Below are 57,671 nucleotides of genomic sequence, written 5' to 3'. Positions count from 1 at the left end.
GCGGGGGGTGACCCCCACCTGCGGCGTTGCCGCTCCCAGGTCCGTGTGGTCACCTGATCTCACGATCCGAGGGGGGTCATCGATGGCCGATCAGCCGTCAGCACCGCAGGGGCCGAGGGCCTCCGCGTCGCAGCAGGTCCAGGAGCCGGACCAGGAGCCGGGCGCCGAGGGCCCGCAGCACGCTGCGCCGAAGCGCACCGGGCCGAGCCGGCGCACCGTCCTGGGCACCGCTGCGGGCGTGGTCGCCGCCGGCGGCCTGGCCACCTGGGTAGCCCTGCGCACGGGCGGTGGGGCGGCGTCACCCGGTGGTGGCGGCACGCCGTCGACCGCGCCGTCGACGAGCGCCACGACGGCCTTCACGCCGCGCCAGTGGATCTCCGGTGCCTCCGGGGAGGGCGTGGCCGACGGCTCGTACGCGGCGGCCCGCGGCACCGAGGTGGGGGTCTCGGCCACCTGGTTCGACAACAACGAGGCGATGCTGAAGCTGTACACGCTCCAGCCCGGCGAGGAGTTCGACGGCTGGGACAAGCCGCTGGACGTCTCCCTTGGTGCCATCGACATGGACGACGAGGGCGAGAGCTGGGCCGAGGCCGCCGCCGGCGCCTACGACGACCGCTGGCGGCAGTCCCTCACCCTGCTGCGGGACGTCTGGGGGAGCAGGCAGGCCACCTGCTACATCCGGTTCGCCCACGAGATGAACGGCAACTGGTACCGCTGGAAGGTGGTCGCCAGCGACGTCGACGCGTTCAAGACCGCCTGGGGCCGCTACCGGGCGATCCAGCAGCAGGTGTTCCCCGCGTCCAAGCTCGTGCTCTGCTTCAACCGCGAGTCGGTGCAGAGCGGGTACGACTGGCGAGACCTCTACCCCGGCCAGGGGCAGGTGGACGTCATGGGCGTCGACTACTACAACCAGTTCCCGGCGGTCGACACCGCCGAGGAGTGGGACGCCGCGATGACCCTCAAGGACCCGTTCGGCGGTCCCAAGGGCCTGCAGGGCCACCTCGACTTCGCCAAGGAGGTGGGCCTGCCCCTGGCCGTGTCCGAGTGGTCCGGGAACGCGGACGAGGGCGACCACCCCGTGTTCGTGCAGAAGATGCACGAGTTCTTCTCCCGCAACGGCGGCACCGGGCCTGGCGAGGTCCTCTACGAGGTGCAGTTCAACGTGGACATGCAGGGTGCCAACGGCAAGTTCCTGCTCATCAGCCCCCAGACGCGGATGCCCGAGTCGGAGAAGGCCTACACCAGCCTGCGCTGGGGGAACCCCTCCGCCTGACGGCCCCACCGGCGCGGAGCGCTGTCGCCCTCAAGACAGACGCTCCGCGCTCCGATGACCTCGATGACGGGTGCAGAGGGCGCTCGTGGTCGAGGGGGCTCGGACGTGGCGAGGACGAGGTGGGCGGACCTCCGCCTGGGCACCAAGCTGTCGGCGCTGGTCGCGGTCGGCGCTGCCGTGACGCTGACGACGGGCGGCCTCGCGCTGTCGTCGCTGGCGAACGTCGGCGCGCAGGTCGACCAGCTGACCACCACCAACGCCGCCACGCAGCAGGCGCTGCAGGCCGACATGATGCACGACGCCGTCCGCGGCGACCTGCTCCGCATGATCGTCACCGCTGACGCGGCGGAGCGGGCCTCGGCCGCGCAGGAGATGGCCCAGCACCAGAAGGCCCTCACCGACGCCCTCGCCGGCGTCCGCTCCCGCGACCTCGGCCCGGGCGTCACCACCGCGCTGCAGCGGGTCCAGCCCGATGTCGACGCCTACCTGGCCGCGGCCGCGAGCGCCTCGCAGCTCGCTCTCGCGGACCCGCAGGCCGCGCTGGCCCGGTACGGCGACTTCCAGGAGGCGTTCTCCGCCCTCGAGGAGTCGATGCCGACCGTGGGGCAGGCCGTCGACGAGCGCGTCACGGCCGCCGCGGCCGACGTGGCCGCCGAGCGCCGCTCCACGACGGCCCTCCTCGCCGCCAGCGGCGCGGTCGGCCTGGCGCTGCTCGCCGTCCTCGGCGCGGCGGTCACCCGCTCGGTGACGCGCCCCCTGCGCCGGGTCACCGACGTCGTCACGGCCCTCGCCGACGGCGACCTCACCGCCAGCTGTGACCTCGAGCGCCGCGACGAGCTGGGCGTGACCGCGGCTGCCCTCGACCGGGCCCTGGTGGCGCTGCGCCGCGTGCTGTCCGGCGTGGTGGCGGAGGCCGACGCGGTGGCCAGCGCCTCCGAGCAGCTGCGCGGCACCACGGCGCAGATCGCCGCCGCCTCCGAGGAGACCAGCGCGCAGTCCCGCGTGGTGTCCGGCGTGGTGGACGAGGTCTCCGCCGGCGTCCAGACCGTCGCCGCGGGCGCCGGGGAGATGGGGGACGCCATCCGTGAGATCGCCAGGTCCACCGAGGAGGCGAGCCGGGTGGCGGGCACGGCCGTGCAGGCGGCCACCACCGCCACCGAGACCGTCACGGGGCTGGGGGAGGCGAGCCGGCAGATCGGCGACGTCGTCAAGGTCATCACCTCCATCGCCGAGCAGACCAACCTGCTGGCCCTCAACGCAACCATCGAGGCGGCTCGCGCCGGGGAGGCCGGCAAGGGCTTCGCGGTGGTGGCGGCCGAGGTCAAGGAGCTGGCACGGGAGACGGCGGCGGCCACGGAGGACGTGGCGCGCCGCGTGCAGACCATCCAGCAGGGGGCCGGCGGCGCCGTCGAGGCCATCGCCGGGATCTCCGACGTCATCGCCCAGATCTCCGCCCACCAGAGCACCATCGCCTCGGCGGTGGAGGAGCAGACCGCCACCACGCAGGAGATGTCCCGCTCGGCGGCGGAGGCCGCCGGCGGCGCCGGCAGGATCGCGGCCACGGCGTCGACGATGTCGGCCACGGCCGCGTCCACGAGCCAGGCGCTCGGTGAGGCCAGCTCCGCCGTGGACGACCTCGCGGGCCGGGCCGCGGCCCTGCGCCGCGAGGTGGCGGCCTTCCGCTTCTAGGTCCTCCCGCCGGACCCGCCCGGGCCGCCTGGCCCGCCCGGCCCGACGGCGCGGCAGGCGAGCTGCAGCGCGAGGCGCTGCTCGTGGTCGCCCAGGCTGACCTCCAGCAGCCGCTCGATGCGGGCCACGCGCTGCGCCACCGTGTTGCGGTGGATGCCGAGGGTGGTGGCGGTCTCCGACAGCGACGACTCGGCGTCCAGGTAGACCCCCAGCGTCTGCACGAGCGAGGGGTCGGCGAGCAGCGGCTCCAGCAGGCTGCGCGCCGCCGGCTCGAACGTCTCGGTGCGGGTCCACGCCAGCAGCGTCTGGGCCACCCCCAGCTGGTCGACGTGCAGGAACCGGCCCTGCTCGGGCCGGCCCGCGGCCAGCAGCGCCGCGTCCGCCGCCTCCGACAGCGTCCTGGCCACGCCCGCAGGTCCCTGGTGCGGGCGGCCGACGCCGGTGGCGCAGCCCGTCAGCTGCCGCAGCCCCTCGTGGAGGCGGCGGAACCGCTCGGCCAGGTGCCGCACCTCCACGGCGCTGGGGGAGCGGTCGGTGCTCCACCAGCCGCTCCAGCCGTCGCCGTGCTCGGCCAGCACGAGCTGCAGCCCCGCTTCCGCGGAGCGGCGCAGCGCCTCAGCCCGCAGCCCCGCCACGTCGGTGGCGCCACCGGTGCGCACCCGCACCCCCACGTGCCACCCCGCCAGCGGCCACCCCGCCGCCGCGGCCCGCTGGCGCAGCTCGGGGCTGGGCTCCCCGGTGAGGCGCAGGACGTCGGTGAGCAGCGCCGCCCGTCCGCGCGCGTCCCGCTCCACCGCCGTCCGCTCGGCGGCCAGCCACCCGGCCACGGCGGTGCTCGCGGCGCAGAGCAGGTCCTCCGCGGCCCCGACCGCCACCGGCCCGGAGTCTGCGGGCACCCGCGCCACGAGCCAGCGCTGCACGCTGCGCAGGCCCGGCAGCAGCACGGGGCGCGCCGTCACCGCGCCCGCCGCCGTGCGGTCGCGCTGCACCACCGGCTCCGCGGGCCGGGGCACCACCAGCGCGAGGTCGCCGTGGAGCACCGAGCCCGACGCGTCCGCCAGCGCCACCGGCGCACCCAGCAGCCGCGCGCACAGGGCCACCAGCGGTCCGGGTCCGCTGACCCGCCCGTCGGCGACGGCGCGCGAGACGTCGAGCACGGCCCGGGCGGACGCGACCTCCGGCGCGGCCAGGTGCACCGCCGCGGCGGTCGCCAGGTCGAGCAGCGCCGCCTCCCCACCGAGCACGCACAGCTCGAGGCGCGTGCACAGCAGGCGCGTGGGCCCCGGCAGCGGGTCGGTGCCGGCCAGCAGCACGGCGCGGGCACCGGCGTCGGCGGCGCGACGCAGCAGCGCGTCGAGCTGCCAGGCCGGGGCCGACCGCCAGGACGGGCCCGCCAGCACGACCAGGGCCTCCCGCGCCCCGCTCGCGCCGAGCTGGTCCGGCGCGTCGAGGAGGACGACGGTGCGCAGCGAGACCCCGCCGGGCTCGCCGGCCAGCACCGCGGTGCCGCGCCACGCCGGCAGCGCGAGCAGCCCTCCCAGCCCGGTCACCACGGGGACCCCGCGGGCTGCAGCGCGAGCACGGGGTCCACGTCGAGCCCGAACGCCCGCGGCGCGACCTGAGCAGCGTGCTCGGGGTGGCCCCAGAAGGCTGCAGCGGGCAGCTGCAGCACCACCACGTCGTCGCCGCGTCGGATCCTGTCGCAGGCCACCACGCGCGCGGTGCGCCGCTCCAGCACCACGAGCAGGTCCGGTGTGGTGGCGACCGGCGCGCCGTCCTCGAAGGCCACGAGGTACTCGTTCTCCATCTCCAGCCGCAGCAGCGCGCTGGTCCGCTGGTCCCGCACGCACGCTGAGCCGCGCCCGAACCCGGCCCCCGCGCGCCGGGCCACCTCCACCACGCGGCCCGCACCGAGCAGCCTCGCCCCCAGGGCGGCGGTGACGTCGTCGTTGCTCACCGAGGCGCCGAGCGCCTCCAGGCGCGCCCCGAGCTCCAGGCACCGCCGGGTGGTCCGCACCGGGCCGACCCGCGCCCAGTCAGCGCGCCGCACCGGCGCGGTGGCCATGGCCGCCCACCCGCCCTCGGCGGCGAGCACCGCGCGCACCACGCGCTCGCAGCGCGGGCCGTCCCCGCCCTCCACCACCAGCACGTGGCCGCCCGGCAGCGCCAGGGCCAGCGGCGGCAGCGCGCCGTCGACCACGGCCAGCGAGAACTGCTCCAGCCGCGGCAGCGCGCGGCCGCACAGGTCGACGTCCACCACCGGCAGCGCGCAGGAGACGGCGGTGGCCAGCGCCGTCAGGCCGTTGAGCCCAGCGGCCTCGAGGGAGGCCAGCGCGGTGGCCCGCGCACCGGTCCACCGCTCCACCGCGCGCAGCGCCCGTGCGAACTCCCCACCGCCGGGCAGCTCCTCGGTGAAGGCGCTCGCAGCCCCCACCATGCCCACGAAGGAGACGGCGTGGTCCGTGGCGCCGTCGGGGTCGAGCAGCTGCACCGCACCCGCGCCGACGGCGTGGGCGAACAGGAGGCCCGCGGGGCGCGCGTCGCCGCCGCCACCGGAGCCGAGGACGTCGGCCCCGCGCACGAGCGCGGGCGCGTCAGCCGCGCTCACGGCCCGCACGGCCCAGCCGTCGTCGTCGTCGATCGTGTCGGGCACGACGCACACCCTGGCACCGCCCGCGCCCCCTGTGGAGGGGCGGGCGGTGCCAGGGAGCGGCAGGAGGTGGCAGGTGGCGTCGTGCTCAGACCGCCGCGGGCACGTCGAGGCGCTCGGTGACCAGCTCCTCGACCGGCACGAACGGCTGGTCCAGCCCGAAGGCCGCCGGACCGAAGACGGCCAGGGCCTCCGGCGTGCGCATGATGTCCGGGGTGGAGATGCCGAGCACCACCACGCGCTGCCCGTAGCGCAGGCCCTCGGTGGTGATGGGCTCGGCGGTGGTGTCGTCGACCACGCAGATGAGGTCGGGCACCACGCAGACCGGCACCCCGTCGCGCAGGGCGAGCAGGTGCTCGTTCTGGAACCGCAGCTCCAGCACGCCGTCGTCGAAGCCCGCCACCGCGCACCCGCCGCGGGTGAAGCCGCCCTCGGTGCGCCGCTCCACGTCGGTGACCTTCCCGCGGAACAGCGGGCGGACGTTGCGGTAGATGGTCCCGGCGAAGTACTCGGCGAGCGCCGCGAACGGGTCGCGGTGGTCCTCGCGGGCCTCGCGGATGGTCCGGCCCGCGCCGATGCCGAGGGACAGGGTGCGGGGGATGGCGACCCGCTTCACGTCGGCCCCGGTCATGGCGTACTCGGCGATGAGCGCCGCTCCGCCGAACTGGATGGCGCAGGCGCGCGCGAGGCGCTCCATGCGCACGTCGTCGTCGCCGGTGTCGACGACGACGGTCTCGTGGCGGTCGCCGGCCACCACCATGGGGGAGGCGTGCACCCCGTAGACCCCGAAGGTCTCCATCTGGAGCTCGGGAAAGGCGCGGCCCATGCCGTCCGCGTCGATGATCGGCAGGCCCGCGCGGGCGGCCACGAGCAGCGGGATCATCGAGTTCAGCCCGCCGCACTCGATGGGCATCGTGGCCTGGGCGGTGCGGCCGAGGCGCTGCTCGAGGGTGCGCAGCGCCACGACCGGCTCGGTGCCGCGCGGCACCTTCTCCACCATGACCGTGGGGGCGCCCATCATCGCGGTGGGGATGACGAAGAGGTCGTCGTCCACCTCCTCGGGGTCCAGCACGGTGATGGGCCCGTGCTCCTTGATGGCCTCGGCCACCAGCAGGCGCCCGATGTAGGGGTCGCCGCCGCCGCCGGTGCCCAGCAGGGTGGCGCCGCGGGCGAGGTCGGCCAGGTGGGACTCGTCGAGCAACCAGCTCATGCGGGGACTCCTTCGAGGAGGACGGCGTCGTCGGGGTAGCCGAAGGCGGCGGGCCCGGCCAGCGCCAGGCCCTCGGGGGTGCGCCAGCGGGGGTCGCAGGGCGCCACCACCGCGCTGACGCGGTGGCCGAAGCGGAGCTGCTCGGTGGTGATGGCCGCGCCGGTGGCGGTGTCGAGCAGGCAGATGAGGTCCGGGGCGGTGGCGAGCACGCGCCCGCCCGCGCGCAGGACCAGGTTCTCGTTCTGGAAGTCGACGGTCATGGTGCTCCCCGCGTGCTCGCCGGAGCCCTCCAGCACCGCGGTGCCGCGGGCGAAGCCCGTGGTGGTGCGCCGCTCGACGTCCACCACCTTGGCCGTCGCCAGCACGCGCCCGCCGAGGTGCTCCGCGACGGCCCCGGCGGGGTCGTCACCGGCGGCGCCGGGCTCCAGCAGCGCGCCGAGGGAGGCCGCCAGCGAGATGGTCCCCGGCACGAGTCCGCGGCGGGCCGCCGCGCCGTCCATGGCGTAGTTGGAGATCATCGCCGAGCAGCCCATGTCGATGGTCACCGAGCGGGCCAGCCGCTCCGCCCACCGGTTGTCCACCGTGTCGAGGACGGCGCAGTTGCCCTTCTCGTCCACCACGGCCATGGGGGTCGCCCGGACCCCGGTGAGGGTGAGGAGCACCTGCTGGAGCTCGGGGAAGGCGCGGCCCATGCCGTCGCCGTCCACCAGCGGCAGCCCCAGCTCGGCCGCCGCGGCCACCGGCACGAGGGAGTTGACCCCGCCGGCCTCGATGCACGCGACGTGCGTGACGCGCAGGCCCAGGTGGCGGGTGAGGACGTCGACGGCCCGGCCGACCTGGTCGGCCGAGGGGATCTTCTCCACCATGACGGTGGGGGCGCCCATCATCGCCACGGGCAGCACCACGGCGTCGTCGGGCAGCTCGGCCAGCGGGGTGAGCGCCACCGGCCCGTGCGCCCTGACGGCCGCGGCGGCCATGAGGGCGCCGATGTGCGGGTCGCCGCCGCCGCCGGTCCCCAGCACCGCCGCGCCGCGGGAGATGGCGCGGACCTCGTCCAGCCCCACCTCCCGCAGCTGGCGCGAGGCGACGGCCGAGCTCATCCCCGGGTCCCGACCGCGGCCGGCTCGCGCCGGTCCGACGCGGCCCCGGGGGCCAGCGACAGGTCCCCGACGGCCTTGACGCGGATGCGGGTGGCGCCGCCGGGCAGGTAGGGCAGCGGCACCTCGTCGATCTCGAGCACCTCCACGCTGGAGGGGACCGCACCGTTGGCGACGGCGCGCTCGACGGCCTCGGCGCGGGCAGCCTCGAGCACGTCGCCGCGGCGGCCGGGCTCGATGGTGAAGACCCGGTCCACCTCGCCGCCGACCTGGGCGATGGCGGCGCCGATGGCGTTGGCGACGGCGAAGTTCTCCGGCCGCAGCACCTCCCCGCTGCCCGCGAGGTGGTCCGGCAGCAGCACCGACCCGCCACCCACCGCGACCACGGGCAGCGGCTGGGAGGAGGTGCGCATCCGGTCCACGGCGTCTGCGACGTCCGCCGCGATGCGGGCCAGCGCCGCCTTCACCACGGACGGGTCCAGGTGGGCCACGAGCGAGGCGTCACCGATGTCCGCACGTCCGGCGGCCACGGCGATGTCGGTGGCGGTGACGGTGTCGCCTCCGAAGACGAGCGCGCGCTCGGTGAGGCGGTAGCCGACGGAGTCCGGTCCCACGGTCACCGAGGAGCCGCCGCCGCGGACCAGGGAGCCGCCGCCGATGCCGATGGAGAGCACGTCGGGCATGCGGAAGTTGGTGCGGATGCCGGCCACGGACACCTCCGTGGTCGCCTCCCGGGGGAACCCGCGGGTGAGGACGCCGACGTCCGACGTCGTCCCGCCCACGTCCACCACGGCGCACGTGGTGACCCCGGAGAGCACCGCGGCCCCGCGCATGGAGTTGGTGGGCCCGGAGGCGAACGTGGAGACGGGGTAGCGGCGGGCGTGCTCGACGTCCATGAGCGTGCCGTCGTTCTGGCTGAGGTAGATCGGCGCGTCGATCCCGGCGCCGGCCACCGCGGCGAAGAGGCCGCCCACGATGTCGGAGGCCAGCTCGCGCAGCGCCGCGTTGACGATGGTGGCGTTCTCGCGCTCCAGCAGCCCGATCCGGCCGATCTGGTGGGACAGGGAGATCGCGACGTCGGGCAGCTCCTGCGCGAGCACCTCCGCCGCCCGCAGCTCGAACTCGGTGTTGACGGGGGAGAACACCGAGGTGATGGCCACGCTGCGCACGCCGTGGGCGGCCATGTCGGCCGCGTGGCGGCGCAGCTCGTCGGGGTCGAGGGCGGAGATGGTGCGGCCGTCGAACTCGTGGCCGCCGTGCGCCAGGTAGGCGCGTCCGGAGACCGCGGTCACCAGGCGCTGCGGCCAGTCGACCATCGGCGGCAGCGCCGCGGTGGCCGGCAGGCCCAGCCGCAGCGCCGCCGTCGGGGCGAGGCGGTTCGCCTCGACGAGGGCGTTGATGAAGTGGGTGGTGCCGATCATCACGGCCCGCACCCCGCTGGGGTCGAAGGCGCGCACGCCCTGCAGGGCCGCCAGCGAGGCGGTGATGCCGCTGGAGACGTCGGAGGTGGTGGGGCTCTTGACGGCCGCCAGCACCGCGTCGTCGTCGCCCAGGAGGACGGCGTCGGTGTTGGTGCCGCCCACGTCGATGCCGATGCGCACGGAGTCTCTCCTCGTTCTCGTCGGTGGGGGTGCTCAGCGCGCCGCGGTCGGGGCGGGGGCGCTGCTGTCGGCGCCGGTCACGTCCACGACGTCGGCGGAGGCGTCGGTGGTCCGGGAGAGGCCGAACTCCTTGAGCAGGCCCGCCTTGCCGGCCACGACGTAGAGGACGAAGGCGATGACCAGGGAGTTGATGGAGCCCAGGCCCACGGTGAGGAAGTAGCCGCTCACCGAGGCCACGGCCCAGACCGCGAGGGTGGCCGGCACCCAGGTGGGGGAGCTGGCGGGCACGGCGCCGCCGTCGGCGCGGGAGGCCTCCAGCTCACCGCGCCAGCGCTTCACCACGAAGTACTCGGCCACCATGATCCCGGCGACCGGCGGGAAGACGACGCCCAGGATGATGAGGAAGTCGGTGAACCGGGTGAGGATGCCCGCCGCGGCGAGCAGGCTGCCGGCCAGGCCGAGGAGCCCGGTGACCAGCGCGCGGTTCACGGTGCGGCCGGTGACGGTGCCGATGAAGTTCACCACCGCGAGGCCCGCGGAGTACAGGTTCCAGTCGTTGATCTTCACGGTGCCGAGCAGGACGACGAGCACGGCCACCCAGCCCACCGAGGAGGTGAGGATGGCGGTGATGTCGCTGGAGCCGACGGCGTGGGCGAGCAGCACGCCGGACATCCCGATGAGGTACTCGCCGACGGTGAAGCCGACCACGGTCTGCTTGACGACGTCGGCGCCGGTGCGGTTGTAGCGGGACATGTCCGGCGTGATGACGGCGCCCACGATGAACCCGCCGGCCACGAGGGTGGTGCCGGTGGCCAGGTCGATCTGCGGGCCGGGCGGCGCCGAGGCCATGAGTGCGGTGACGTCGGTCTTCGACAGCTCGGAGATGATCGCCCAGCCGACGAGCACGAGGAACGACGGCACGGTGATGTACGCGGTCCAGGCCATCGACCCGAAGCCGAAGACGCAGATGGCCGTCACCACGAGGCCGAAGACGATGGACCAGCCCCACACCGGCAGGACGCCGACCGTCGAGGCCAGGCCCTGGGCGGACACCGCCGACTGCACGCCGAACCAGCCGATGAGGCTCATGCCGATGGCCAGGCCCATGAGGGCGGAGCCGCCCCGGCCGAACCCGAGCCAGCGGGCGACCAGCGACGTCGACATGCCCTCGCGGCAGCCGATGACCCCGACGAAGATCGAGACCACCTCGAGGATGACGGCTCCGAGCGTGAAGGCGAGGAACGCCTGCCAGAAGCCCATGCCGAAGCCGAGCGCGGCCCCCAGGAGGAACTGGCTCAGCGCGGACACCTGCCCGAAGCGCTGCACCGCCACCGAGAACCACGAGTAGCGGGCCTCCAGCGGCACCCGCCCCATCGCGAAGTCGTCTGCACCGTGCGATCCACCGGCCACGTCCCTGCCTCCTTCTCCACCGACGAGCGATGGGGCGTGACCGTAGGGTCGCGCTCGGGAGGTCGTCAGTGGGCGACGTGCACGGGTCGCGGGCCGAGGCAGTGCACAGTGCAGCGCCCGTCAGACGACGCGGCGGAACTGCACGTCGTCGGTCCACAGGGTGCGGACGGAGACGCTCTCGCCGGTGCGCGGCGAGTCGATGATCTTGCCGTTGCCGGCGTAGAGCGCCACGTGGCCGTAGGAGTTGAAGACGACGAGGTCCCCGACCTGCGGCTGGGACACGGAGTAGCCGGACGAGCGCATCGCCTCGGCGGTGCGCGGCAGCGCCACGCCCACCTTGGCGTAGGCGTACTGCACCAGGCCGGAGCAGTCGAAGCCGCTGGTCGGGCTCGTGCCGCCGTACCGGTAGGCGAGCCCCACGTGCTTCTCGGCCTCGGCCAGCGCGCTCTCGGCGGCGCTCGACCGGCGCGCGGGCGCCGGTGCTGCCGCCGGGGCGGCCGGCGAGGAGGCCGTGCGGGCGCTGCCGCCGCTGGGGATGGACAGGACCTGCCCGGGGTAGATGGTGGAGCTCCAGGCCAGCCCGTTGGCCGCCAGCACCGCCTGGGTGCTGACCCCCGCCGCCCGCGCGATCGCCGAGACGGTGTCCCCGGCCCGGACGGTGACCCTGCCGCCGGCCGCCGCCGCGCTGGCGGGCACGGGCGAGGCCGCCACCGACAGGTGGGCGGCGGCCTTCACCGCGGGCGTGCCCGCGTGGGAGGTGCCGGGGACGTGGGCGGAGGCCGCGCCCGCCGTTGCCACCACGGGGACGGCCGCCAGCGCTCCGGTGGTGACCACGGCGCGGGTCACGGCGCTGACGTCGACGAGGGGGCGCACCGGTGCGCGGTGTCGTGCAGTTCGAGCCACGGCAGCGACGCTAGGTGATCGTCTCGTCACCGTCCGGGAAATCGCAGAACCTCAGGAACTTCCCACCACCGGCCACAGCGGGCACAGCGGACACCTCCCGTCATCTCCCGCCACTTACGGCGGGCAGGTGACCCGCGCGGTGGGGACGCAAGTCCGTGCCGGAGCCGCCGATGCTGGAGGTGTGGGAGGAGCACGCGCGACGACGCCGGCCGGCAGGGCCGCCGTCCCCTCCGGCGCGCTCGACGTCTCCGCAGCGGCCCGCGGCGCCTTCGCCGACCTCGCCGCGCGCACCGGGCTCGGCCAGTGGTGGCTGGTGCGGCGCCGCGGTGACGAGCAGGTGGTGCTGGCCGACCTCGCCGGTGCCGGAGCGCGCAGCGCCGCGGTCCCGTGGCGTTCCGGCGTGCCCGCCGCGGCCCTCGACCACGGTGCACCACCGGCGGTGGTCCGCGTCGCGGACGTCCCCGCCTACGCCGCCGCGTGCGCGGCCAGCGGGGTGGAGGTGGCCTCCCTGCTCGTCGTCCCGGTCCGCAGCGCCGACGGGGTGGTCGTCGGTGCGCTGTGCGGCGCCAGCGAGCTGCCCCACCCCGACGTCGCCGCCCACCTGCCCGGTGCCCGCGCGGCCGCGGAGCTGCTGGGCCTGCTGCTCGAGCAGGCCCTGCTCCTGGACGACGTGGTGCGGCGCGCCGAGCACGCCGAGGCCGCGGCGCAGACCGACCCGCTGACGGGCCTGGGCAACCGCCGCGCCTGGGACGCCGCGGTCGCCGCGGAGGAGGACCGGGCCGCCCGGCACGGCACCCCCACCGCCGTGGTGGTGCTCGACCTCGACGGGCTCAAGCAGCTCAACGACAGCGCCGGTCACGACGCCGGCGACGACGTGCTCCGCCAGGCGGGCGCCGCGCTGCGCGCGCAGGTCCGCGGGCAGGACGCCGTGGTGCGCCTGGGCGGCGACGAGTTCGGTCTGCTGCTGCCGGACACCGAGCGCGCGGTCGCCGTCGCGGTCGCCGCCCGCGTGCGCGCCGCGCTGGCGCAGGCCGGCATCGGCGTCTCCTGCGGCGTGGCCACCCGGACCGACCGGGACGGGCTCCTGGGCGCCTGGCGCGCCGCGGACGAGGCCATGTACGCGGACAAGCGCGCCCGCCGGGGCCGGCGCAGCGCGCCGGTGGCGAGGACGGGGGCGTGGTCCTCGGGGCCGCCGCCGGTCGCCCCGGCGCCTGTCGTGCCGGCACCCGCAGCACCCGCAGCACCCGCAGCACCAGCGGCGGCGGCCGAGCGCGGGGTGGACGCGCTGCTGGAGGTGGCGCGGGCCCAGGTGGGCGCCGACGTGGCCTTCATCAGCGTGGTCGAGGGTGGGCAGCGCCGGTTCCGCAACGTGGTCGCTCGCGTGCGGGTCCCGTTCGCCGTCGGCACCGCGGAGCCGCGGGACGGCACGGTCTGCGAGCTGCTGGTGCGCGGCGAGCTGCCCCCGGTGGTCCCCGACGCCGCGGTCTCGGCCGTGGCCGACCACCCCGACGTGCGCGCGCTGGCGATCGGCAGCCACGTCGGCGTGGTGCTGCGGCGCGCCGACGGGACCACCTACGGGACGCTGTGCGCGTACTCCCAGCGCCCCGACCCGCACCTGCGCCCCCGGGACGCCGAGGCGCTGGCAGCCCTCGGCCGGGCCGTCATGCGGCTGGTGGAGACCGAGGACGCGGCCGAGGCGACGGCGCGGGCGGTGCGGGCGCGCCTGGAGGGGCTGGACGCCCAGGGGGGCCTGCGGACCGCGTTCCGCCCGGTGGTGTCCCTGGCCGACGGCGCCCGGGTGGGGCACGACGCCGAGACGCACTTCCCCCGGGGCACCGCACCGCGGGCCACGTGGTTCTCCGAGGCGCGGGCCGTGGGCGCCTCCGCACCGCTGGAGACGGCGGCGCTGCACCACGCGCTGGAGGCCTCACCGGACCTCGAGCCGCGCGACGGCTGGCTGCTCGTGGGCGCCAGCGCCCCCACGGTCGCCGCCCCGGCCTTCGCCCGGCGCCTGGCAGCCGCCGACCCGTCCCGCCTGGTCCTGCAGGTGCTCGGCGACGTCGACCCGCTCGAGCTGCGCGTGCTGCGCGCCGCGCTGGCCCCGCTGCGCCGCGAGGGCCTGCGGCTGGCCGTCGCGGCCGCCGGCACGGCCCGCAACGGCGGGGAGCACCTGCTGGCCCTCGAACCCGAGCTCGTCGGGGTGCACCGGCGCGTGGTGGTGGGGGTGGCGAGCAGCCGCTCCCAGCAGGCGCTGGTCAACGGACTGCTGGGCTTCACCGCCACCCTCGGGGCGCAGCTGCTGGCACGCGGTCCCGCCTCCGCCGACGACCTCGCCTGGCTGCGCCGCGCGGGGGTGCCGCTCGCCCACGGCCCGGCCACCGCCGCCTACGAAGCGGCTCCGGAGCACGTCAGCGGCCCCTAGCCTGGCTGCCGTGACCCCCGTCCTCGCGCTCGGCCCGTCGTGGCTCGACCCCGGCACGCTGCTCGACACGCTGGGCTTCCCCGGGCTGCTGGCCATCGTCTTCATCGAGTCGGGCCTGCTGGTGGGCTTCTTCCTGCCCGGTGACTCGCTGCTGTTCACCGGCGGCCTGCTCATCGCGACCGGGGTGCTCCACGTGCCGCTGTGGCTCGCGCTGGTGCTGGTGCCGCTGGCGGCGGTGCTGGGTGACCAGTGCGGCTACCTCATCGGCCGGCGCCTCGGGCCCGCGGTCTTCAAGCGGGCGGACGCCCGGTTCTTCAAGCCCCGGTACGTCGAGGACGCCTTCGCCTTCTTCGAGAAGTACGGGGGGCGCGCCGTGCTGCTGGCGCGGTTCGTGCCGGTCGTGCGCACCTTCGTGCCGGTCGTCGCGGGCGTCGGGCGGATGGACTACCGCCACTTCGCCGCCTGGAACGTGCTGGGCGGGGTGCTCTGGGGAGCCGGTGTCACCACCCTGGGCTACCTGCTGGGCGGCATCTCGTTCGTGCGGGACAACATCGAGGTCATCCTCATCCTCATCGTGCTCGTCTCGGTGCTGCCGGTGCTGGTGGAGGTCCTCCGGGCGCGGCGGCGTCCCCGGTCGGAGGCTGTTCCCGCAGGTCGATCGCGCGGCAGAGGCGCTCACCGCGCGTGATCATGCGGTGAACGGCGGGTGTGACGCGCTGACCCGTCTGGTTGCGAATCGGTAACGGCCACGTGCTCGAGGCACCCACCCGCTTGCGTGATCGTCCTTCGGCGGGGTGGAGTGAGCCGTCCAACGGGCCGGGCGGCACGACCTGCCGCGCTGCCCGAACCGAGACGCCCGACGAAGGGTCCTCCCCGCGTGATCACCTCTCGCAGAGCCTCTGCTGCTCTCGCCGTCCTGGCCGGCGGCGCCCTGCTCATCTCCGGCTGCTCCGCGGACCGCGGTGGCGGTGGCGCCAGTGCCAGCGGGAGCGGCACCAGCTCGGCTGCCACGAGCAACGCCACCATCACCGTGGCGCACGAGGCGGAGTTCAACTCGTACAACAACAACACGGCCGACCAGAACGCCGTGCAGAACGCCGTCGTGCTCAACAACGTGCTCGACGGCTTCTGGGACTACGGGCAGGACGGCGGGGTGCGACCCACCACCGAGTTCGGCACCTACGAGAAGACCAGCGACAACCCGCTGACCGTGAAGTACACGATCAACGACAAGGCCGTCTGGTCCGACGGCACGCCGATCGAGTGCTCCGACATGGTCCTCACGTGGGCCGCCAACTCGGGCAAGTTCGCCAGCAAGGAGACCGACGAGAACGGGAACCCGCTGACGGGCTTCTCCTCGGCCGGCACCACCGGCTACGAGGACGCGAACATCCCCCAGTGCAACGCCGGGGACAAGACGGTGACGGTCACCTACAACAAGACCTTCGCCGACTGGAACTCGCTGTTCGCCGCCGGGTCGATCCTCCCGGCGCACATCGTCGGCAAGAACGCGGGCGTCTCCGACGTCATCAGCGCCATCAAGAACAACACCACCGACCAGGTCAACGCGCTCGCGAAGTTCTACAACACCGGCTTCATCGGCAAGCCGGGCACGGTGGACAAGGACAACTGGCTCTCTGCCGGTCCGTACATGATCGACTCCTGGCAGGCCGGGCAGTCGATCACCCTGAAGGCCAACCCCAAGTGGTGGGGCACGCCGGCCAAGACGGGCACCATCGTCATCCGCTTCATCGACGCCACCGCCCAGGCGCAGGCGCTCGCCAACGGCGAGATCCAGGTGGCCAAGCCCCAGCCCGCCGCTGACATCCTCAAGCAGCTGCAGGCCATCGGCAGCTCGGTCAAGATCGACCAGGGCGACGAGTACACGTTCGAGCACGCGGACTTCAACTTCCAGGGCGAGTTCAAGGACGCGAACCTGCGCAAGGCCTTCGCCCTGTGCATGCCGCGCCAGCAGATCGTCGACAAGCTCATCAAGCCGGTCAACCAGAACGCCACCGTGCTGAACTCGCGCTGGAAGCTGCAGTTCCAGCAGGGTTACCAGCAGGTGGTCCAGGCCTCCTACGCCGGCCAGTACGACCAGGCGAACATCGACCAGGCCAAGCAGCTGCTGGGCGGCAAGACCGGCATCACGGTGCGCATCGGGTACAAGACCCCGAACCAGCGCCGCACCGACGAGGTCTCCCTCATCAAGGCCTCGTGCGACCAGGCCGGCTTCAACGTGCAGGACGCCGGGCAGTCCGACTTCTTCGGCAACGGCCTGGCCAACGGCAACTTCGACGTCGCCCTGTTCGCCTGGTCCGGCTCGCCGCTGGTCTCCTCCTCCGCCTCGACCTACGTCACCGGCGGCGGCAACAACAACGGCAAGTACTCCAACCCCCAGGTCGACCAGCTGACCGCCACCCTGCTGTCCGAGACGGACGCGTCGAAGCAGGACCAGACGATCGGCCAGATCGAGAAGATCCTCTGGGACGACGTGGCGACCGTGCCGCTGTTCACCTTCCCGGGCATCCAGGCGAACGACACCAAGGTCACCGGACCCCAGTTCCAGCCGGCGCAGAGCCAGCAGACGTGGAACGACAACGAGTGGGCGGTCGCGAAGGCCTCCTGACCCCTCCCGCCGGCCGGCCCCTTCCTCGTCGGGGGGCCGGCCGACGGCCGTCCCCGTCCGCGTCAGACGGGCACCGAGGGGCTTCCGACCACCCCCGCCCTCGCGCACCGCGCAGGGCAGGAGCAACCTAGGTCGCCGAGGGGCGCGCACCTGCGCGCCCCTCGGGCTGACCTGGCCCTGCGCCGGGACCGCCAGAGTGCTCGTCCGGACCGTCCGTCCGCAAAGGGGTTTCCACCCGTGGTCGCTTTCGTCCTGAGGCGCCTGCTGATCTCGATCGGCGTCTTCTTCGTCGCCACGTTCCTCATGTACATGCTGGTCGCCAACTCCGGCGACCCCCTCGAGGATCTGTACAACATCTCCAACCCCGGTGACCGGGCGTCGCGCATCGCCGCGCGGACGGAGATCATGCAGCTCAACACCCCTGTGGTGCTGCGCTACTTCGACTGGCTCGGCCAGCTCGCCGGCTACCTCTGGGGGCACGGCAGCCTGGGCGTGAACCGCACCGGCCAGGCCGTGGCGCCGCTGCTCGGCCTCGCGCTCGGGAGCACGCTGCGCCTGGTGCTGCTGTCGACGGTGCTCGCCATCGTCACCGGCATCGCCGTGGGCATCGTCTCGGCGCTGCGCCAGTACTCGAGCTTCGACTACACGCTGACGTTCTTCTCGTTCGTCTTCTACTCGCTGCCCATCTTCTGGGCAGCGGTGCTGCTCAAGCAGTTCGGCGCCATCGCCTTCAACACGTGGCTCGGAGACCCCGTGGTCCCGCTGCCGGTGCTGCTGGTCCTCGCCGTGATCGGCGGTCTCTTCGCGATCAGCCTCGTGGGGGGCCGCACGTGGCTGCGGCGCGGCGCGGCCTTCGCCGTCGGGTTCGTCGTCGTCGCGGCCCTGCTGCTGGTGGTCTCGCAGACGGACTTCCTCGCGCGCCCCTCGCTGGGGCCCGCCGGCGTCTCCGTGCTGGGCCTGGCCGCCGCCGTGGGCATCACCGCGCTGGTGTCCGGGCTCGCCGCCCGCCGCGTGCTCATCGCCTCGCTGGTCGGCGCCGTGGTCGGGATCGTCATCTACGTGGCCACGCTCAGCGTGCTCGTGGAGCCGACCTGGCCGCTGCTCATCGGCCTCTTCCTGGTGACCCTGGTCGTGGCCGGGGGAGCCGGGGCGGGCATCGGGGGCATCGACAGGAGCCGCGCCGCCCGCGCCGCGGTGCTGTCGGCCGCCGTCGTGGCCGCGCTCGGGTTCGTCGACTGGCTCATGTACGCCTGGCCCGACTACGTGGCCGGCACCTTCGGGCGCCCCATCGCCACCATCGGCTCCAACACGCCGAACTACACGGGCACCCTCTGGCAAACGACGCTCGACACGCTCACGCACCTGGTGCTGCCGAGCATCACGCTGGTCCTCATCTCGTTCGCCCAGTACACGCGCTACACGCGCTCGAGCATGCTCGAGACGATGAACCAGGACTACGTGCGCACGGCGCGGGCCAAGGGCCTCACCGAGCGCACGGTGATCATGCGCCACGCGTTCCGCAACGCGCTCATCCCGGTGACCACGCTCGTGGCGCTCGACTTCGCGGCCGTCGTGGGCGGCGCGGTCATCACCGAGCGCATCTTCGGCTGGCAGGGCATGGGGACCCTCTTCCTCTCCGGCGTCAACACCACCGACCCGCCGCCGGTCATGGCCTTCTTCGTCGTCGCAGCCGCCGCGGTGCTCCTGCTGAACATCGTGGCCGACCTCGTCTACGCCTACCTCGACCCGAGGATCCGCCTCTCATGACCACCACCGACCCCCGCACCACCGCCGGTGAGCCCGGCGGTCCCGGCGCCAGCGGAGACTCCGGGGACGCCTCCGGCCTCGCCGTCGTCGCCCTGTCCCAGGGGCAGCTGGTCCGCCGGCGGTTCTTCCGCCACCGCGGCGCCCTGGCCGGCATGGCCGTGCTGCTCATCGTCATCGTGCTGTCGTTCACCTCGATCGGCTTCGCCGGGATCCCGGGGTGGTGGCACTACACGTACACGCAGCCGGCGCCGATCGAGAACGGCGGACGGCCCACGCTCGACCTCCTCCCGTGGCTCGACGGCGACGGGCTGTCGCTGGGCGACCACCCGTTCGGGCAGGACAACATCGGCGTCGACTACTTCGCGCTGACCATGCGCGGAGCGCAGCGCTCGCTGATCATCGCCTTCGTGGTCGGGATCGTCGCCACCGCCATCGGCACCCTCGTCGGCGCGCTGGCCGGCTTCTACCGCGGCTGGGTCGACGCGGTGCTCATGCGCATCACCGACGTCTTCATCACCATCCCGGTGATCGTCATCGGCGCGGTGCTCGGACGGAAGTTCGGCGCCATCAACATCTTCCTCTTCAGCGCGGTGCTGGGACTGGTCCTGTGGACCTCTCTGGCCCGCCTGGTCCGCGGCAGCTTCCTGTCGCTGCGCGAGAAGGAGTTCGTGGAGGCCGCGCGCGCCATGGGCGCCTCGAGCAGCCGCATCATCTTCAAGCACATCCTGCCCAACAGCCTCGGCGTCATCATCGTGTCCGCCACGCTGACCATCGCCGTCGCGATCCTCACGGAGAGCGCCTTGAGCTACCTCGGCCTCGGAGTGCGGCCGCCGGAGACCTCCCTCGGCCTGCTCATCAGCAACTACGAGTCAGCGTTCAGCACCCGGCCCTGGCTGTTCTGGTGGCCCGGCATCTTCATCGTGCTCATCGCGCTGAGCGTCAACTTCATCGGCGACGGCCTGCGCGACGCGTTCGACCCGCGCCAGGCGAGGGTGCGCTCGTGAGCGCCGACCAGCGGGCGGCCGAGCAGCCGGTCCTGCAGGTCCAGGACCTCACCGTCGCCTTCCCCACGGAGGACGGCCTGGTGCGCGCCGTGCGCGGCATGGACTACTCCGTGGCGCCGCGCGAGGTGCTCGGCATCGTCGGCGAGTCGGGCTCGGGCAAGTCGGTGTCGTCCATGGCCGTCATGGGCCTGCTGCCGCGCAGCGCGCGGATCACCGGGCGGATCCTCTTCCGCGGTGAGGACGTGCTGACCATGAGCGCGCGCCAGCAGCGCGGTCTGCGCGGCCGGCGCGTCAGCATGATCTTCCAGGATCCGATGACGGCGATGAACCCCGTCTTCACCGTCGGCGACCAGCTGGCCGAGGCGGTGCGCTCCCACAGCGCGGTGCCGCAGAAGGTGGCCATGAAGCGGGCCAAGGAGATGCTCGACCTGGTCGGCATCCCCCAGGCCGAGGCGCGGCTGCGCGCGTACCCGCACGAGTTCTCCGGCGGCATGCGCCAGCGGGCGATGATCGCGATGGCGATCATCAACGACCCCGACGTCATCATCGCCGACGAGCCGACCACCGCCCTGGACGTGACCGTCCAGGCGCAGGTGCTCGACACCCTCATGTCGGTCAAGGACGCCGTGGGCGCCGCCATCGTCTTCATCACCCACGACCTGGGCGTCATCGCGCAGGTCGCCGACCGGGTGCTGGTGATGTACGCGGGCAAGCCGGTGGAGATCGGCACCACCGCCGAGGTCTTCAGCAAGCCGCTGATGCCCTACACGGTGGGCCTGCTGGGCTCGACGCCCTCGGCCGAGGGCACGCGCGCGGGGGAGCGGCTGCGGCCGATCTCCGGGGCGCCGCCGTCGCTCATCTCGCTGCCTCGGGGCTGCCCCTTCGGGCCGCGCTGCCCGCTGGTCCGCGACGACTGCCGCGCCCAGGAGCCGGACCTGCGCCACCGCAGCCCCGCCGCCGGCGCCACGGCGACGGGCGGCCTGCAGCTGCCGGTGGTCAGCCCCGACCACCTCGCGGCGTGCCACCACAGCGACGAGCTGCTGGCCGCCGAGGACCCCACCCGCTTCTTCCGCGCTGAGAGCGAGGTCTCCTCGTGAGCACGCAGCAGCCCAACCCCCAGAGCCCGACCCGCCCGTCGGACGGCGAGCGCGACCGCCACCTGCTCGACGTCCGCGACCTCGTCATGAACTTCCCCGTGCGCGGGGGCGGGGTCATCCAGCGCGTGGTCAACCACGTGCAGGCGGTCTCCGGCGTCAGCTTCAGCCTGGACGCCGGGGAGACCCTCGGCGTGGTCGGGGAGTCGGGGTGCGGCAAGTCGACGACGGGCCGCGCGCTGCTGCAGCTGCACAAGCCGACGTCGGGCTCGGTGCGCTTCGACGGCAAGGAGCTCATCGGCCTGTCCGAGAAGGACCTGCGCCCGGTCCGCCGCGACCTGCAGATCGTCTTCCAGGACCCTTACGCCTCGCTCAACCCCCGGCTCCCGGTGAACGACATCATCGGCGAGCCGCTGGTCATCCACGGCACCGTCAAGGACAAGGCCGCCCGCAAGGAGCGCGTCCGCGAGCTGCTGCAGCTGGTGGGCCTGTCGCCCGAGCACGGCAACCGCTACCCGCACGAGTTCTCGGGCGGCCAGCGCCAGCGCATCGGCATCGCCCGCGCGCTCGCGCTGGGACCGAAGCTGCTGGTGCTCGACGAGCCGGTCTCCGCCCTCGACGTGTCGGTCCAGGCAGGCATCGTCAACCTCCTCGAGGACCTGCAGACCGAGCTGGGCATCGCCTACATGTTCATCGCCCACGACCTGTCGGTGGTGCGCCACATCTCCGACCGCGTGGCGGTGATGTACCTCGGCAAGGTCGTGGAGATCGGTCCCAAGGACGACATCTACGACCGGCCGATGCACCCCTACACCCAGGCGCTGCTCTCGGCGGCGCCGTCGGCCGACCCGGAGGTCGCGCGCACCGCGGCCAAGGAGCGGATCGTGCTCGAGGGCGACGTGCCCTCGCCGCTCAACCCGCCGTCCGGCTGCCGCTTCCGCACGCGCTGCTGGAAGGCGCAGGACGTCTGCGCCACCACCGAGCCGCCGCTGGTGGAGAAGGACGGCGGCGGGGCGGGCCACCAGATCGCCTGCCACTTCGCCTCCACCGACGTCGGCCACCCCGGTGGTCGCACGTCCCTGCCCCTCGCCGGCGGCACCGCCGGAGAGGCGGCCTGACGCCCGCCCCGCTGCTCGTGGTGGGCGCCGCGCTGGTCGACGACCTCGCGGCGCCCACCCGGCTGCTGGCCGCCCGCCGCAGCAGCCCCTCGGCGCTGGCCGGCGGGTGGGAGCTGCCCGGCGGCAAGGTCGAGCCGGGCGAGACCCCGCAGGAGGCGCTGCGGCGGGAGCTGCGCGAGGAGCTCGGCGTGGAGGCGGAGCTCGGCGGCGAGCTGGTGCCCCACCGCGGTGAGGGCGGCGGCGGTCCGTACGCCGAGGACGGCGTCTGGCCGCTGCCCGGCGTCGGCGTCCTGCGGGTCTGGTGGGCCCGCGTGCTCTCCGGCGAGCCGGCACCCCTGGAGGACCACGACGCCTTGCGCTGGCTCGACCTCGACGACTGGGTGGGCGGGGTCGCCTGGCTGCCCGCGGACATGCCCGTGGTGACGGCGCTGCGCGCCGCGCTCCGCTGACTCCCGCCGGCTCCTCCGGCTCCCGCTGGCTGCGTCCGGGTCAGCCGGCGGTCTCGGAGGCCTCTCCCGCGGCGCGCTCGGCGGCGGGGGAGGCGTCGAGCTGCCCGACGGCGAGGTCCTCGAGGCGGGCGAGCAGCTCCTTGTTGCGCAGCCCGATGACCACGCTGCGCAGCGGCTTCGGCACCCAGCTGCCCGGACCCGAGACGGCGTCCTCCTCGATGGTCACCACCGTGCCGTCCCGCTGCCCCCGCAGGGAGATCACCACGCTCGCCTCGCCCAGCGGCCAGCCCTTCGCCGTCAGGCGCAGGCTCCTCCCGGGCTCCACGGCGTCCAGGGTCGACGTGCCGCGCCGCATGAGCGGCCAGGAGCCGAAGGAGTGGTGCAGCACGGCGCCGACCGTGGGCCAGTCGCCCTCCACGGCGCGCATGTGGGCCGTCCCCACCACGAAGACCGGGTAGTTCCACGGGTCGCTCAGCACCTCCCAGACCAGCGGGGAGGGGACCGGGACCCAGTGGTGCCGCGTGCTCACCCGACCAGCCTGGCCCCTCGGGCGTCACCCGCCAGCGGAGACCGAGCCGCCCGACGGGCTCGCAGGAGGACGACGGCGGTGGCGGCCGCGCCGGCCACGGCCACCGCGGCGCCGGCGCCGAGCACCGCGCCGGCGGGCGCCACCACGGACTGCCCGGCCAGCGCCTGCCACGTCAGCAGCGCCAGCGCCGCTGCCCAGCCCGCGCTGGCGAGGGCCACCAGCTGCAGCCGGACCCGCGGGGTCAGGAGGGCGGCCGCCGCGGGCCAGCGACGCGCCACCAGCTGCAGCGCGAGCACGAGCAGCGGGAGGCCCTGCAGGGCGTGCATGCCCACGAAGTGCGGGACGCGCAGGTCGCCGGCCGCGGTGCTCCAGCCGAGCAGCGGCAGGCCGGGACCGCCATCGGCGGCACCGACCGTGTGGGCGCCGGCGATGCCGCGGAAGTCGGCCAGCTGCGCGGGCGTGGGGGAGGTCATGAGGAAGGCCACCGCCATGCCCGCCAGTGCGAGGACCACCCCGGCGCGCACCGAGAGGTCGAACGCCGCGTCCCCGGACGGGCTGCGCCACAGCAGCACGCCCACCACGGCCGTGATGACCCAGACGACGGCGATGCTCAGGCCCATCACGGCGAACGCCGCCGCGTGGCCGGGGGTGGAGACGTTGAAGTGGCTCGTGGTCCCCAGCGCCGCCGCGCCCAGGATGATGACCATCTCGACCACCAGCAGCGCTCCGGCCACCGCTCCCAGGGCGCCCGCGAGGCGCCGCCCGCGGCGCAGCCGGGTCAGCAGCCACGCGAGCGTCACCGCGTAGAGCGCGATCGACAGCTCGAACTTCAGCGGCTTGAGCCAGCCGTCCACCCCGGTGATGCGGACCGGGTCGGCCGCGGCGAGGACGGTGGTGGGGACCACCAGCACGAGCGTCGCCGCGCCCACCCAGAGCAGGGGAGAGCGGCGCAGGTCGGACGCGGTCATGACGGCTCCTCGGTGGGCGGGCTGGTCGGGTCGGGCGGGCTGGCCGGGCGGCTGAGGTCGGTCGGGCGGGTGGTGCGTGCGACGTGCTCCTGGGCGATGCGGCGCAGCCCCGCCACCAGGGCGTCTCCCAGGACGGTCCCGACCACCACGGTCTCGGCGCTGCGGTCCCGGTCCGCGGCGTCGGGCCAGACCCGCGCCAGGTCGGCGCGGGCGATGGTGTCGGCGGCGCGGGCGTACTCGGGCAGGCCGTCGAAGAGGTCCTTGCGGCCGAGGCCCACCCAGCTGTCGAGCACCGCGGCGGCCTGGTGCACGCCGGGGTTGCCGTCCTCCACCACCCAGCCCTGCGCCTGCGCCACCTCGGCGACGGCCGCGAGGGAGGACGCCGACGGCGGCGACGCCGCGTCCCTGCCGGGCAGGGCCCGCTGGGCGGCGCCCATCACCTCCCGCAGGTCGACGGCGGGGTCGTCGACGGCGGCGACGACGGCGCGCACGCGGGCGATCGGCAGCCCGCCGACCTCGACCAGGGCCCGCACGAGGTGCAGGCGGCGCACGTGCTCCTCGCCGTAGGAGACCTGGTTGTAGCCGGTCTTCTCGGCGGACGGGAGCAGTCCCTCCCGCACGTAGAACTTGATGGTGGCCGGCGCGGTGCCGCTGCGCTCGGCCAGCTCGGAGATGCGCACGGCGGAGACGCTAGCCGATGGAGAGCGACACTGTCGATAGTGTTGCTACCGATAGTGGCGCGGCTGCTGCGAGCGGGCTCCAGCCGGGCCGGGACCCCCGTGGTGGGCGCTGCCGCAGGTGACCGCGGTCAGTCCCGGGGGTGACCGCGGTCAGGTGTGGTGGGGCGTTCCTGGGGCGACGCCGCCGCAGGTGACCGCGGTCAGTGCTGGAGGTGACCGCGGTCAGTGCCGCAGGTGACCTCGGTCGGTCCCGGAGGTGACCGCGGTCAGCTGCCGTGGCCTCCGGGGCCCGGCGTGCGGCGGGTCGACTCCCGTTCCACCACCGCGAACGGGCTCACGAAGCGCTCCGGCGCGGCGGTGGGGTCGGCGATGCGGCGCAGCAGCAGGCGCGCGGTCTCCTCGACCATGACGTCGTGCCCGGGGGTGACCGTGGTCAGGGACGGCACCGTGAAGGCGCCGTCGGCGACGTCGTCGAACCCGGCCACCAGCACGTCGTCCGGCACGCGCCGGCCCGCGTCCGCCAGGGCGCGCAGCGCCCCGATGGCCAGGGTGTCGGTGGCGCAGACGAGGCCGTCCAGCCGCGGCTCCCGGACCAGCGCCTCCCGCGTGAGCGCCGCGCCGCTGGCCAGCGTGCTCGCTCCGCCGTGCACGGCCACGGCGCGGGCGCCCGGGACCGCCGCCACGGCGTCCCTCACCCCCAGCGCCCGCAGCCGGAAGGCGTCACCGTGGTGGCCGGGGCCCTGCGGGCGCGGCCGCGCGTCGTCGTCCGGGAGGTGCAGGGAGTCCAGGGAGGTGAGGTCCGGCATCCCGAGGGCCACCAGGTGGCGGCAGCCCCGGTCCAGCAGCAGACGGGTCGCCGCGGCGGCGCCCTCGGTGTTGGCCATCTCCACGTGGTCGAAGCGGCGGACGTCCTGCCGTTCGCCGAGGACGACGACGGGCAGGTCCCCGGCGATGGCCAGCACGTCGTCGGGGTCGAGGCCGACCGCCGAGAGCACCAGGCCGTCGTAGGCGCTGACCCGCGAGGCGGTGATGGCCGCCAGCTCGCCCTCGCGGCTGGCGCCGGTCTGCTCGACCACCACCCGCAGGCCCTCGGGGGCGAGGCGGGCGATGAGGCGCGCGGCCAGCAGGCCGAAGTAGTGGCTGTGGACCTCGGGCACGGCGAGCCCCACGATGCCCGTGCGGCCGCGCCGCAGGCTCTGCGCCGCGGTGTTGACGCGGTACCCGGTGCGCTCGACGACGTCGAGCACGCGGCGGCGCGTCTCCTCGCTGACGTTGCTGCGGCCGGCGAGCACGTTGGAGACGGTCATGGGCGAGACGCCGGCCGCCGCCGCGACGTCGCGCATCGTCGTCATCCGCCACCTCCTGGTCCGTCGAGTCTGCCCGCGGCCTGCCTTGACAGCCCGCGCACCCCTTGGTTGTATCGATAAACCACTTCCCGTGCAACGCCGCCCCGAGGAGTCCCGTGAGCGCCACCCCCAGCACGTCCGCGTCCACCACCGTCGAGGGCGTCATCGACCTCGACCTGCCGGGCCACACCATCAGCCGGCACGTCTACGGCCACTTCGCCGAGCACCTGGGGCGCTGCATCTACGGCGGCTTCTACGTGGGGGAGGACTCCGACCTCCCCAACGAGGGCGGCATCCGCCTCGACGTGGTGGAGGCGCTGCGCGCGCTCGACATCCCCAACCTGCGCTGGCCGGGCGGCTGCTTCGCCGACGACTACCACTGGAAGGACGGCATCGGCCCGCGCGAGCAGCGCCCGCGCATGGTCAACAGCCACTGGGGCGACGTGGTGGAGGACAACTCCTTCGGCACCCACGAGTTCATGCACCTGTGCGAGCTGCTCGGCACCGAGCCGTACATCTCCGCCAACGTCGGCTCCGGCACCGTAGCCGAGTCCAGCGACTGGGTGCAGTACCTCACCCGCGCCGACGACTCGCCGATGGCGGCGCTGCGCCGCGCCAACGGCCGCGACGAGCCGTGGAAGGTCACCTACTGGGGCCTGGGCAACGAGCCGTGGGGCTGCGGCGGCAACATGAGCGCGGAGGCCTACGCCGCGCTGGCCCGCCAGTTCGCGACGTACAGCCGCGACATGGGGGACAACAAGCTCTACCGGATCGCCGCCGGGGCCACCAACGCCGACTACCGCTGGACCGAGGTGCTCATGAAGGCCCTCGGCCGGGCCCTCGGCGACGGCGAGGTGCTCGGGCACGGCAACTCCAGCTTCCAGGCGATCTCCTTCCACTGCTACACGGTGGCCGGCCCCTGGGAGCACAAGGGCAGCGCCACCGAGTTCGACACCGACGAGTACTACGCGACGATGGCGCAGGCCCAGCGCGTGGAGGCCGTGCTGGCGGGGCACGCGAAGGTCATGGACGCGTACGACCCCGACAAGCGCGTCGGCCTGGTGCTGGACGAGTGGGGCACGTGGTTCGACGTCGAGCCGGGCACCAACCCGGGCTTCCTGTACCAGCAGAACGCCCTGCGCGACGCGCTCGTGGCGTCGGTCCACTTCGACGGCTTCCACCGCCACGCGGACCGCCTGGTGATGGCGAACATCGCGCAGACGGTCAACGTGCTGCAGGCGATGATCCTCACCGACGAGGAGACCGGGGCGCTGGTGCTCACGCCGAGCTACCACGTCTTCGAGATGAACAAGGCCCACCAGGACGCCGCGCACCTGCCGGTGCACCTGCGCGGCGCGGTGCCCAGCCGCACGGTCGCCGACGTCGTCGGCATCGGTGGCCACGCCCTCGACCGCAGCTCCGTCGACCTGACCACGGTGTCGGTCTCCGCGAGCACCTCCGGCGGCGCGGCGCTGGTCTCGCTGACCAACCTCGACGCCGAGGCGCCCGTCACGGTCCGGCTGGACCTGCGCGGTGCCGCGGTGGGGGAGCCGACGGCCCGTCTGCTCACCGCGGACGCACTGCAGGCGCACAACACGCCCCAGCAGGGCGACGCCGTGGCGCCGCGGGCCTTCGACGGCGCGACGGTCTCGGACGGGGTGCTCACCGTCGAGCTGCCGCCGCACTCCTTCGCGACCGTCTCCCTGCCCCTGGTCTGACGGGGCCCGCCCCTCGCCCAGGTGGCCGATCGCCCATGATCACCGTGATCACGGGCGATCGGCCACCTGGCGTCGGGGGAGCCGTCAGCCGCCGCCCTCGCCCTCCGGCAGCAGCAGGGCGCGGGGCGCCGGGGCCGCAGGGTCGGGCAGCACGAGCTTCAGCGCGAAGCCCGGGACCGCCTCCACCGCCGCCGGCAGGGGCGAGGGCAGCACCACCTCGAGGGCGTCGTCGGTGCGGCGCACCTCCAGCGCCCCCGCGTGTCCCAGCAGCGTGACGTCCCCCAGGTCGCGCACGGCCAGCGACGACGCCCCGCCCAGGGAGCGGATCCGGACCACGCCGTCCTCGGGGCGCACCATGCCCATGGCGTACAGCGACGTCTGGCCCACCTCCTCGCGCTGGGTGAAGCGCAGGTCCGCGGAGGTGAACGGCAGCGAGGCGGCATCGGTGAAGGAGCCCTCCGGCACCGCCGTCGGCCCCTCGCCGGGCACGCGCCACGGGCGGGTGCCGTACACGGCCTCGCCGTTGAGCGTCAGCCACGCGCCCAGGCCCTCCAGCAGCGCCGCCTCCTCCGGCGGGATGGTGCCGTCGGGCTTGGGCCCGATGTTGAGGAGCAGGCAGCCGTTCTTGGCGACGACGTCGACGAGCTCGCCCACCAGGTCGACGGGGCTCTTCCACTCGTGGCCCTCGATCCACCCCCACGAGGTGCGCGAGACCGAGGTGTCGTTCTGCCAGGGGCGCTCCTGCACGTCGGCCATGCCGCCGCGCTCCACGTCGAGCACCGCGGTGCCCGGCCTGAACGCCTCCCACTTGTACTGGACCACCACACCGCGGCCCCACTGCGCTGCGCGGTTGTAGTAGTACGCCGCGAGCATCCGCCGGTACGGCTCGAACGCCGGGTGCTCGATCCACCAGTCGAACCACAGCACCTGCGGCCGGTAGCCGTCGATGATCCGCACCGTGCGCAGCAGCCAGTCCTCGAGGTAGGCCTCGGTGGGCCCGGTGGCCTGCGGCATCGCCGGGCCGTACAGGTCGGCGAACTCGGCGTCGTCGCGGACGTCGGAGGCGAACGCGCGCCCCGGGTGGAAGAAGAACCAGTGCTCCGCGCGGTGGCTGGAGGCTCCGCGGACGATCCACTGGTCGTCGCACGCGCCCAGGACGTCGCCCAGCACGTCGCGCTTCGGCCCCACCTTCGTGGCGTTCCACCGGGTGCGCGGCTCGTCGTACATCGGGAAGCCGTCGTGGTGCTCGGCCACCGGGACCACGAACTGCGCGCCCGCCCGCCGGAACAGCTGCGCCATGCCCGCCGGGTCGAAGGCGTCCATGGTGAAGCGGGGCAGGAAGTCCTTGTACCCGACCTCGGCGTGGTCGCCGTGGACCTCGCGGTGGTGGGCGTGCTCGGGCGTGCCCTGCTGGTACATGCGCCGCGGGTACCACTCGTTGCCGAAGGCGGGCACCGAGTACGCGCCCCAGTGCATGAAGATCCCGAACTTGGCGTCGCGGAACCAGTCCGGCACCTCGTAGGCGGCCAGCGACTCCCAGGTGTCGGTGAACGGACCGGCGTCGATCACCTCCCGCACCGCGGCCAGCGCCGCCTGCGTGTCGGGGACCTCGACGGGCTCGGGGACCCAGCTGCGGTCGGTGGTCATGCGCGTGCTCCTCGGTCGGTGGTCAGGTCGAAGGCGACGACGGCGGGTCCGTGCTGCGCGGCGGTCCGGGGGACGTCGACGACGACGGAGGCGCCGTCACCGGAGCCCTCGCGCACCGTCACGGGCGTGCCGTCGAGCAGGCGGGCGCTGGAGGTGTCCACGGCGGCGGCGGTGAGCGGCAGCGCCACCTCCCCGGAGGCGTCGACCACGGCGTGGACGACGTCGCCGGCGCGCGTCCAGCGCACCCACGTCGCGCCGCTGCCGTCGTCGTCGTGGCCCTGGTGCCCGCTGGGGCGTGCGACGGAGGCGTCGACCGTCGTGGTGCCGTGGACCGCCGCGCCGTTCACGGACATCCAGTCCGCCAGCCCCTCCAGGCAGCGGCGCTGCAGCTCGGGGACCTGCCCCGACGCTGTGGGCCCGACGTCCAGCAGCAGGTTGCCCCCGCGGGCGACGACGTCGAGCAGGTGCTTCACGGCCTGCGGGCCGGTGAGGTGGTGCTCGGGCCCCTCGACCTGGTTGTAGCCGAAGGAGTAGCCGATGCCGCGGCAGTTCTCCCACGCGCCGGACTCCAGGTCGCGGCCCTGCTGGTACTCGCTGGTGCGGAAGTCCCAGTGGGTCTGCCCGAACCTGTCGTTGACCACGCCGTCGGGCACGGCCGCGTAGTACTCGTCCAGCACGTGGGCGAAGGACAGCGGCCCGTCGGGCTTGCCCGCGTCGGGCCAGTTGATGTCACCCCACAGCAGGTCGGGGGCGTAGCGGGTGATGAGGTCGCGCACGTGGGCGTTGGCGTAGGCCGTGTACCCCTCGTCCTGGGGCCGCTTCTCCTCGCCGATGTCGGAGGTGATCGGACCGAAGTCGGCCACGTCCCAGTCGAGACCGCCGGAGTAGTAGGTGCCGAAGCGCATCCCGGCGCGGCGCGTGGCGGCGGCGAGGTCTCCGACCAGGTCGCGCTGCGGGCCGCGTGCCACGGTGTTGCGGGGGGTGCCGGGGGCGTCCCACAGGCAGATGCCGTCGTGGTGCTTGGTGGTGGGCACCACGTACCGCGCGCCGGCGCGGGCGAACAGCGAGGCCCACGCGTCGGGGTCGAACTCCTCGGCCTTCCAGGCGTCGAGGAAGTCGTCGTAGGGGGCGCCGCCGTAGGTCTCGCGGTGGTGCTCCGCCGCGGGGGAGCCCTCGATGCGGATGGTGTTGTAGTACCACTCGGCGTACGGGTTGTGCTTCATCCAGGTGGTGCGCTCGATGGTGCCCAGCTCGCCGATGGGCTCGGCCCAGGCGGGCACCGAGTAGGCGCCCCAGTGGATGAAGATGCCGAGCTTGGCCTCGGAGAACCAGGCGGGAACGGGCCGCTCGAAGCGCTGGTAGAGCTCCGTGCGGGCGTCGTCGGAGAACACGGGGTGGAACCTCCGGGTGGTGGTGCGGGATCCGGTCTGGTCATCGGGCGAGGTGCCGCGGGCCCGGAGCCGCGGGGGCTGCGAGGGCGGTCAGCGGCCGCCGAGCCCCGACAGGGCGATGCCCTTGACGAGGTAGCGCTGCAGCAGCAGCACCAGCAGGGCCGTGGGGGCCATGGAGATGGTGGCCGCGGCCATGAGCAGGTTCCAGGCCTGCCCGTTCTGGCCGAGGAAGAGGTTCAGGCCCAACGGCACCGTGGTGGTGCTGACGTCGTTGGTGACGATCAGCGGCCACAGGAAGCTGTTCCAGTAGGTGATGAACGTGAACACGGCGAGCACCGCGAACGCCGGTGCGGCGATCGGCACGATGATCTGCGTGAGGATGCGCCAGTGCCCGGCGCCGTCGATGCGCGCCGACTCCTCCAGCTCCTTGGGGATGGTGAGGAAGAACTGGCGCAGCAGGAACGTGCCGAAAGCGGTGAACGCCCAGGGGAGGATCAGCGCCTGGAAGGTGTTGATCCACCCCAGCTGGTTCATGATCAGGAACATCGGGACGACGACGACCTCCTGCGGCACCATGAGCGTGCCCAGGTAGACGAGGAAGAGCGAGTCGCGCCCCTTGAACCGGAGGCGGGCGAAGGCGTAGGCCGACAGTGCCGAGGTCACCAGCGTGATGACGGTGCCCGTGACGGCCACGAAGGCCGTGTTGATCATGAACCGGCCGAACGGCAGGAAGTCGAGAGCGTCGCTGTAGTTGCTGAAGAGCAGGCTCTCCCCGAACAGCTTCGGGGGCGTGGTGAAGATCTCCCCGGCGCTCTTGAGGCTGGACAGCACCATCCACGCCAGCGGCGCCAAGAACAGCAGCAGCGCCAGGGTCAGCAGCAGCTGGGAGACCACCGGCGGGCCCTTGCGGCGCCGCTGCGTGACCACCCCGCCGGTCCCGCCGGCGGCTGCGGACCCCCCGGCGGAGCCGGTGGTGTCGGACGCCGACAGGGCGTCGCGCCGGGACCCGAGGGCCTCACTGGTCATAGTGCACCCACTTCTTCTGGCCGAGGAACTGGATCGCCGTGAGCGCCATGATGATCACGAACAGCACCCACGCGATCGCTGACGCGAACCCGAGCCGGAAGTTCTGGAAGCCGGACTGGTACAGGTACATGACCAGCGTGGTGGTGCTGTTGCCCGGACCCCCGCCGGTGAGGATGTAGGGCTGCACGAAGACCTGGAACGAGCTGATGAGCGTCAGCACGGTCGCGAAGAACAGGGACGGGCTCATCAGCGGCAGCACCACCGAGAAGAACTGCCGCACCGGGCCGGCGCCGTCGATGGCGGCCGCCTCGGTGAGCGAGGGCGGCACCGCGTCCAGCGCGGCGGAGAAGACGAGGAGGTTGTACCCGAAGCCCTGCCAGACCGACATGAGGACGACGGCGGGCAGCGCCCACGAGCTCGACCCCAGGAAGTTCGGCGCGCTGACCCCGAAGAGGGTCTGGAAGGTGCTGTCGATGAGCCCGCGCGGGGTGTACAGCAGCCCGAAGACCACCGCGTTGCCCACCATCGGGGTCACCGCGGGCACGAAGAACAGCACGCGGTAGTACCGCCGACCGATGATGCGCGGCGAGATCCAGACCGCCAGGCCCATCGACACCACGATGTTGATCGGCACGTAGAGCAGCACGAACACGGCCGTGTTGAGCAGCGCGGTCTTGAAGACCGGGTCGGTGGTGAAGAGCTCGACGAAGTTCTGGAAGCCGACGAAGCTGGGGTCTCCCAGCACGGGCCAGTCGAAGAAGCTCATCACCAGCGAGGCGACGATCGGGAACGCCGTGAAGGCGACGAACCCGATCGCGCCCGGCAGCAGGAAGGCCGAGGCGGCTCGACCGTCGCCCCGCCTCGTCCCTCGCGGCGGCGCGGGGGACGCTGTCGGGTCGGTGGCGTCGGTGACGCGGACGGCGCCGGTCAGCGCCATGGGACCTCCTCGGGCCGTGACATCGCGGGGGGCTGCGCCGTCGGGGCCGTCAGGCCTGGGCCATGACCTGCTGGATGAAGGAGTCGACGTCCGAGTCGCCGTTGAAGCACGGCACGGCGTACTTGTTCCACTCGTTGTTGACCTGGGTCCACTTGGCGGTGGTGCGGTACCCCTCAGCGGCCTTGATCATGGCGTCCATGACCTCCTGGGCGTCCTGGAGCTTGTTGCCCTCGTACCAGGCGCTCTGCTGGGCGGTGCGGGCCGGGAAGGCGCGCCCGGACTGGCCCAGGTAGGTCTCGGACTCCACGTTGACCAGGCCCGCCGTGGCCTTGGCGGCCAGGTCCTGGTTCTTCGCCTTCGCGGAGACGCCGAAGCCGGAGCCGGCGGTGACGGTCTTGGAGCCGCTCCCACCGACGGGCATCGGGGCGATGCCCACCTCGAACTTCGCCGTCGCCTTGGCGTTGATGAGGCTCCAGGGCCCGTCGATGTTCATGGCGGCGTTGCCGGCGAGGAACTGGTTGGTGGAGGCGGCCTGGGAGCCGGCCGAGGGCAGCGGTGAGGCGACCTTCTCGGTGGTGATGAGGCTCCGGTACCAGGTGAGCGTGTCGCGCCACTCGCTGGTGTCGATGTCGAGCTTGCCGTCGGAGGTGACGGCCTGCACCCCGTGCTGGCTCATGGCCCACGGGATGACGCTGTCCGGCACGGCGCCGGCGAAGAAGCCGTAGGTGTTGCCGCTGGTCAGCTTCTTGGCCGCGGCCAGGAAGTCGTCCTGGGTCCACCCGATGGCGGGCATCGGCAGCCCCGCCTGCTGGAAGGCGGTCTTGTTGTAGAAGACCACCAGGGGGCCGAAGTCGTAGGGCAGCGCCAGCAGCTTCCCGTCCACCTTGAGGGCGTCCAGGATGCTGGAGTCGAAGTCGGACTCGGTGACGCCCATCGCCGACAGCTTCGGGGTGAGGTCGGTGAACAGCTGGGCGAACTGCGGGGCGCGCAGCGACTGCACGCTGACGATGTCAGCGGTCTGGCCGCTGGCGGCCTGCGAGGTCAGCTTGGTCCAGTAGTCGTTCCAGGCGGCGGTCTGGAAGGCGATGGTGGAGCCGGAGGCCTTGCCGGCGATGTCGGCGACCTTCTTCCAGGCGTCCACCTCGGCGGTGGAGGCGCTCCACATCTGCCAGGTCAGGTCGGTGCCGCCCGAACCGCCCGAGCCGGAGCCGGACGAACCGCCGCCGCAGGCGGACAGGGCGAGCGCGGCGGCAGCGCCGCCACCGAGGCCGAGCAGCTGCCGGCGCGAGAGGGTGGGTGCCATCGGGGGCCTCCGTGACGTCGTCGTCGAGCCTTGACGGGGGATGGTGCTGCACCGGATGCGCACGCTGCGGAGCACCAGCGCTCCGCAGGGCCATACATCCGATGACTGCGCACTCTTGTCTGGACTCGACTGGCCTGTCAAGGGTTTCGCGGGTGTTGTGGCGCGAGGGTGCGCCGCATCCACGTCTCGACGTTCGCCACGTGCAGCAGCGCCGCCGCCTCCGCGCGCGGCGCGTCGCCGTCGCGCACGGCGTCGTAGATGGCCCGGTGCTCGTCGATGGTGTGGCGCGAGGAGTCCGCCTCGGTGAGGGCGCGCCACACCCGGGCGCGCAGGGTCACCCCGGAGATGCCCCGCAGGATGGCGGCGAGGGCTGCGTTGCCGCTGGCCGCGGCGATGGCCGCGTGGAAGTCGGCGTCGTGCGCGATGAGGTCCTGCTCGTCGCTGGCCGCCTCCATGAGCTCGAGGTGCCGGTGGATCTCGGCGAGGTCCTCGTCCTCGCAGCGCGTCGCGGCCAGGGCTGTGACCTGCGGTTCCACGACGCGACGGCACTCCATGAGCTCCAGCAGCGACTCGTCGCGCATGAGGTCGACGGCCTCGCCGATGCCGGTGAACAGCTGCTCCGGCCGCAGCGCCGTGACGAACGTGCCGTCGCCGCGCCTGACGTCCAGCACCCCGGCCGTGGCCAGTGCCCGCACGGCCTCGCGCAGGCTGGACCGGCTCACCCCGAGCTGGGCCGAGAGCGCCGCCTCCGCGGGCAGCCGCTGGCCGGGGCCCAGGTCGCCGCTGCGGATGAGGTCGCGCACCTTCTCGATCGCGGCCTCCGTGAGCGGAGCTGCCACCTCGTCACCTCCGGGGCTGGGGTCGTGTCTCCCGGACGGGTGCCCGGTCCCCCCACCATGCACGTCTGATGTTTGCTGCGTCTAGACATCGGATGACTGACTCGCTAGCGTCACTGGTGCGTCGAGGGCGACGCCGAGCCGCCCCCGCGGGGACCGGCAGGTGCGAGGACCTCGACGACCTGCGCCCGCACCGCACCCGCCGTGCAGCCGGTCCAGCACCGCGCCCACCCGACCGCCCAGGAGGTCCCCGTGCCGTCCGACCCGCTCCCCGCCGCCGCGCGGTTCACCGCGCTCGAGGTCCACGACGTGCGCTTCCCCACCTCCGAGCACCTCGACGGCTCGGACGCGATGAACCCCGAGCCCGACTACTCTGCCGCCTACGCGGTGCTGCACACCGACGCCGGTGACGGGCACGAGGGCCACGCGCTGGCCTTCACCACCGGCCGCGGGAACGACATCCAGTCCGCCGCCATCAGGGCGCTCGAGCAGTGGGTGGTCGGCCGCCGCGTCGACGAGGTGCTCGGCGACCTGGGCGCCTTCTCCCGCGAGATGGTCCACGAGCCGCAGCTGCGCTGGCTCGGGCCCGAGAAGGGCGTCGTGCAGATGGCGGTGGGCGCCGTCCTCAACGCCGCCTGGGACCTGCGCGCCAAGCGGGCCGGCCAGCCGCTGTGGCAGCACCTGGCCCACCTCGACGTCGAGGAGCTGCTGGACCTCGTCGACTTCCGCTGGCTGACGGACGCCATGACGCGCGCCGAGGCGAAGGCGGTGCTGGACCGCGCCCTGCCGGGCCGCGCCGAGCGCGAGGCGCTCCTGCTGGAGCAGGGCTACCCCGCGTACACCACCACCCCGGGCTGGCTGGGGTACTCCGACGACAAGCTGGAGCGCCTGGCCCACGAGGCCGTCGCGGACGGGTTCACCCAGATCAAGCTCAAGGTGGGCGCCGACCTCACCGACGACGTGCGCCGCATGAAGGTGGCCCGCGCCGCCGTCGGCGACGACATCCGCATCGCCGTGGACGCCAACCAGCGCTGGGACGTGGGGCAGGCCATCGCCTGGATGCACGCCCTGGCCCCCTACGACCCGTACTGGATCGAGGAGCCGACCAGCCCGGACGACGTGCTGGGCCACGCCACGGTGCGGCGGGCGGTGCACCCGACCAAGGTGGCCACCGGCGAGCACGTCGCCAACCGCGTGGTCTTCAAGCAGCTGCTGCAGCTGCGCGCGGTGGACGTGGTCCAGATCGACGCCGCCCGCGTGGCCGGGGTCAACGAGAACCTCGCGATCCTGCTCATGGCCGCCCACCACGGCGTCCCCGTCTGCCCGCACGCGGGCGGGGTCGGGCTGTGCGAGATGGTCCAGCACCTGTCGATGCTCGACTTCGTGTCCGTCTCCGGCACCTGGACCGACCGCGTGGTGGAGCACGTCGACCACCTGCACGAGCACTTCGTCACGCCCGTCCGCCTGGAGCGCGGGCGCTACCGCGCTCCGCTGGCCCCCGGTGGCGGCGGGCAGATGCACGCCGCCTCGGTGGCGGACTACACCTTCCCCGGCGGCCCCCAGTGGAGGGCGCGTGGCGCCCGCTGAGCCGGCGGGCGTCCGCGGCGGCGAGGGCGGCAGCTTCCAGCGGCTCCCGCAGACCCCCGCCGTGGACGCCCACCACCACCTGTGGGACCCGGCCGACCCCGGCCAGGACTGGCTGGCGGCTCCCGAGCACGCGGCCATCGACAGGACCTTCACCGCCGCCGACCTGCGCGAGGCCGCCGGCGGCGGCGTGGACGGCAGGCCGCTGGGCGCCGCCGTGGTGGTGCAGTCCGTGTGCACCCTCCAGGAGAGCCGTGCGCTGCTCGCCACGGCCGCCGCCGACCCGCTGCTGGCCGGCGTCGTCGGGTGGGTGGACCTCACCGCGGACGTGGCCGGCCAGCTCGACCTGCTGCGCTCTGGGCCGGGGGGTGACCTGCTCGTGGGCGTGAGACACCTCGTCCAGGGCGAGCCCGACCCGGGCTGGGTGCTGCGCGAGGACGTGCAGCGCGGCCTGCGGGTGCTCGCGGAGGAGGGCCTGGCCTTCGACCTGCTCGTGCGCGCGCCGCAGCGCGCCGCCGGCGTCGAGGGCGCGCGCCGCGCCGCCGAGCACGGCCTGGTGGTGGTGCTCGACCACGCCGGCAAGCCCGACGTGCGCCGCGGCGCCCCCGCCGGCGCCCTGGAGGCGTGGGCCGAGCAGGTGCGCGCGCTGGCCGCCGTCGACGGGTCGGTCTGCAAGGCCTCCGGCGCGCTCAGCGAGGTCGGCGCCGCCGGCTGGGACGACGACGCCGTGCGGCGCGTCCTGGACGTGCTGCTCGACGCCTTCGGCCCGAGGCGCCTGGCCTTCGGCTCCGACTGGCCCGTCTGCCTGCTCACCTCCTCCTGGCGGGAGTGGGCCGACCTCGTGACCGCGCACGTCCAGCACCTGTCGCAGGACGAGCGGGACGCCCTCTTCGGCGGCGCCGCCCGCGCCGCCTACCGCCTCGCCACCAGCACCGACCCCGTCGAGGAGACCCCGTGATCGCCGGACGGCTCGTCCACCCGCCCCTGCTCGCCGCGCTCGCCGCCGCCGGTCACGGCGCAGGAGTGCTGCTGTGCGACGGGCACTACCCCGCCACCACCGCCGCCGGCCCGAACGCGCAGCGGGTGCACCTCAACCTCGCGCCCGGCCTGCTCGACACCTCCACGGTCCTCGACGTCCTGCTCGACGCGCTGCCCGTGGAGGCCGCCGCGGTCATGGTGCCCCCCGACGGCTCGGACTCCGCCGCCGTCACCGCCCACCGCGAGCGCCTGGGGCGGCTCGGAGGGGTGCCCGTGACGGCGCTGGACCGGCACGGCTTCTACGCCGCGGCGAAGGGCGAGGACCTCGCCGTCGTCGTCGTGACGGGTGACGTGCGGCAGTACGCCAACCTGCTGCTGACCGTGGGCGTGCAGGGCGTCTCGGCGGCCGACTCCGCGGCCGGCACGGCCGTCCTGTGAGCTCCCCGGAGAGGACGACGACGATGAGGGCTGCGCAGTACCGAGGTGGCGGCGTGGTGGCCGCCGGAGACGTCGAGCGCGTCGCGCCCGGACCGGGGGAGGTGGAGGTCGCTCCCGCGTACACGGGCATCTGCGGCACCGACCTGCACATCGCGGCCGGGCACATGGACGCCCGCGTGAGCGTCCCGGCGGTGATCGGCCACGAGACCGCCGGGCGCGTCAGCGCCGTCGGCGAGGGCGTGACCGGCTGGTCGGTGGGCGACGCCGTGACGGTGGTGCCGCTGCGACCGGACGGCACCTGCGCGGCGTGCCGCGCCGGGCACGGGCACGTGTGCGAGGCGATGGACTTCATCGGCATCGACTCGCCGGGCGCGCTGGCGCAGCGCTGGACGGTGCCCGAGCACGCGCTCATCGCCCTGCCCGAGGGCCTGGACCTGCGCACGGCCGCCCTCTTGGAGCCGACCGCCGTCGCCGTCCACGACGTGCGCCGCTCGCGCCTGGTCGCGGGGGAGTGCGCCGTCGTCGTCGGCGGGGGGCCGGTGGGCATCCTCATCGCGCTGGTCGCCGCGCAGGTGGGCGCGGACGTGCTGCTGGTGGAGCTGGACCCGGCGCGCCGGGCGCTGGCCGAGCAGCTGGACCTGGCCGCGGTGGACCCGCGCGAGGTGGACGTGGCGGAGCTGGCGCGGGCCCGCTCCGGCGGGTCCGGCGCCCACGTGGCGTTCGAGGTGTCGGGGTCCCAGGGCGGCCTGGACACCGCGGTGTCGGTGCTGGCGGTGCGCGGGCGGCTGTGCCAGGTGGGCATCCACGCCGAGAGGCGCAGCATCGACCTGCACCGCTTCTTCTGGCGCGAGCTGGAGCTGCTGGGCGCGCGGCTGTACCAGCGGGCGGACTTCACCGAGGCGGTGCGCCTGGTGGCCTCCGGCGAGGTGCCCGCCGCCCGGCTGATCAGCGACGTGGTCCCCCTGGAGCGGGTGGCCGAGGCCTTCGCGACCCTCGCCGGTGGCGGCGCGGTGAAGGTGCTCGTCGACTGCCAGGGAGGGCAGGCGTGAGCCCGGCCCCACCGTCCGGCTCCCCGTTCGACCTGACCGGGAGGGTCGCGGCGGTCACCGGCGCCAGCCGGGGGATCGGCGCGGCGGTCGCCGTGGCCCTGGCCCGCGCGGGAGCGGACGTCATCGGGGTGTCCACGACGGGCCCCGGGGACGACGTCGCTGACGCCGTGCGCGCCACCGGGCGGCAGTTCACCTCCCTGGGGTGCGACCTGGCCGACCGGGCCGCGGTGCAGGCCCTCGGCGCCGACCTGGTCGAGCGCGGGGTCGACCTGCTCGTGGCCAACGGGGGGACCATCCGGCGCACTCCCGCGGCCCAGCACTCCCTGGCCGACTGGGACCACGTGCTCGAGGTCGACCTGTCCGCCCAGTTCGTGCTGGCGCAGGCCGTCGGCGGCGCGATGGTCGAGCGGGGCAGCGGCCGCATCGTCTTCACGGCGTCGCTGCTGAGCTTCCAGGGCGGCATCAACGTCCCCGGCTACACCGCCGCCAAGCACGGCCTGGCGGGGCTGACCAAGGCCCTGGCCAACGAGTGGAGCAGCAAGGGCGTGGGCGTCAACGCCGTGGCTCCGGGCTACATCGCCACCGACAACACCGCCGCGCTGCGCGACGACGAAGACCGTTCGAGGGCGATCCTGGAGCGCATCCCGGCGGGGCGGTGGGGCCGCGCGGACGACATCGCGGGCGCGGTGGTCTACCTGTGCAGTCCGGCGGCGGAGTACGTCCACGGCGTGGTGCTGCCGGTCGACGGTGGTTGGCTCGGCCGATGACCGAGCACACGACCGAGCAGACGACCGCCCCGGCCGGCCCGGCCCCCGGCACCGAGGACCTCCTCAGCGCGCTGGCGCGCTGCCCGCTGCTGCCCGTCGTCGTCGTGGGGGAGCGCACCGACGGCGCGGCCCTCGGCGCGGCGCTGGCCGAGGGCGGCCTGACCGCGGCTGAGGTGGTGCTGCGCACGCCGGCGGCGCTGCGGGTGCTCGCCGAGATGGCCCCCACCGCCGGGCTGGTGGTGGGCGCCGGGACGGTGGTGGACCCCGACCAGGTCGACGCCGTGGTGGACGCCGGCGCGGCGTTCGTGGTCAGCCCCGGGCACGACCCGGACGTCGTCGCGCGCGCCCGGTCGCGCGGGGTGCCAGCGGTGCCGGGGGTGTCCACGGCCAGCGAGGTGCAGCTGGCCCGCCGGTCCGGCCTGCGCCTGCTCAAGCTCTTCCCGGCCGGTGCGGTCGGGGGGACGGCGCTGCTGTCCGGGCTGGCCGGGCCCTTCCCGGACGTGGCGTTCGTGCCCACCGGGGGCATCGGCGAGGCCGAGCTGGGCGCCTACCTGGCGCTGCGCTCGGTGGCCGGGGTCGGGGGCAGCTGGTGCGTGCCGGCGGCGCTGGTCGCCGACGTCACCGGCCGGGGCGTGCCCGCCTGGGACGACCTGGTGGAGGGCGTCGCCGCGGCGGTCGCGGCGTGCCGCGCCGCCCGCCCGTGAGCACGCCCGCTCCGGTGGAGATGCTGGCCTTGGGGGAGGTGATGCTGCGCCTGGACCCGGGGGAGGGTCGCATCGCCACCGCGCGCTCGTTCACCGTCTGGGAGGGAGGGGGCGAGTACAACGCCGCCCGCGCCCTGGCCACGACCTTCGGGCGGCGCGCCGGGGTGGTCACCGCCCTGGTCGACGACCCGGTCGGCCACCTCGTGGAGCACCTGGTCCGCGCCGGTGGCGTGGACGCCTCCCGCGTCGTCTGGAGCGACCCCGCGGCGGGCGGCAGGACGGGGCTCAACTTCGTCGAGCGCGGCTTCGGGGTGCGCGGCGCGCTCGGCGTCTCCGACCGGGCAGGGTCCGCCGCCTCGCGCCTGGCCACCGGCGACGTCGACTGGGACGCCGCCCTGGCCGGGGTGGAGCACCTGCACACCGGCGGCGTCTTCGCGGGGCTGTCCACGACGACGACGGCGCTGGCCGAGGAGGCGCTGCGCGCGGCGCGGCGCCGCGGCGTGAGCACCTCCTACGACGTCAACCACCGCCCCAGCCTGTGGCGCCACCGCGGGGGACCCGCCGCGGCCCGCGAGGTGGACCTGCACCTGGCGGGCCTGGCCGACGTGGTGCTGGGCGCCCTGCAGCTGGCTCCGGCCGAGCAGACCCGCGCTGAGCTGGACACCCCCGAGGCGGTGGGCGAGGTCCTCGCCGACCTCGGCGCGGGCTGGCCGCGCCTGACCGGAGGCGCCGACCCGCCGCTGCTGGTGAGCTCCTGGCGCCGCGTGGTCTCCGCCGGCGTCAACGACTGGGGCGCCGCCGCGTGGAGCGCGCCCACCGGCGTCGTCGTCGGTCCCCGCCTGGACGGGGTGGGGGTGCTGGACCGCATCGGCAGCGGGGACGCCCTGTCCGCCGGGGTGCTGGACGGCCTCCTCGCGGCCCGCGCCGCCGGGGCCCGGCTCGACGCGGCCGGGCTCGCCGGCGCTCTGGCCCTCGGCGTGGCCGCCGGGGCCCTGACCATGACCACGCCCGGTGACACCTGCGCCGCCACGCTCGCCGAGGTGCGCGCGCTGGCCGCCGGCGGCACCGCCCACGTCCAGCGATGACCTGCTGACCACCAGCCGCACGGAGGACCGACGACATGACCACCACCACCGCAGGGCGCGCCACCCCGGGGGAGCCGCGATGAGGCTCGTGCGCTTCGGAGAGCACGGCGCGGAGGTGCCCGGCGTGCTCGACGCCGACGGCGTGCTGCGCGACGCGTCCTCGCTCGTCACCGACTGGGACGGCGGTTCCCTGGCCCCCGAGCGCCTCGCCGCCCTGGACGGGCGCGTGGCCGACCTGCCCGCCGTCCCCGGCTGGGCCCCCGAGCACGCGGTGGACGGTGGCGGGGTGCGCCTCGGGTCGCCGGTGGCCCGCCCCGGCAAGGTGGTCTGCATCGGCGTCAACTACGCCGACCACGCCGCCGAGTCGGGCATGGACACCCCGCCCGAGCCGGTGGTGTTCATGAAGGACCCGTGGACCGTCATCGGCCACCGCGACACCGTGCTCGTGCCCCGGGGCTCGGTCAAGACCGACTACGAGGTGGAGCTGGCCGTGGTCATCGGCTCGACCGCCCGCTACCTCGACTCCCCGGACGACGCCCTCGCCTGCGTGGCCGGCTACGCCGTCAGCCACGACGTCTCCGAGCGGCACCTCCAGCTGGAGGGCACCGGCACCTGGGACAAGGGCAAGAGCTGCGAGACCTTCAACCCGCTCGGCCCGTGGCTGCTCACCGCCGACGAGGTGCCCGACCCGCAGGACCTGCGGCTGCGCCTGTCCGTCAACGGCGAGCAGCGCCAGGACGGCTCGACCGCGCAGATGGTCTTCGGCGTCGCGGCGCTGGTCCACTACCTGAGCCAGGTGATGGTGCTGCACCCCGGGGACGTCATCAACAGCGGCACGCCCGCCGGCGTCGCGCTCGGCTTCCCCGACCCCAAGCCGTACCTGCGCGAGGGCGACGTCGTGGAGTGCTCCATCTCCGGCTCGGGGACCGATCTGGGCACCCAGCGCACGGTCATGGGGCAGGCGTGAGCGAGTCCTCGCCGGAGTTCGCGGGCGTCCGCGCCGTCGTCACGGGAGGCGCCAGCGGCATCGGCCGCGCCGTCGCCCGGGCCCTGGCCGAGCGCGGCGCCGCTGTCGCCTCCCTCGACCTGCGCCCGCTGGAGCAGCCCGAGACCGGTATCGCCGAGGTCAGCTGCGACGTCGGCGACGACGCTTCCGTGCGCGCCGCGGTGGGGCGGGCCGTGGAGCTGCTCGGCGGGCTGGACGTGGTGGTCTCCAACGCCGGCATCGGCTCGGTCGGCACCGTGGAGGACGTCGACGACGACGAGTGGCACCGGGTCCTCGACGTCAACGTGGTGGGCACCGCGCGCCTGGTGCGCGCCGCCCTGCCGCACCTGCGCGCCAGCGCCGCCGCGGCCCTCGCCGACGGGCGGCCCAGCCCGGCCGCGGTGGTGTGCACCGGGTCGATCGGCGGCTGGACCGGCCTGGTGCAGCGCGCCGCCTACAACGCCAGCAAGGGCGCGCTGCACGCCCTGGTCCAGGCGATGGCCGCCGACCTGGTGCGCGAGGGCGTGCGCGTCAACGCCGTCGCCCCGGGCACCGCCGACACCCCGTGGGTGGGCCGGTTGCTCTCCCAGGCCGACGACCCCGACGCCGCCCGCGCGGCGCTCATGGCCCGCCAGCCCACCGGGCGCCTCGTGGCCCCCGAGCAGGTGGCCCACGCGATCTGCTACCTCGCCAGCCCGCTGGCCGGTGCCACCACCGGCGGCGTGCTGCAGGTGGACGGCGGCGCCCACAGCCTCGTCCTGCCCCCTCGCCAGCCCGTCCAGGAGACCTCATGACCCCAGCTCCGGCCGCCCAGCCGCTGCCCACCCGGCAGATCCGCGCCACCGGCGTGCACCTGTCCACCCTCGGCTTCGGCGCCGCCGTCATCGGCAACCTGTTCCGGGCGGTGGACGACGCGACCGCCCGCGGCGCCGTCGACGCCGCCTGGGACGCCGGCATCCGCTACTTCGACACCGCCCCCCACTACGGGGTGGGCCTGTCCGAGCGGCGCCTGGGGGAGGCGCTGCGCGGGCGCCCCCGCGCCGAGCTCGTCGTCTCGTCCAAGGTCGGCCGCCTGCTGCGCCCCCGCGAGGTGCCCCTGGACCGCGACGACGACGGCTTCGACGTCCCCGGCGACGTCGGCCGCGTCCGCGACTACTCCCGCGACGGCGTGCTCCGCTCGATCGAGGAGACCCTGGAGCGCACCGGGCTGGACCGGCTCGACGTGGTCTACGTCCACGACCCCGACGAGGAGCTCGGCCACCTCCAGACCGCGCTCACCGAGGCGATCCCCGCCCTGGTGGAGCTGCGCGAACAGGGCGTGGTGGGCGCGGTGGGCGCCGGCATGAACTTCTCCGCGCCGCTGGCGCGCGTGCTGCGCGAGACCGACGCCGACGTGGTCATGCTGGCCGGGCGCTACACGCTGCTGGAGCAGGGGGCCCTGGACGACGTGCTGCCCGCCGCCGTCGAGCTCGGCAGGGCCGTGGTGGCCGTCGGGGTGTTCAACTCCGGGCTGCTGGCCCGGCAGGAGGTCCCTGACGACGCGAACTGGAACTACGAGCAGGCACCGCCGCACCTCATCGCCCGGGCCCGGCAGCTGGCCGCGGCCTGCGCCGAGCACGGGACCACGCTGCCGGCGGCGGCGGTCGCCTTCGCGCTGGCCCACCCCGCCGTCGTCGACGTCACCCTGGGGATGCGCACCGCCGAGCAGGTGGCCCGCAACGCCGCCCTGCTCACCGAGCAGCCCCCCGGCGGCTGGCAGCCGCTGTGGACGGACCTGCGTGAGCGCGGCCTCCTGCGGGCCGACGCGCCCCTCGGCTGACGGGACACCCGCCGCCCGTCTGCCGGGGGAGGGTCACCCGTCCGCCTCCTCACGCGCGAGGCAGCCCCTGTCGATGTGACAGGGGTGACCCGGGCCGACGCACCGCCGCGGGCGGACGACGCCCCGCCGCGCGCTGCCGCCGGCCGTCCGCTGTGGCAGGCGCTGGTGGTGCTCGTCCTGCTGCCGGTCCTCGCCGCCTCCGCCCTGGCCGGCGTGTCGGTGGCGGGGTCGGTGGACCGGGCCCGCAGCGCCGCGCAGGCGCAGCGGGAGGTGGAGGCCGTCGCGGCCCTCGACGACGTGCGGCGCTGCGTGGACGCCGAGCTGCTGCCCGCCCTGCTGCTGGTGGTGCTGCGCGACCCCGACCTGGCGGCCCGGCAGGGCCTGGCCGGCGAGGCCGCCGCGGCGCTGCTCGAGTCCCAGCCGGTGCGCCTGGCGCAGCTGCGGGCCGCGTCCGACAGCGCCCTGGCGCGGCTGCAGCGGCTCCCGTCCCCCTCCGACACCGGCCAGGGCCTGGCCCTGGACGTCTCCTCCACGGCCACGGACACCGCCAACCGGCTCACCGCGGTCCGCGCGCTCACCGCGGCCCCGCGCCCCGACCCGGCCCGCGTGGCCGCCTCCTACCAGCGCATCTCCAACGGCCTCGGTGGCGCGCAGGGCCGGGCCACCGGGCGGGCCCTGTCCGGCGGGCTCGGCCCCCGCACCACCGCGGCGCTGCTCGACCTCCAGCAGGTCCTGCGCCTGGGGCAGCTCGCCAGCCGGCAGCTGCCGCTGCTCCTGGCCTCCCGCGTCACCGACGGCGAGGCGGCGGCCTCGGACCGCCGCGACTGGCTGGCGGCGTGGGGCGGGTACGAGGAGCTGGTCGGTGACGGCGCCGCGGCGGACACCAGCGTCCGGTGGGCCGTCCTCCAGACGCCCTCGCTGCAGACCGCGTGGGACGCCGCGCTCGCACGCCCCCAGGTCACCGCGGTCAGCGGGCTGCTGGACCGGGAGGCGCTGGGCGGTGCCGCCGACGCGCTGCCGACCGCCTCGGTGGCAGGCGCGGCCCTCGCCAGCGCCGCCCGCGACCAGGTGGTGGCCGACCTGCTGACGACCACGGCGCAGGAGGTGGCCACCTCCGCCGCCGACGACGCCGCTGCCGCGCGGGGCCGCGTCAGCAGCCTCGTGCAGGCCTGCGCGGTCCTGCTGCTGGTGAGCCTCGCCTCGGCGCTGCTCGTGGGCCGCTGGCTGGCGGGCTCCTCGGCGCGCCTGGCGCAGGTGGCGGGCCGCATCAGCCGCGGGGAGCTGGTGGAGGTCCCCGCCACGGGGCCCCGTGAGCTGCGCGCCGCCTCCCTGGCGCTGTCCGCCGCCGTCGCCGCCCTGCGCCACGTGCAGCACCAGGCGCGCCTGGTGGTGGCCGGGCGCCACGCCGACGCGCTGGCGCTGCCGGCGCTGCCGGGACCGCTGGGCCGCGACGTGCACGCCTGGACGGTCCAGGTGGCGCGCTCGGCCCAGGCGCGCGAGCAGCTCCAGCAGCAGGTCAGCCACCAGGCCGACCACGACGGGCTGACCGGCCTGGCGGTGCGCGCCCGCGTGCTCGCCGACCTTGAGGCGGCGCTCGTGGCCGACCGCGCCGCCGGCCGGCGCACGGGCCTGCTCTTCGTGGACCTGGACGGGTTCAAGGCCGTCAACGACACGCACGGTCACGCCGCCGGCGACGAGCTGCTCCGGGTGGTCGCGGCGCGGCTGCGGGAGGCGGTGCGCGCGGGCGACGTGGTGGGACGACTGGGCGGTGACGAGTTCGTGGTGGTGGTGCCGGACTCCCCGGACGCCGAGGCCCTGGTCCGGCGCGCCGGCCGGCTGGTGCGCGCGGTCAGCGAGCCGGTCGCCCTGGGCGGCTTCGGGGTGGTGGTGGGCGCCAGCGTGGGCGTGGCCACCACCTCCGCGGTCGTCGTCCCCGGCGAGGACGGGGGTGGCGAGGCGCTCGACGCGGCGGGAGCGGCGCGGGCGCTGCTGGCGGAGGCGGACACCGCCGCCTACCGGGCCAAGGCCGCCGGGCGCGGCCGCGTGGAGCTCTTCGACGACCGGCTGCGCGCCCAGCTGACCGGCGCCGCGCAGGACGAGCACGCCCTGCGCACCGCCCTGGCGCTGGGGCAGCTGCGGGTCGTCTACCAGCCGGTGGTGCCCCTGGGGGCCCAGGACGACGGCGACGGGCGGCTGCTCGGCGTGGAGGCGCTGCTGCGCTGGGACCGGCCCGGTCACGGGCCGGTGGACCCGGCTCAGTTCATCGCCGTGGCCGAGCGCAGCTCGCTGGTGCGCGACCTCGGCTGCTTCGTGCTGGCCGAGGCCGCGCTGCAGCTGGTCCGCTGGAGGGTGCGGGGACGCGACGTGCCGTCCGTCTCGGTGAACGTCTCGGGCCGCCACCTCGCCGACCCGCGCGTCGTCACCGACGTGCTGGAGGCGCTCGCCACCTCCGGGCTCGCACCCGAGAGGCTGCTGCTGGAGATCACCGAGACGGTGCTCGTGGACGACCCGCGCGCCACCGCCAACCTCCGGGCGCTGCGCGCGCACGGGGTGCGGGTGGCCATCGACGACTTCGGCACCGGCTTCACGTCGATCTCCGCGCTCGCGACCACCCCCGCCGACCAGCTCAAGGTGGGCCGCGGCTTCGTGGTGGCCGAGGCCGCCGCGGACGCGGCGCTGCTGGAGCTCATGGCCCGCGCGGGCGCCGCCTTCGGGCTGGAGGTGGTGGCCGAGGGGGTGGAGACCGCGGAGCAGGCGGCGCGCGCCGTGCGGGCCGGCTGCACCGGCGGCCAGGGGTGGCACTTCGCCCCCGCGCTGGCCGCGGACGAGCTCGAGCACCGGCTGCCGCTGCTGCGCGACAGCCGGGTGGAGGTCCGCGCGCCGGTACGCTGAGGGCCTCCACCCCACGACGGATCGAGTGCACACCCATGTCCGCTGGCACCTCCAGCAAGACCGCGACCCGCGCCGACCTGCGCAACATCGCGATCGTCGCCCACGTCGACCACGGCAAGACCACCCTGGTCGACGCGATGCTCAAGCAGTCCGGCGCCTTCGGCGACCACCAGCACGTGGACGACCGCGTCATGGACTCCGGCGACCTGGAGCGCGAGAAGGGCATCACCATCCTCGCCAAGAACACGGCGGTCCGGTACACCGGCCCGTCGGCGGCGGCGGTGGGCGCTCCCGAGGGCGTGACCATCAACATCATCGACACCCCGGGCCACGCCGACTTCGGCGGCGAGGTGGAGCGCGGCCTGTCGATGGTCGACGCCATCGCCCTGCTCGTGGACGCCAGCGAGGGCCCGCTGCCCCAGACGCGCTTCGTGCTGCGCAAGGCGCTGGCCGCGAAGCTGCCCGTGATCCTCGTGGTGAACAAGGTCGACCGCCCCGACGCGCGCATCTCCGAGGTCGTCGAGGAGACCGGTGACCTCTTCCTCGACCTCGCCGGCGACATGCCCGACGCCGACGACCTGCTCGACTTCCCGGTGGTCTACGCGTCCGCGCGCGCCGGACGGGCCTCGCTGAACCAGCCCGCCGACGGCGGCATGCCCGACGAGGACAACCTCGAGCCGCTGTTCCGCACCATCCTCGAGACGGTGCCCGCGCCCTCCTACACGCCGGGCGCGCCGCTGCAGGCGCACGTCACCAACCTCGACGCCTCCCCGTTCCTGGGCCGCATCGCCCTGTGCCGCATCCACGAGGGCGAGCTCCACAAGGGCGACTCCGTCATGTGGTGCCGCGCCGACGGCACGCAGCAGCGCGTCAAGCTCACCGAGCTGCTCATGACCGAGGCGCTCGAGCGCAAGCCCGCCGACTCCGCGGGCCCCGGCGACATCTGCGCCGTCGCCGGCATCCCCGAGATCACCATCGGTGAGACCCTCGCGGACGCCGAGAACCCCCTCCCGCTGCCGCTCATCACGGTGGACGAGCCCGCCATCTCCATGACCATCGGCACCAACACCGCGCCCACCGCCGGCAAGGTCAAGGGCGCCAAGGTCACCGCGCGCCTGGTCAAGGACCGCCTCGACCGCGAGCTGGTCGGCAACGTGTCCATGCGCGTGCTGCCCACTGAGCGCCCCGACGCGTGGGAGGTGCAGGGCCGCGGCGAGCTGGCGCTGGCCATCCTCGTGGAGCAGATGCGCCGCGAGAACTTCGAGCTCACCGTCGGCAAGCCGCAGGTGGTCACCAAGGAGATCGGCGGCAAGGTCCACGAGCCCGTCGAGCGCCTCACCATCGACGTCCCGCAGGACTACCTCGGCGCCGTCACGCAGCTGCTCGCCGTCCGCAAGGGCCGCATGGAGCAGATGACCAACCACGGCACCGGCTGGGTGCGCATGGAGTTCCTCGTGCCCTCGCGCGGGCTCATCGGCTTCCGCACGGAGTTCCTCACCGAGACCCGCGGCACCGGCATCGCCCACGCGACCTTCGAGAAGTACGAGCCGTGGTTCGGCGAGCTGCGCACGCGCCCGTCCGGCTCGATGGTGGCCGACCGCGCCGGCGCCGCCACCTCCTACGCGATGACCTCGCTGCAGGAGCGCGGCACGCTGTTCGTGGAGCCCTCCACGGAGGTCTACGAGGGCATGGTGGTGGGGGAGAACTCCCGCTCTGACGACATGGACGTCAACATCACCAAGGAGAAGAAGATGACCAACGTCCGCTCCAACGCGGACGAGCTGGAGCGCCTCGTGCCGGCCCGCAAGCTGTCGCTGGAGCAGAGCCTGGAGTTCTGCCGCGAGGACGAGTGCGTCGAGGTCACCCACGACGCCGTCCGCATCCGCAAGGTGGTCCTGGACCAGACCGAGCGCAGCAAGGTCGCCCGCGCCCGCCGCTGAGGCGCAGCCGCACCGCGAGGGCGGAGGACAGGGTCAGGAACGCGCTGTTCCTGGCCCTGTCCTCCGCCCTCGCGGGGTCGAGGGGCGCCCCGCTGCGGGGACCGCGGTCACCAGCGCGGCCAGGGCCGCGGTGAACGCGACGCCGCTGGCGGTCGTCCGGACCGCGAACCACCGCTCCCAGTCCGCCCGCACCGCCTCCCACCCGGCGGGCGGCGCGAGCGGGTCCCACCCGGCCACCTGCTCGTTGAGCGGCAGGTCTCCGCGCAGGACCGCGACGAGGACGACGACGCCGGCGGCCAGCGCGACACCGCTGCTCGCCGCCGTCCCGCGGCGCTCCGCCAGGGCCTGGGCGGCCAGGGACGCGGCGAGCAGGGCCAGCGAGGCGAGCAGCAGGGGCTTCATGAGCTTCGGGTAGCTGACGTCGAGCGCTCGCTTGGTGGTGGTGTAGTCCGCCGGGCCGAGGGTGCGCAGCGCTTCCGCCAGCGGCAGGCCGCTGAGGTGGACCCCCGCCACGAGCCCGGTGGCGGCGGTGGCGAGGACCGTCAGCCCGGTGCGGCAGGGGACGGCTGCGGGTGCGCTCACGGGGTGCCTCCAGCGGGGGTGTGAGACTCCGTCGCCAGGCAACAGTTCAGATCCAGTTGCCTGTATTCGATACAGGAGTGTGGAACCGAACGTGGGTGAGGTCAAGGCGCGGCGCGCGTACGACGCCAGCGGCCGCCGGGCGCGCGCCGCGCAGAACCGCGCCCGCGTGCTGGGCGCCGCCCGTGACCTGCTGCTGGCCGAGGGGTTCGCGGAGTTCTCCGTGGCGAGGGTGGCCGCTGCCGCGGAGGTCTCGGTGGAGCTCGTCTACAAGGCGGTCGGCGGCCGGGCGGCGCTGCTGTCGACCCTGCTCGACGTCGCTGTCGGTGGTGACGACGAGCCCGTCGCCCTCGCCGAGCGCGAGGCCCTCCAGGCGCTGCGGCCCCTCACCGACGCCCGCGAGGTGCTGCACGGCTACACCGCCGTCGCCGTCGCGGTCCAGGAGCGCACCGCGCCGCTGCTGCTGCTGGCGCTGCGCGCCACCGGCGACCCTGGCGCCGCGGCGCTGCTCGCCAAGGCGGACGGAGAGCGGCTGGTGGGCATGACGGGTCTGGCGCGGCACCTGGTCGGGACGGGGCAGACCCGGCCCGACCTCGACCTCGACGCGGTGCGCGACGCCCTGTGGGCGCTGAACGGCGTCCAGCTGTGGGACCAGCTGGTGGTGCGGCGGGGGTGGAGCCCGGCCGCCTACGGCGCGGTGCTCGAGCGGCTCTTCGCGGCCGCCGTGCTCGCCTGACCCCGCAGGAGGCACCCGGGCCTCCACCCGCGCTTGCGCCCACCCGGGCTTGCGCCCCATCACCCGGGCTTCCGCCCCATCGACCGCCCCGATGGGGCGCGAGCTCGCGGGATGGGGCAGGAGCTCGCCGGAAGGGGCGCGAGATCGCGGAGACGGCCACGGTCTGGCCAGGACCCAGGGCCTGGTGGCGCGCAGGTGCGTGATCGTCACCGACGAGGGGGGCGTGGCTGGGCCGGTGGGTCGCCGCGGAGCGCGGGTCCGGGGCCGGGTGGCTAGCGTGGCGGGCTGTGACGACGACGCCCGACGCGCCCGAGCCCGGTTCCTCCCCGCAGGCCACCACGCGCCCCGCCGACGACGTGCTGGGGCAGCTGGCCGACGTCGTCGACGACGTCGCCGAGCGCGCCTTCGAGCCGGAGGAGCTGGCGGCGATGGAGTCCCTCGACGTCCCGCGGCGCCTGCTGCTGGTCCACGCGCACCCCGACGACGAGACCATCGGCAACGGCGCCACCATGGCCCGCTACGCCAGCGCCGGTGCCGGCGTCACGCTCGTCACCTGCACCCGCGGGGAGCGCGGGGAGGTGGTGGAGCCCGAGCTCGCGCACCTGGAGGGGGACCACGCCGCGCTGAGCGCGCACCGCGTGCTGGAGCTGGCCGCCGCGATGGAGGCCCTCGGCGTCACCGACCACCGCTTCCTCGACGACGCCCCGCTCGCGGGGGAGGACGCCGCCGCCACGGCGGCCGTGCGCTACGAGGACTCCGGCATGGCGTGGGGGGAGGGCATGCGCGCCGTCGCCGCCCCCGACACCGGGCCGTCGGCCTTCGCCCGCGCCGACCTCGACGAGGCCGCCGCGCGCCTGGCGGGCGTGCTGCGGGAGGTGCGACCGCAGGTGCTGGTGACCTACGAGCCGGGTGGCGGCTACGGCCACCCCGACCACGTCCAGGCCGCCGCGGTGGCGCGCCGCGCCGTGGAGCTGGCCGCCGACCCCTCGGCCTCGCGCGTGGCCGGCGGCGTGCCGTGGGAGGTGGCCAAGTGCTACGAGGGCGTGGTCCCGGCGTCCGTGGCGGAGGAGTCCTTCGGCGGCGACCGCTCGTCGTGGCCGACCATGGTGGTCGACGACGACGAGGTCGCCTGCGTGGTCGAGGCCCCCGAGCAGCTGTCCGCCAAGGCGGCGGCGCTGCGCGCCCACCGCAGCCAGGTCCGCACCCGGCTCGCGGGGGAGGGGGGCGCCGGAGCGCCGGAGTTCATGGTCAGCCAGGACCGCTGGCAGCCGGTGTGGACCACGGAGGCGTACCGGCTGGCGCGCGGCGCCGCCGCTCCCGACACCCGTCGCGGCGACGGCCTGGAGACCGACCTCTTCGCGGGGATCGCACCCCCAGCGTGACCTCGTGTCACGCAGGGTAGTGATTGCCACCCCTGCGTCGAGGTTCGGTTGCAGAGAGTGGCGGACTGTCGCTGTGATGAGCCGTAGCCGACACGGGGAGTGAGCATGGAGTCACAGCAGGGTGCCCGCCGCGACAGCGCCGACGTCGGCCGCAACCGCGAGCGGCGCCGTCAGCGGCGCCTGCTCCGCCTCGCCGTCGTCCTCGCGCCCGTGGCCGGCTACCTCTGGTACCGGCTGCTGACGGGCGACCCGGTCTCCTCGGCCGACCTCGCGCTGCCGGCGGTGGACCCGCTGTACCTCATGGTCGGCCTGTTCTTCCTGGTCATGATCGGGGTGCTGCTGGCGCAGGTGGTCGTCTCCGGCCGCTCGCCCCACCTCGTGTACCGCCCCGAGCAGATCGACGTCTCGATGGACGACGTCAAGGGCCTCGGCCCGGTCAAGGAGGAGGTGCAGCGCTCGCTGGACCTGTTCCTGGCCGGACGCACCTTCCGCCGCGAGATGGGCGGCACGCCGCGCCGCGGCCTCCTCTTCGAAGGCCCTCCCGGCACCGGCAAGACGCACATGGCCAAGGCCATGGCGCGCGAGGCGGGCGTCCCCTTCCTCTACGTGTCCGGCACCAGCTTCCAGTCGATGTACTACGGCGCGACGGCCCGCAAGATCCGCTCCTACTTCCGGGCGCTGCGCAAGGCCGCGCGCGCCGAGGGCGGGGCGATCGGCTTCATCGAGGAGATCGACGCCATCGCCACCGTCCGCCACGGCATGCCGATGGCGCCCGCCCCGTCGGCGAGCAGCCCCGCCAGCAGCGTCACCTGCTGCGGCGGGCTCGAGGGACTGCCGCTCCAGACGGCCCGGGTGGCGGCCGCCCACGACCACGGACGGGTGGTCTCCGCCATGAACGCCGAGGGCGTCGGCGGTGTGGTCAACGAGCTGCTCGTGCAGATGCAGTCCTTCGACGAGCCCACCGGCGCCCAGCAGATGCTCGGCCGCCTGGTCGACGCCGTGAACCTGCTGCTCCCGGCGCACCGCCAGCTGCCGCGCCCGAAGGTCGAGCCCGTCGACGTCCTGCTCATCGCCGCCACCAACCGCGCCGACTCCCTCGACCCCGCGCTCCTGCGCCCGGGCCGCTTCGACCGCCGCCTCACCTTCGACGCGCCCGACCAGCGGGGCCGCCGCGAGGTGCTCGACCACTTCCTGTCCCGCAAGGCCCACGAGGCCGAGCTCGACGACGACGAGCGCCGCGACGCCCTCGCCGGCATCACCGCCGGGTCCACCCCGGTGATGATCGAGAACCTCCTCGACGAGGCCCTGGTCAACGCCGTGCGCCGCGGGGCGTCCGCCATGAGCTGGAAGGACGTCGAGCACGCCCGCCTGGTGACCTCCGTGGGTCTGGGGTCCCCGGTGGGCTACACCGCCCGCGAGGCGCGGCTCATCGCCACCCACGAGGCCGGTCACGCCGTGGTCGCCCACCTCGTGGCGCCGCAGCGCCGGCTGGAGGTGCTCACCATCATCAAGCGCGCCGGCGCGCTGGGCCTGCTCGCCCACGGTGACGCCGAGGAGGTCTGGACCCGCTCGCGCAGCGAGCTCGTCGCGCTGGTGCAGATCGCCTTCGGCGGCCAGGTCGCCGAGGAGCTCGCCTTCGGCGACGTGTCCACCGGACCCAGCTCCGACCTCGCCTACGCCACCCGCATCGGCGCGCAGATGGTCGGCTCGGCCGGCATGGCCGGCTCGCTGGTGTCGTTCGCGGCCGCCGAGGCCTCGCCGGTGGGGGAGGGTCTCGTGGGCCGCGTGCTGGGCGACGCCAGCGCCCGCGGGCAGCTGGAGGAGCTGCTCGGCGCCCAGCGCGAGTCCGTCCGCGCCCTGCTCGGGGCCAACACCCACCTCGTGGCCGCCCTGCGCGACGCCCTGCTCGAGCGCCACGAGCTCATCGGCCACGAGATCACCGACGTGCTCGCCGCCGCCGGCCCGGCCGTGGTGGTGCCGGGGGTCAGCGCGCCGCCGCCGGTCACGGCAGCGGTGGTGCTGCCGGAGACCGCACCTGCCGCTCCTACCGTGGGCGCGTGAGCGAGGACCCCCACCAGCCTGACGGCCAGCCCGACGGCCAGCACGTCGACCCGGACGCCGCCGCGGCGGCGTTCGAGGGCTTCGCGGCCGGGGTCGCCGTCGCCAGCACCCGCTGGCGCGGCCTGGACCACGCCATCACCGTCACCTCGTGCACGTGGGTCAGCCGGGAGCCCCCGCTGCTGCTGGTGTGCGTGCACGAGGACGCGCGCTTCCTCGACGCCGTGGAGGGGGCCGGCACGTGGGGCCTGTCGCTGCTGCCCGCCGGTGCGCGCGCGACGGCCGGGTGGCTCGCGACGCCGGGGCGGCCCGCCGTCGGGCAGCTGGACCGGGTGCCGCACCGGCCCGGCCCCGTGACCGGCGCCCCGCTCCTGGAGGGCGCGCTGGAGGCGTTCGAGTGCCGCACCACGGCCGTGCACCCCGCCGGGGACCACGCCGTGGTGGTGGGCCTCGTGGTCGGCCTCGCCGCGCCGGCGGGCGGGGCGGCGGACGCGCCCCTGGTCAGGTTCCGGCGTTCCTACCACGGGCTGGCCTGAACGTCCTTAGCCTCGCTGGCGTGGGACGGGCTGGTGGGGCGGCGCAGCTGCTGGAGATGCTCGAGCGCGGGGCGACCGCGCCGCCCGGCACGGACGGCAGCGCCCGCGTGCCGGCCCAGCGCCGGCCGCAGCACCGCTCCGACGCGCTCGACGACGGCAGCGAGGGCAGCGACGCCGCCGCCGACGACGGCGACCCCCGCGCGGACGACGCCGGTCCGGCGCCAGCGGCGGGTGGCGCGACCAGCGGCGTCGTCGTCCTGCCCGAGACCGGTGCCGCCGCGGTGGCGGGACCCGCCCGGGCCACCGCGGTGCTCACCCGGCCCGGCGCCGGTGCGCCCGACGAGGCGTCGGTCAGCCGCAGCCAGCGCGTGCGCGTGCTGGCCCTCGTGTCGGCCGCGGGCCTGGTGGCCGCTGCCTGGTCCGGGGCGTCCTTCCGCCTGGCCGACCGGGTGCCCGAGGGCACCACCGTGGCCGGGGTCGCGATCGGCGGCCTCGACCGCGAGGCCGCCGTCCAGCTGCTCGCCCGCACGCTCGAGCCGCGCCTGGACTCGCCGCTGGCGGTGCGCCTGGACGCCCCCGGCCAGGACGGCCGCACCACGACGGTGGACCCGGGCGTCGCCCAGCTGCACCTGGACGCCCCCGCGACGGTGTCGCGGGCCATCGGGCCCGCCGGGCTGCCGACCACCCTGTGGCACCAGCTCCGCGGGCGCGGCGCGGTGGCCCCCGTGCTCGAGGGCACCGACGCGGACCTGGCCGCGGCCCTGGACCGGGCGGCGGTGGCGCTGGACGTGCCCGCCGTGGAGGGCTCGGTCAGCTTCACCTCCGGCCAGCCGGTGGCCGTGGCGCCGGTGCCCGGCACCGGGCTGGACCGCGACGCGGCGACGGCGCTGGTGCGCCGGGCCTGGCTCGCGGCGCCGGGGGAGCCCGGCGGCCAGCGGCCGCTGCCGCTCCCGGCGCACACCGTCCAGCCGAAGGCCACCGTCGACGCCGTCGACGCCGCCCTGCAGACGCAGGCGCGCCCCGCCGTCTCCGCCCCGCTCGCGGTCGAGGTCGCCGGCCGGACCGTGGTGCTGACCCCGGCGCAGGTGGTGCCCGCGCTGTCGGTGGTGCTGGACGGCCCGGCGCTGCGCCTGCACGTGGACGGTGCCGCCCTCGCCGACGCCGTGGCCACCGCCGACCCCGCCACCCGGACCGCGGCGCAGGACGCCCGGGTGGACACCAGCGGCGCTGCCCCCGTGGTGGTCCCCGCCGTCGCCGGCTCCGAGCCGGACCCGGCCTCGCTCGCGCACGCCGCCGCCGCCGCGCTCGTGGCCACGGGCGACGCCCGGACCGCCAGGGCCACCACCCGGTCCGTGGCGCCGGACCTGTCCACCGAGGCGGTCACCGCGATGGGCGTCACCGCGCTGCTGGGGCAGGTCGTCTCGCCGCTGACGGCCGACCCGGCCCGCACGCAGGACGTCACCGCGGCCGCTCGCGCCCTCGACGGAGCCCTGCTGGGCCCGGGGCAGTCGCTCGACGTGGGCGCCCGCACCGGCGCGCCCAGCGCGGAGGCCGGCTGGGTGCCGGCCACCGTGGTGGTCGACGGCCGCGCCACCTCCTCGCTGGCCGCGGGCACCACGCAGGTGGCCTCCGCGGTGCACGCCGCCGCCTACGCCGCGGGGCTCCAGGTGGACTCGCGCACGGCGCCGGTCTCGTGGAACCCCCGCGACCCCGCGGGCCTGGACGCGGTGGTGGGCGCCGGCACCCCGCTGGTGGTCTCCCAGCCCGCCGTGGACGGCGACCCGAAGGGCGCCCTGCTGCGCGCGGAGGTGGTCGACGGCGCGCTGCGGGTGCAGGTGTGGGGAGCACCCGACCGCCAGGTCTCCCTCAGCACGTCACCGGCCTCCGACGTGCGACCCGCGCCCCAGCTGTCCGACCCCTCCCCGCAGTGCGTGGGGCAGCCCGGGCAGGACGGCTTCACCACCACCGTCACGCGCACCACGGCGCCGCGGGCGGGCACCGGGCGCACCGGGGCCCCCGTCACCGACGAGGTGACCACCACCTACGCCCCGCGCGCCGCCGTCACCTGCACCGCGCCCGGTGGCGGGACCTCGACCGGGGTGCCGCTGGCGCTGGACTGACCCCGGTGCGACCTCCGCTCGTCGCGACGGGCGGGCGGGTGGAACACTGGTGGCGTGACCTACGTGATCGCGCAGCCCTGCGTCGACCTGAAGGACCGCGCCTGCGTGGAGGAGTGCCCGGTCGACTGCATCTACGAGGGCAGCCGGTCGCTGTACATCCACCCCGACGAGTGCGTCGACTGCGGCGCCTGCGAGCCGGTGTGCCCGGTCGAGGCGATCTACTACGAGGACGACGTCCCCGCGCAGTGGGCGGACTACACCACGGACAACGCGGCGTTCTTCGACGAGATCGGCTCCCCGGGCGGTGCCGCCAAGCTCGGCGCCATCGCCAAGGACGCGCCGCTCGTCAGGGCGCTGCCGCCGCAGGAGACCGGCCACTGAGCGGCTGGTCCGCGCGCGGCGGCGGGGCCTCCCGGACCGGCGCCCTGCCGGACTTCCCCTGGGACACCATCCGCGCCGCGGCCGACCGCGCCCGCAGCCACCCCGGCGGCATCGTCGACCTGTCGGTCGGCACCCCGGTCGACCCGACGCCCGAGGTGGTGCAGCGCGCCCTGCGGGACGCCGCGGACGCCCCCGGCTACCCGCTGACGGCGGGCACGCCCGCCCTGCGCGAGGCGACCGCCGCGTGGGCGGCCCGCACGCGCGGGGCCGTGGGGCTGGACCCGGCCGCGGTGCTGCCGACCGTGGGCTCCAAGGAGCTCGTGGCCTGGCTGCCCACGCAGCTGGGGCTCGGCCCGGGCGACGTCGTCGTCATCCCCGAGGTCGCCTACCCCACCTACGACGTGGGGGCCCGCCTGGCGGGGGCCCGCGCCGTCGCCGTCCCCCCGGGCGGCTGGCCCACCGAGGAGCAGCTCGCCGGTGACCGGGTGCGGCTGGTGTGGCTGAACAGCCCCTCCAACCCCACCGGCGCCGTGGCGGGCGTGGAGCAGCTGCGCGCCGCGGTGGACCGCGCCCGCGCCGAGGGCGCCGTGGTGGCCTCCGACGAGTGCTACGCCGAGCTGGCGTGGGACGTGCCCGAGGTGCCCAGCGTCCTGGACCCCCGCGTGTGCGGCACCGGCCCCGGCAGCCACGACGGGCTGCTGCTGGTCACCTCGCTGTCCAAGCGCTCCAACCTCGCCGGGTACCGCGGCGCCGTGGTGCTCGGCGACCGCGAGCTGGTGGCCCACCTGCTGGCCGTGCGCAAGCACGCCGGGATGATCGTGCCGGCCCCCGTCCAGGCCGCCGTCGCGGCGGCCTTCGCCGACGACGAGCACGTGGCCGTGCAGCGCGAGCGCTACCGCGAGCGCCGCCGGGTGCTGAGGACCGCGCTGGAGGGCGCCGGC

The 57,671-nt window shown here is 75.0% G+C and carries 48 protein-coding genes (1 of these 48 cut by a window edge); 30 read left to right on the top strand and 18 right to left on the bottom strand.

Translation table 11 applies throughout. From position 1 onward, the window contains the following. The first annotated feature begins 82 nt into the window (after positions 1 to 82). Positions 83 to 1,273 (top strand): glycosyl hydrolase, encoded by a 1,191-nt coding sequence (locus tag H7K62_RS07560; RefSeq protein WP_186717319.1) that lies wholly within the window; start codon positions 83 to 85, stop codon positions 1,271 to 1,273. A 105-nt stretch (positions 1,274 to 1,378) separates the two neighbouring features. Continuing rightward, positions 1,379 to 2,962, top strand: coding sequence for a methyl-accepting chemotaxis protein (locus tag H7K62_RS07555; protein WP_186717318.1), 1,584 nt, complete (start codon positions 1,379 to 1,381; stop codon positions 2,960 to 2,962). On the opposite strand, the gene H7K62_RS07550 is transcribed toward H7K62_RS07555, so the two are convergent. The 7 genes from H7K62_RS07550 to H7K62_RS07520 all read right to left on the bottom strand — a co-directional run bounded on the left by H7K62_RS07550 (position 2,959) and on the right by H7K62_RS07520 (position 11,833). Further along, entirely contained in the window at positions 2,959 to 4,512 is a 1,554-nt protein-coding gene (locus H7K62_RS07550; RefSeq protein ID WP_186717317.1) for a helix-turn-helix domain-containing protein, read from the bottom strand. The two genes, H7K62_RS07555 and H7K62_RS07550, sit on opposite strands and share 4 nt — an antisense overlap. Beyond that, positions 4,509 to 5,615 carry a DUF917 domain-containing protein gene (locus H7K62_RS07545; protein ID WP_222437226.1) on the bottom strand — a complete coding sequence of 369 codons (1,107 nt, stop codon included), beginning with the start codon at positions 5,613 to 5,615 and terminating at the stop codon, positions 4,509 to 4,511. Before H7K62_RS07545 ends, H7K62_RS07550 begins: the two co-directional genes overlap by 4 nt. Before the next feature lie 85 nt (positions 5,616 to 5,700). Further along, entirely contained in the window at positions 5,701 to 6,822 is a 1,122-nt protein-coding gene (locus H7K62_RS07540; protein WP_186717316.1) for a DUF917 domain-containing protein, read from the bottom strand. Then, the gene (locus H7K62_RS07535; RefSeq protein ID WP_186717315.1) at positions 6,819 to 7,922 is read right to left on the bottom strand and encodes a DUF917 domain-containing protein; all 1,104 of its coding nucleotides are present in this window, start codon (positions 7,920 to 7,922) and stop codon (positions 6,819 to 6,821) included. Before H7K62_RS07535 ends, H7K62_RS07540 begins: the two co-directional genes overlap by 4 nt. Then, positions 7,919 to 9,520: a hydantoinase/oxoprolinase N-terminal domain-containing protein gene (locus tag H7K62_RS23645; protein WP_186717314.1), complete on the bottom strand. Its 1,602-nt coding sequence runs from the start codon at positions 9,518 to 9,520 to the stop codon at positions 7,919 to 7,921. Before H7K62_RS23645 ends, H7K62_RS07535 begins: the two co-directional genes overlap by 4 nt. Before the next feature lie 33 nt (positions 9,521 to 9,553). After that, on the bottom strand, positions 9,554 to 10,894 hold the full coding sequence (locus H7K62_RS07525) for a purine-cytosine permease family protein (protein WP_186717534.1): 1,341 nt from the start codon (positions 10,892 to 10,894) through the stop codon (positions 9,554 to 9,556). A gap of 156 nt (positions 10,895 to 11,050) precedes the next feature. Next, entirely contained in the window at positions 11,051 to 11,833 is a 783-nt protein-coding gene (locus H7K62_RS07520; protein WP_186717313.1) for a C40 family peptidase, read from the bottom strand. Between the two features lie 181 nt (positions 11,834 to 12,014). On the opposite strand from H7K62_RS07520, the gene H7K62_RS07515 reads away from it, so the two are divergent. The 8 genes from H7K62_RS07515 (at position 12,015) to H7K62_RS07480 (ending at position 22,316) form a co-directional block, all read left to right on the top strand. Next, entirely contained in the window at positions 12,015 to 14,255 is a 2,241-nt protein-coding gene (locus H7K62_RS07515) for a diguanylate cyclase (protein WP_186717312.1), read from the top strand. A 10-nt stretch (positions 14,256 to 14,265) separates the two neighbouring features. Then, a complete protein-coding gene (locus H7K62_RS07510) occupies positions 14,266 to 14,943 on the top strand; it encodes a DedA family protein (protein WP_186717311.1) in 678 nt (225 codons plus the stop codon). 189 nt (positions 14,944 to 15,132) lie between these two features. Then, the gene (locus H7K62_RS07505) at positions 15,133 to 16,884 is read left to right on the top strand and encodes an ABC transporter family substrate-binding protein (RefSeq protein WP_186717310.1); all 1,752 of its coding nucleotides are present in this window, start codon (positions 15,133 to 15,135) and stop codon (positions 16,882 to 16,884) included. Positions 16,885 to 17,121: 237 nt separating this feature from the next. Then, positions 17,122 to 18,651, top strand: coding sequence for an ABC transporter permease (locus H7K62_RS23640; protein WP_186717309.1), 1,530 nt, complete (start codon positions 17,122 to 17,124; stop codon positions 18,649 to 18,651). Continuing rightward, positions 18,648 to 19,655: an ABC transporter permease gene (locus tag H7K62_RS07495; protein ID WP_186717308.1), complete on the top strand. Its 1,008-nt coding sequence runs from the start codon at positions 18,648 to 18,650 to the stop codon at positions 19,653 to 19,655. The genes H7K62_RS23640 and H7K62_RS07495 overlap by 4 nt, the downstream gene beginning before the upstream one ends. Then, complete coding sequence (locus tag H7K62_RS07490) at positions 19,652 to 20,752, top strand: ABC transporter ATP-binding protein (RefSeq protein ID WP_222437224.1); 1,101 nt, start codon at positions 19,652 to 19,654, stop codon at positions 20,750 to 20,752. The genes H7K62_RS07495 and H7K62_RS07490 overlap by 4 nt, the downstream gene beginning before the upstream one ends. After that, positions 20,749 to 21,867 (top strand): ABC transporter ATP-binding protein, encoded by a 1,119-nt coding sequence (locus tag H7K62_RS07485; protein ID WP_186717307.1) that lies wholly within the window; start codon positions 20,749 to 20,751, stop codon positions 21,865 to 21,867. The genes H7K62_RS07490 and H7K62_RS07485 overlap by 4 nt, the downstream gene beginning before the upstream one ends. A 17-nt stretch (positions 21,868 to 21,884) precedes the next feature. Continuing rightward, positions 21,885 to 22,316, top strand: a complete 432-nt coding sequence (locus tag H7K62_RS07480; RefSeq protein ID WP_370591660.1) for a (deoxy)nucleoside triphosphate pyrophosphohydrolase — start codon at positions 21,885 to 21,887, stop codon at positions 22,314 to 22,316. Positions 22,317 to 22,356: 40 nt separating this feature from the next. Here H7K62_RS07480 and H7K62_RS07475 read toward each other — a convergent pair whose 3' ends face one another. The 4 genes from H7K62_RS07475 to H7K62_RS07460 form a co-directional block, all read right to left on the bottom strand. Continuing rightward, positions 22,357 to 22,845 (bottom strand): SRPBCC family protein, encoded by a 489-nt coding sequence (locus H7K62_RS07475; RefSeq protein ID WP_186717306.1) that lies wholly within the window; start codon positions 22,843 to 22,845, stop codon positions 22,357 to 22,359. After that, positions 22,842 to 23,813 (bottom strand): hypothetical protein, encoded by a 972-nt coding sequence (locus H7K62_RS07470; protein WP_186717305.1) that lies wholly within the window; start codon positions 23,811 to 23,813, stop codon positions 22,842 to 22,844. Before H7K62_RS07470 ends, H7K62_RS07475 begins: the two co-directional genes overlap by 4 nt. Beyond that, positions 23,810 to 24,493, bottom strand: a complete 684-nt coding sequence (locus tag H7K62_RS07465; protein WP_186717304.1) for a MerR family transcriptional regulator — start codon at positions 24,491 to 24,493, stop codon at positions 23,810 to 23,812. Before H7K62_RS07465 ends, H7K62_RS07470 begins: the two co-directional genes overlap by 4 nt. A 266-nt stretch (positions 24,494 to 24,759) precedes the next feature. Next, a complete protein-coding gene (locus H7K62_RS07460) occupies positions 24,760 to 25,845 on the bottom strand; it encodes a LacI family DNA-binding transcriptional regulator (protein ID WP_222437223.1) in 1,086 nt (361 codons plus the stop codon). Positions 25,846 to 25,955: 110 nt separating this feature from the next. Here H7K62_RS07460 and H7K62_RS07455 point away from each other — a divergent pair, with 110 nt between their 5' ends. Beyond that, a complete protein-coding gene (locus tag H7K62_RS07455) occupies positions 25,956 to 27,557 on the top strand; it encodes an alpha-N-arabinofuranosidase (RefSeq protein ID WP_186717303.1) in 1,602 nt (533 codons plus the stop codon). 84 nt (positions 27,558 to 27,641) lie between these two features. On the opposite strand, the gene H7K62_RS07450 is transcribed toward H7K62_RS07455, so the two are convergent. From H7K62_RS07450 to H7K62_RS23635, 6 genes are all read right to left on the bottom strand, one after another. After that, positions 27,642 to 29,204, bottom strand: coding sequence for an alpha-L-fucosidase (locus tag H7K62_RS07450; protein ID WP_186717302.1), 1,563 nt, complete (start codon positions 29,202 to 29,204; stop codon positions 27,642 to 27,644). Then, entirely contained in the window at positions 29,201 to 30,595 is a 1,395-nt protein-coding gene (locus H7K62_RS07445) for an alpha-L-fucosidase (RefSeq protein ID WP_186717301.1), read from the bottom strand. Before H7K62_RS07445 ends, H7K62_RS07450 begins: the two co-directional genes overlap by 4 nt. Positions 30,596 to 30,685: 90 nt before the next feature. Beyond that, a complete protein-coding gene (locus tag H7K62_RS07440) occupies positions 30,686 to 31,621 on the bottom strand; it encodes a carbohydrate ABC transporter permease (protein ID WP_186717300.1) in 936 nt (311 codons plus the stop codon). Further along, a complete protein-coding gene (locus H7K62_RS07435) occupies positions 31,611 to 32,558 on the bottom strand; it encodes a carbohydrate ABC transporter permease (protein ID WP_186717299.1) in 948 nt (315 codons plus the stop codon). Before H7K62_RS07435 ends, H7K62_RS07440 begins: the two co-directional genes overlap by 11 nt. Before the next feature lie 49 nt (positions 32,559 to 32,607). Next, positions 32,608 to 33,861: an ABC transporter substrate-binding protein gene (locus H7K62_RS07430; RefSeq protein ID WP_186717298.1), complete on the bottom strand. Its 1,254-nt coding sequence runs from the start codon at positions 33,859 to 33,861 to the stop codon at positions 32,608 to 32,610. Positions 33,862 to 33,998: 137 nt separating this feature from the next. Next, positions 33,999 to 34,700 (bottom strand): FadR/GntR family transcriptional regulator, encoded by a 702-nt coding sequence (locus tag H7K62_RS23635; protein ID WP_186717297.1) that lies wholly within the window; start codon positions 34,698 to 34,700, stop codon positions 33,999 to 34,001. Positions 34,701 to 34,949: 249 nt separating this feature from the next. Between H7K62_RS23635 and H7K62_RS07420 the strand changes: the two genes are divergently transcribed. The 12 genes from H7K62_RS07420 (at position 34,950) to typA (ending at position 48,938) form a co-directional block, all read left to right on the top strand. Continuing rightward, positions 34,950 to 36,284 (top strand): enolase C-terminal domain-like protein, encoded by a 1,335-nt coding sequence (locus H7K62_RS07420; protein WP_370591659.1) that lies wholly within the window; start codon positions 34,950 to 34,952, stop codon positions 36,282 to 36,284. Then, positions 36,271 to 37,239, top strand: coding sequence for an amidohydrolase family protein (locus tag H7K62_RS22160; RefSeq protein WP_370591658.1), 969 nt, complete (start codon positions 36,271 to 36,273; stop codon positions 37,237 to 37,239). Before H7K62_RS07420 ends, H7K62_RS22160 begins: the two co-directional genes overlap by 14 nt. After that, positions 37,236 to 37,697 carry an RbsD/FucU domain-containing protein gene (locus H7K62_RS07410; RefSeq protein WP_186717296.1) on the top strand — a complete coding sequence of 154 codons (462 nt, stop codon included), beginning with the start codon at positions 37,236 to 37,238 and terminating at the stop codon, positions 37,695 to 37,697. The genes H7K62_RS22160 and H7K62_RS07410 overlap by 4 nt, the downstream gene beginning before the upstream one ends. A 23-nt stretch (positions 37,698 to 37,720) precedes the next feature. Further along, positions 37,721 to 38,746: a zinc-dependent alcohol dehydrogenase gene (locus tag H7K62_RS07405; RefSeq protein ID WP_186717295.1), complete on the top strand. Its 1,026-nt coding sequence runs from the start codon at positions 37,721 to 37,723 to the stop codon at positions 38,744 to 38,746. Further along, positions 38,743 to 39,513: an SDR family oxidoreductase gene (locus H7K62_RS07400; protein ID WP_186717294.1), complete on the top strand. Its 771-nt coding sequence runs from the start codon at positions 38,743 to 38,745 to the stop codon at positions 39,511 to 39,513. Before H7K62_RS07405 ends, H7K62_RS07400 begins: the two co-directional genes overlap by 4 nt. Continuing rightward, the gene (locus H7K62_RS07395; protein ID WP_186717293.1) at positions 39,510 to 40,217 is read left to right on the top strand and encodes a bifunctional 4-hydroxy-2-oxoglutarate aldolase/2-dehydro-3-deoxy-phosphogluconate aldolase; all 708 of its coding nucleotides are present in this window, start codon (positions 39,510 to 39,512) and stop codon (positions 40,215 to 40,217) included. The genes H7K62_RS07400 and H7K62_RS07395 overlap by 4 nt, the downstream gene beginning before the upstream one ends. Then, a complete protein-coding gene (locus H7K62_RS07390) occupies positions 40,214 to 41,302 on the top strand; it encodes a PfkB family carbohydrate kinase (RefSeq protein WP_222437222.1) in 1,089 nt (362 codons plus the stop codon). Before H7K62_RS07395 ends, H7K62_RS07390 begins: the two co-directional genes overlap by 4 nt. 79 nt (positions 41,303 to 41,381) lie before the next feature. Then, complete coding sequence (locus tag H7K62_RS07385) at positions 41,382 to 42,269, top strand: fumarylacetoacetate hydrolase family protein (protein ID WP_186717292.1); 888 nt, start codon at positions 41,382 to 41,384, stop codon at positions 42,267 to 42,269. After that, positions 42,266 to 43,081 (top strand): SDR family NAD(P)-dependent oxidoreductase, encoded by an 816-nt coding sequence (locus H7K62_RS07380; RefSeq protein ID WP_186717291.1) that lies wholly within the window; start codon positions 42,266 to 42,268, stop codon positions 43,079 to 43,081. Before H7K62_RS07385 ends, H7K62_RS07380 begins: the two co-directional genes overlap by 4 nt. After that, the gene (locus H7K62_RS07375) at positions 43,078 to 44,106 is read left to right on the top strand and encodes an aldo/keto reductase (RefSeq protein WP_186717290.1); all 1,029 of its coding nucleotides are present in this window, start codon (positions 43,078 to 43,080) and stop codon (positions 44,104 to 44,106) included. The genes H7K62_RS07380 and H7K62_RS07375 overlap by 4 nt, the downstream gene beginning before the upstream one ends. Before the next feature lie 84 nt (positions 44,107 to 44,190). After that, complete coding sequence (locus H7K62_RS23630; protein ID WP_186717289.1) at positions 44,191 to 46,998, top strand: putative bifunctional diguanylate cyclase/phosphodiesterase; 2,808 nt, start codon at positions 44,191 to 44,193, stop codon at positions 46,996 to 46,998. Positions 46,999 to 47,033: 35 nt separating this feature from the next. Then, positions 47,034 to 48,938: a translational GTPase TypA gene (typA, locus tag H7K62_RS07365; RefSeq protein ID WP_186717288.1), complete on the top strand. Its 1,905-nt coding sequence runs from the start codon at positions 47,034 to 47,036 to the stop codon at positions 48,936 to 48,938. Positions 48,939 to 48,971: 33 nt separating this feature from the next. Here typA and H7K62_RS07360 read toward each other — a convergent pair whose 3' ends face one another. Further along, positions 48,972 to 49,520 carry an anthrone oxygenase family protein gene (locus tag H7K62_RS07360; RefSeq protein WP_186717287.1) on the bottom strand — a complete coding sequence of 183 codons (549 nt, stop codon included), beginning with the start codon at positions 49,518 to 49,520 and terminating at the stop codon, positions 48,972 to 48,974. Positions 49,521 to 49,599: 79 nt separating this feature from the next. Here H7K62_RS07360 and H7K62_RS07355 point away from each other — a divergent pair, with 79 nt between their 5' ends. The 7 genes from H7K62_RS07355 to dapC all read left to right on the top strand — a co-directional run. After that, positions 49,600 to 50,253 carry a TetR family transcriptional regulator gene (locus tag H7K62_RS07355; RefSeq protein WP_186717286.1) on the top strand — a complete coding sequence of 218 codons (654 nt, stop codon included), beginning with the start codon at positions 49,600 to 49,602 and terminating at the stop codon, positions 50,251 to 50,253. 428 nt (positions 50,254 to 50,681) lie between these two features. After that, positions 50,682 to 51,635 (top strand): N-acetyl-1-D-myo-inositol-2-amino-2-deoxy-alpha-D-glucopyranoside deacetylase, encoded by a 954-nt coding sequence (gene mshB / locus H7K62_RS07350; RefSeq protein WP_186717527.1) that lies wholly within the window; start codon positions 50,682 to 50,684, stop codon positions 51,633 to 51,635. Between the two features lie 105 nt (positions 51,636 to 51,740). After that, positions 51,741 to 53,696, top strand: a complete 1,956-nt coding sequence (locus H7K62_RS07345) for an AAA family ATPase (RefSeq protein ID WP_186717285.1) — start codon at positions 51,741 to 51,743, stop codon at positions 53,694 to 53,696. Beyond that, a complete protein-coding gene (locus tag H7K62_RS07340; protein ID WP_186717284.1) occupies positions 53,693 to 54,229 on the top strand; it encodes a flavin reductase family protein in 537 nt (178 codons plus the stop codon). The genes H7K62_RS07345 and H7K62_RS07340 overlap by 4 nt, the downstream gene beginning before the upstream one ends. A 20-nt stretch (positions 54,230 to 54,249) precedes the next feature. Then, on the top strand, positions 54,250 to 56,349 hold the full coding sequence (locus tag H7K62_RS23625) for a VanW family protein (protein WP_186717283.1): 2,100 nt from the start codon (positions 54,250 to 54,252) through the stop codon (positions 56,347 to 56,349). 54 nt (positions 56,350 to 56,403) lie between these two features. Then, the gene (gene fdxA, locus H7K62_RS07330) at positions 56,404 to 56,730 is read left to right on the top strand and encodes a ferredoxin (RefSeq protein ID WP_186717282.1); all 327 of its coding nucleotides are present in this window, start codon (positions 56,404 to 56,406) and stop codon (positions 56,728 to 56,730) included. Continuing rightward, a protein-coding gene (gene dapC, locus H7K62_RS07325) for a succinyldiaminopimelate transaminase (protein WP_222437275.1) crosses the window boundary here: on the top strand, positions 56,727 to 57,671 show its 5' portion. It continues 231 nt past the right edge of the window; only the first 945 of its 1,176 coding nucleotides appear in the window; it begins with the start codon at positions 56,727 to 56,729; the stop codon falls past the right edge of the window. The genes fdxA and dapC overlap by 4 nt, the downstream gene beginning before the upstream one ends.

Origin of the sequence: Quadrisphaera sp. RL12-1S, assembly GCF_014270065.1 — a bacterium.
Lineage (GTDB): Bacteria > Actinomycetota > Actinomycetes > Actinomycetales > Quadrisphaeraceae > Quadrisphaera.
Note: the sequence above shows the minus strand (reverse complement) of the source record. Positions and strands in the feature narration are given on the sequence as shown.

Bases quoted from the DNA above. Each gene is read 5' to 3' on its own strand.
- H7K62_RS07395 (WP_186717293.1), top strand. From the start codon at position 39,510: ATGACCGAGCACACGACCGAGCAGACGACCGCCCCGGCCGGCCCGGCC.
- typA (WP_186717288.1), top strand. From the start codon at position 47,034: ATGTCCGCTGGCACCTCCAGCAAGACCGCGACCCGCGCCGACCTGCGC.
- H7K62_RS07375 (WP_186717290.1), top strand. From the start codon at position 43,078: ATGACCCCAGCTCCGGCCGCCCAGCCGCTGCCCACCCGGCAGATCCGC.
- H7K62_RS07560 (WP_186717319.1), top strand. From the start codon at position 83: ATGGCCGATCAGCCGTCAGCACCGCAGGGGCCGAGGGCCTCCGCGTCG.
- H7K62_RS07470 (WP_186717305.1), bottom strand. From the start codon at position 23,813: ATGACCGCGTCCGACCTGCGCCGCTCTCCCCTGCTCTGGGTGGGCGCG.
- H7K62_RS07405 (WP_186717295.1), top strand. From the start codon at position 37,721: ATGAGGGCTGCGCAGTACCGAGGTGGCGGCGTGGTGGCCGCCGGAGAC.
- H7K62_RS07385 (WP_186717292.1), top strand. From the start codon at position 41,382: ATGAGGCTCGTGCGCTTCGGAGAGCACGGCGCGGAGGTGCCCGGCGTG.
- H7K62_RS07540 (WP_186717316.1), bottom strand. From the start codon at position 6,822: ATGAGCTGGTTGCTCGACGAGTCCCACCTGGCCGACCTCGCCCGCGGC.
- H7K62_RS07495 (WP_186717308.1), top strand. From the start codon at position 18,648: ATGACCACCACCGACCCCCGCACCACCGCCGGTGAGCCCGGCGGTCCC.
- H7K62_RS07435 (WP_186717299.1), bottom strand. From the start codon at position 32,558: ATGGCGCTGACCGGCGCCGTCCGCGTCACCGACGCCACCGACCCGACA.
- H7K62_RS07440 (WP_186717300.1), bottom strand. From the start codon at position 31,621: ATGACCAGTGAGGCCCTCGGGTCCCGGCGCGACGCCCTGTCGGCGTCC.
- H7K62_RS07430 (WP_186717298.1), bottom strand. From the start codon at position 33,861: ATGGCACCCACCCTCTCGCGCCGGCAGCTGCTCGGCCTCGGTGGCGGC.
- H7K62_RS07535 (WP_186717315.1), bottom strand. From the start codon at position 7,922: ATGAGCTCGGCCGTCGCCTCGCGCCAGCTGCGGGAGGTGGGGCTGGAC.
- mshB (WP_186717527.1), top strand. From the start codon at position 50,682: ATGGAGTCCCTCGACGTCCCGCGGCGCCTGCTGCTGGTCCACGCGCAC.
- H7K62_RS07450 (WP_186717302.1), bottom strand. From the start codon at position 29,204: ATGACCACCGACCGCAGCTGGGTCCCCGAGCCCGTCGAGGTCCCCGAC.
- H7K62_RS07460 (WP_222437223.1), bottom strand. From the start codon at position 25,845: ATGACGACGATGCGCGACGTCGCGGCGGCGGCCGGCGTCTCGCCCATG.
- H7K62_RS07345 (WP_186717285.1), top strand. From the start codon at position 51,741: ATGGAGTCACAGCAGGGTGCCCGCCGCGACAGCGCCGACGTCGGCCGC.
- H7K62_RS07525 (WP_186717534.1), bottom strand. From the start codon at position 10,894: ATGGGGCGGGTGCCGCTGGAGGCCCGCTACTCGTGGTTCTCGGTGGCG.